We start from the raw sequence: 46172 nt of genomic DNA, 5'->3' as shown, positions 1-46172 counted from the left end.
GGCCGCGGTCAGGAACTGCTCGACGTGTTCGGGGATCGGGCGCGGGCGGCTCACGTTCGCACCGAGGGGTAGGCGGTCGCGGCCAGGGGCTGGGCGACGACCCGCACCGGCTGCTCGACGGTCACGATGCGAGCGCCACAGGCCGGGCACCGGAGACGGCGTTGGGTCGCGGCGGCGGTGATCTGAACGACGTGGGTGACTTCAAGCCGGGTGGCCGTTCCCGTCCTCGCTTCGCAGGTAGCGCACCTCATAGCCGAGCCCTCCGCGTGCTACCGGTAGCACAACGGAATGATCCGACATGGGGGCACCCGGCGCAAGCGCGACGGGCGGCGGATGTGGCGATCTGTTCAGGTGAACGGCCGCAGACGTGATGTGACCCATGCGCGAAGAGAATGCGTCGCGCGTGACCGGTTAGTGACACCAGGTCCGGGAGAGGGTGGGCCGATGAGGTGTCAGGCCGACGTGGTGGTTTGCTGCTCGGCCGGGTGCTGGTCGGCGACCGGTTCGGGCTCCGGCTCGTTCACCCACAGGTGCCGGGCGCGGGCCTCCCCGATGCGGCGCACCAGCCCGGCGGCCTCCAGGTTGTCGATCGCGCGGTGGGCGGCGCGGCGCTCGGCCGGGGACGGCGTGCGCCCGAGTAGCTCGTCCAGGTCGAGACGAATCACACTCTCCCTCGCGTCCTTAACCGCGATGCGGATATTGACCGCCGGGCCGGGGCCGAACGGCAACTCAAGTAGGTTCACGGCGCGAAGTTCCGCGAGCTTGCGGAGCATGGCCCGGTGCAGTTTCAGTTCGAGTTTCACAGCAATTCTCCGGTATAACTTTGTCACAACATAACAATACTTCACAGCCCGACTGTTCCGAGTGTGGTGCTTGAGGGGGTGTACCCCGGTCGAAGGACCCGCCGATTTTGGACGGGCTCCTCGGCTCTCGCTCTGCCGCTCGTCGCTACAACCCCAACCCCGTCCCAATTGCGATTAGCTCGCGTCTGCCGCGCTCTTGTCCTCGGCCTGCTGCTTCTCCTTCTTGACCTGCCGTTCGGCCGGCAGCGCGCGAATGGTGCGGGGAGGTGGGACGTACAGCAGCGCATCGACAGCCGACCCGTTCAGTACCCCGTTCATGCGTACCTCGCGTTCTCGAACTTCACAATCGGCCGGACGTAGTGCAGCGTCACTTCACCGGGCGGCCCGCCCCGGTTCTTGCGGATCAACACCTCCACGTTCCAACGCAGTGCGTCCGCGTCCTGGTTGGGCGTGGTGTGCAGCAGCATGACCGTGTCCGCGTCGGCCTCGATGTTCCCGCTTTCGCGAAGGTCGGAGAGTTGCGGTCGGGTGTCGGCCCGGTTCTCGGACGCCCTGTTCAGTTGAGCCAGCACGATCACGGGGATGTTGCAGGCGCGTGCGAGGAGCTTGAGGTTGCGGGACAGTTCGCCTACCTGCAAGTGCCTCGGCTCCTTCCGGTTCTCGGGCTGCATCAGCTGCAAGTAGTCGATCACGGCGAGCTTCACGCCTCGCTGCCGCACGGCCCGCCGGACCATCGACGCGAACCGGGCGGCGGTCAGGTTCGGTGTGTCGCACAGGCCGAACGGCATGGCCGCGAACTCGGCCCCGGCTTTGCTCACCTTCTGGGACTGGTCCGGCGTCAGCTTGGCGTCCTGGATCGCGCGAAGTGGAATGCGGGCTCGCGACGCGAGGACACGTTCCATCACTTCCGCCGAAGACATTTCGAGACTCGCGAACAGGACCGGGTGACCGGCTTCTGCCGCGTTCGCCGCGATCGCAGTGGCGAGGGCGCTTTTGCCGACCGCCGGCCGGGCGCCGATCACGATCATCTGACCCGGCTTCAGCCCGCCCGTGATCCGGTCGATGTCCTCGAACCCGGTCAGTATCCCGGCCGGTTCACCGTCCCCTCGCGAGTCGATCCGCTCTTGCGCCTCCCGAACCAGATCCTTCGACCAGCGCGGCCCGCTGGCCCCGGGTCGGTCGGACAGGTTGAACAGCAATTGTTCGCACTCCGCGCGCGAGTCGGCGACGGGTCGTTCCGCGTCCCGCGCGATGCCGGCGATCTCTACCGCGACATGCCGCAACTGCCGCCGCTCGGCCGCTTCCTTGACGCGACCGGTGTAGTACGCGGCGTTCGTGTCGCTCGTCTCCGCGGTCAGCGTGTCGGCGAGCCACAGGGCCGGGTTCGGCCCCAACTCGCTCATCTTGCCGGAGGCGCGGAGGCGTTCGGCGACGCTGGCCGCGGTGACCGGCGCGTTCACGGCGCGAAGCTCAAGGAACGTCTCGAACACGACGGCGTGCGCGTAGGTGCCGAAGTCGGCGGGCGTGAGCATCTCGGCCGCGTGGTCGAGTCCGTTCCCGCCGTTGGCGTCGCTCCACAGGCAGCAGCCGAGTAGCTGCCGCTCGACGTCGGCGGCCCGCTCCTGGTCCGTTCTGGCGTCCTGCATCGCCTCGGGCATGGCAACCACGGTCGGCCCTCTGGGTTAGAACGTGCGGGTGAGAATGTCGTCCGTGAGCATTGGGTTGTCGGCGGCGCGCTTGACCTGCGGCGCGTCCCCGGGCGGCGCTCGCCCGTCGGCGCGAAGGGTGTGAATGTGGTTCTGGATGATCGTGAGCGTGAGCCGCGGATGGGATTCCGGCTTGGCCCACGGGAGCAGATTCCGCCATCGCTTCGCGAGCGTCCGCACTTCGTCCGGCGTGACCGGTGGCGAGAACTTTCTGAGCGCGGCAGCTACCATCCCGATGCGCGATGCTTGACCGTCGGGGTCGGTTCCGGTGGCCTCGGCGAGCGCGTCGAACAGCAAGTCACGCGGCCGGGGCTTCTTCTCCCGCTGCGGGGCCGGGGACTTCTTCTTCGGGGTCGTCGGTGTCGGTTCAATCGCGACGGTCGCGGACGTCGAGTCCGCGGCAGAAGGGTTAGGGGAAGGAATAGGAAGAAGGTTCCGCGGTTTGCTCGCGGTTTGCTCCGCGGTTTGTTCCGTGTTTTGCTCCGCACCAGTGCGGAACAAAGTGCCAGCGCTAGAGCTTTCGTCGGTCGGCGCGTCGTCCGTGCCGGCGTGCTGGGCGGGGATCGTGACGCGGTATCGACCCGGCCCAGAGCGCCGGCCGCCGGGGACGTAGTGGAGCCAACCGGCCTCGACGCACTTCTTGCGGACGCGGTCGAGGGTGTCTTCCGACGTGGCTCCGATGAGGGGCATTAGCTGAGGGTTGTAAAAGCCCACGGAGCCGGAGTAGCCGCGGGCGTCCTCGGTCATGACGATCACGCTGAGCAGCGTGAAGGCCTGGGGGCCGAGGTCGTTTGCTACGGTCTTCTTCACGAGCAGCCTGATGAAGCTGCATCCGAAAAACTGTGGTCGGGCTTGGGAGTCGGCGGGCTCAATGCAACTCATTCGAGCCCTCCTCGATCTTGGCGACCGTTTCGCGGTTGGCGCGGGTCGCGGCGGCGAGGAGCCGCTTGAAGACCGCAACGGCGACGGTGAGCGACGCGACGGGCGGTGTCGCAACGGGCTGCAAGGCGGCCGGTGCCGTCTTACTCGGCACCGTCTTCGGCCTGGTGGGGCGGAACGTTTCGAGATAGGCACGTAGCATCCGGCTTGCCTCGGCGCGAGTTGCCGCGTCGGGCTTGCGCTCAGCGGATTCGTCTGGCATAGTCTTGGTGTCCTTAGTTGGGGCGCGACGCGCGAGATACCTGCTGCCCGGCGGTTGATGCCCGCCGGGCAGCTTCGTTTCGTCAAACCTTCGGCGCTGGTCGCTCGGGCGGCGGCTCGGCGAGCAGTCGCTCTGCCCACGGTCGCCACGGGCCGGATTCCGGATCGGTGGCGATCCCCTTCAGCAGTCTGTTAAGCTCGTCCTCGACGGCGGCGACGCGCCGCCGGTGGTCTTCGCGCCCGAGTGGGCGCGCGGGTTTACGCGCCGACATGGGCGACCCTCCGCGAGCGCTTCGGTTTGGGGGGCTGGAGTTCGGTAGCGAGTTGAGCGAGAGCCGCCGTCACGGCGGCCGGGTTGAACAGCAAGCGGCTTCCGGCGGGTAAGTATGGTACCCGGCCATCGCGGGCCAGTTGCCGAAGCCAGTCCGGGTTAACCCCTAACCGTTCGGCCTGGTCGAACAAATTGAGAACCTCGGGCATGTTCGATCCTCCGTGTGCCTTGCACCAGAAGCATCGAACATGACCGGCGGTTAGTCAGACCCTAATTTGTGGAACTGGTGTGGAAGTGTGGAACTGGCGTGGAACTCCAACCTGGGAGACCCTGCGAGGCAAGTTCAATCGATACAACCCCCATCCGGCGCTGGTGATGAGTGTCTTCTCGGCCCGGTGGTTTTTGAAGACATCCCGCAGGCATTTCACCGCATCGCCCCTGGCCTTGCGTATGCTATCGATTCCGACTCCACATCCGTCCCGCTCCCAATCTTCCCACAATAACCTCACGACGGGCCTTTGCTTTCTCGAGAACTGGAACTTCCCGAGGTGGCACTTGATCCATTCGAAGTCGGGGGCGCGTTCGGGCGGTGCCGCGTCCGCGTCGCCCTGTGCCAACGGCTCCACTCCGCTGACCAGCCGCCGCTCTATGGCCTCAAGAGGTTCCTCGGTGCTGATGCCCGCCTTTCTCAGCACCACCTCGGCATCACATGGGTAGAGCAGTGCATCACCGGCAGGATAGCCTTCTTCGCCCTGTAGCCGCCGAAGTAGAAACTGTGCGTCCGGTGGACTACCGGGGAACACGAGAGCGTAAAGCTCATTCCGCAAATATCGGCCCCAACCCCGAAAGTCCTGCGGTGGGTCCGTCTCCCACTCGGCGACTAGCTCATCTGCCTCGACGGCAAGGGGCGCGATCACATCGTTGAAACAGACGTGGAACAGCCGTGGCATCTGGTAGGCCTCGCGTGAGAGATGCCGGGCCGGCCCGCCGGCAGGTCAGGGGACGCGAGACCCCCAAGCGTGTCGGCGGGCCTTCACCGGGGGATCAATCCCGGCGGCCCGACGCGGGACTATACCCGGCGCTTCTTGTCCGTGCCAGAGCGTTTGGACGTGCCGGCCGAGGGCTTCCGGGTGCGCGGCCGGTCGATCTGCTTCGACTCCTCCGATGCGACTGGGGCGGTCGTCTCGGCGGTTGCCGTGCTGGCGTGCTTCAGGATGAGCCGTTCGAGTAGCGCGGCCTCGTCCGGTTTGCGTAGGTCGCCGCATGAGAGCCCGGCCTCGGCGAAGGACCGGACTGCTGACGTAGCCGGTCGAGCCGCTGAGGCGTTCCCGTGGCCCCGGTGGTACTCGATCAAGTATGAACGCTGCGCGCCCCCGGTGAACCACAACTGCACCACGGCGACGCGGGCCGGGCCGGCGTCGATGAATAGGCAGCGCACCTCTTCCGTGATCCGGCGCACGGCGGCGCGGAGACGGGTTCGGGCGTCGATCTGGTCGGGGGCATCACGGAGCGCTTCGGCCAATACCTTCGCCTCGCCCCACGCGGCCCCGAGCGGCGACGCGGCTTCACGCTGGGCGTCGGCCAGGTCGGCGAGCAACTTCCGCCGTTCGGTGTTCAACTGCCCGAGCTTCGCGGCGACGGTATCAACGATGCTGGGGTCGTCCATCTTGGCGGTCCACAGCGCTATCAGGTTGTCGAGTTCGGCGAGTCTGCCGCTGAGTACAGACGCCCGGTCCGTTGCCGCATCGTGCTGGGGCAACACGTCCCGCGGGTCGATCTCCCGGAGTTGTGAGAGGATGGCTTCCTCGAACACGTCGAGCGGGAAGGCGACGTAGACCGCTCCGGGGACGCCGTGGATCGCGTTGGCCGGCGCGAGCGCGCGGCCCGCCGACTTCTCGCCCTTGTTCGTGACGTGGAACGTGCCGCCGTCCCGGGCGTCGCGCAACAGGCCGGTGAAGATCGCGACCTGCGGCAGCGGGCGGCCGCCCTTGTTCCGGCGGCTCGTCAGCGCGGTCTGCGCCGCGAGGAACACATCCTCGGCGACGACGCTCGGGAAGTAGCCCGAGACCGGCGGCCCGTCCGGCTTCCGGGTCGCGCTGGCGTGTCCCTTGTGCGGCTGGTACTCACCGAACGTCGAGCGGTTGCCGAGTATCTTCGCGACGTAGGACCGCGCCCACTTCGGCGCACGTCCGATGGCCGGCACCTTCTCGCCGTTCAACTTCTTGGTGATCGCCCCCAACCCGTAGCCGGCGGTCGCCAACTCGAAGATGCGGCGCACCGCGGCGGCCTTCTCGGGGACCAGCACGAACGAGTTCCCGCGGACCCGGACCCAGGCGGGCACGGCCCGGGTGATCGGCGCGCCGGCGGTCGCCGCTGACTTCTTCTTCTCGGACCACACCCGGCCGAGGCGCTCGGACTTCATTCGGGATTCGCTGTGGCCGCGGGACAACTCCATGATGGCCATCATGAGCGACATGGGCTCTACCTTGTCGTCGTACACCGTCTCCACGGGGAGCAGTTGCACGACGCGGATACCCTGCTCGATCAAGTTCAGGAACAGCGTGAGGGCGGGGCGGATGTGTTCGCGGGTGAGTCTGTCCAGGCTCTCAACGATCAGGTACGACCCGCGGGGGATGCGGCCGCGGCGAACGAGTTCGAGGAAGGCGGCCAGCGCGGTGCGGTCGGCGTTCTCACGGTGGGCTCCGCTGTACGCGCTCACCCCCTCGTCCCGGAGCGTCAGCGAGGTGTCGAGAACCGCGTTCGACTTCCGCAACCACGCGTCGCGCAACTCGGTCTGGCGGCGGATCGAATCCCCCTCGGCCTGCGTCGGGCTGCTGAACCGGACGTAGCTGTACGCGGTCGGAGTCGCCGGGTCTCCCGGTTGCTCTCGATGGGCCATCGGCGTATCCTCTGGATCAGTCTCGTCTCCAGAAGGTATCGACGCCGTGGCGTACTGTACAGAAGAAAATGTCCACAGCTACATCATGCTCGGCTCGCCGGGGAGCGGGAAGACGATGCTCGCCCGGCGGCTGCCGACGATCCTCCCGCCGCTCACGCCCGACGAGAGCCTATCGACGACGCGGGTCTACTCGGCGGTCGGGAAGCTCCCCGCGGGCGAATCGCTCCTGACCACCCGGCCGTTCCGCAGCCCGCACCACACGATCAGCGAGGCGGGGATGGTCGGCGGCGGGAGCACGCCGCAGCCCGGCGAGATTTCGCTCGCGCACCACGGCGTGCTGTTCCTCGACGAACTCCCCGAGTTCAACCGCCGCAGCCTGGAATCGCTCCGCCAGCCGCTCGAAGAGGGGCGTGTGACCATCAGCCGGGCGGCGCACTCGACGACGTTCCCCGCCGACTTCGTGCTGGTCGCGGCGATGAACCCGTGCCCGTGCGGGTTCCTCGGTGACCCGAAGCACCCGTGCAAGTGCGCCCCGATCGCGGTCGAGAAGTACATGGGCCGCATCTCCGGGCCGCTCCTCGACCGGATCGACCTGCACATCGAAGTCCCCCCGGTGCCGTTCGAGGACCTGTCGAAGCCCGGGGACGGCACCAGCAGCGGGGCGATGCGCGAGCAGGTGTACCGGGCGCGGGAGGTTCAGGAGCGGCGGTTCGGGAAGGGGGCCGGGCGGCTCAACGGCCGGATGACCTCGCGGCAGATACGCACCCACTGCAAGCTCGACGCCGAGGGCCAGGCCACGCTCAAGGAGGCGATGGAGGCGCTGGGCCTCTCGGCCCGGGCGCACGACCGCATCCTGCGCGTCGCCCGCACGGTCGCCGACCTCGCGGCCAGCGACACGATCACGCAGGACCACGTCGCCGAGGCGATCGGCTACCGCACCCTCGACCGCAAGCTGTGGGCGGGTTGAGGCGCACCTCAGCCGGCCGTGACGCGGGACCCGTGCTCTCACCTCCGTCTCCTCTTTGGGTTTAGTGCCGAATGGCGAACTTCTTCAAGTACAAGTCCGTTGCCGACCTCGAAGCCGAAAACGCCCGCCTCGGGATCGACCTGCGGTTCACCGACGACCTCGCGCCGCTGTTCCAACCGCTCGCGGTCGCCAGGCGGACCCTCGGGAACCGGTGGTGCATTCACCCGATGGAGGGGTGCGACGGCGAACTCGACGGGCGGCCGGGCGAGTTGACCCACCGCCGGTACGTCCGGTTCGGGGCTGGGGGCGCGAAGATGATCTGGGGCGAGGCGTGCGCCGTGGTCGAAGGCGGCCGTGCCAACCCGCGGCAGATCGTGCTGAACGAGGCGACGAAGGCCGACTTCGCCCGCATGGTCGCCGACTGCCGTGCCGCCCACCGCGCCGCCAACGGCGACGACTCCGACCTGCTGTTCGGCCTGCAACTCACGCACTCGGGCCGGTACAGCTACCGCAAGCCGGTCATCGCGACCCACGACCCGCTCCTCGTCGGCCGGTACAAGGTCACCGCCGACACGCCGCTCGTCACCGACGACGAGCTGAAGCGGCTCGTCGACGCCTACGTCGTCACGGCGAAGCTGGCCGTCGAGGTCGGGTTCGACTTCCTCGACGTCAAGCAGTGCCACCGGTACCTGCTCAACGAACTCCTGGGCGCGCGGAACCGCCCCGGCCCCTACGGCGGCAGCTTCGAGAACCGCACGCGTCTGGCCCGCGAGGTGTTCCAGGCGGTGCGGGCCGCGGTGCCCGCGAACGTCATCCTCGCGACCCGGATGAACGCGTTCGACAGCATTCCGTTCAACCCGCCCGGCGAGCCGGTCCCGCACACCCTCCCGCTGGTGAACGGCTGGGGCATGTCCGAGACCGACCCGTTCACCCCGGACCTCACGGAGCCGCTCCGATGGGTCGCCGACATGCTGAAGCTCGGGGTGGCGCTCGTGAACCTGACGATGGGGAACCCCTACGCGCAGCCGCACTTCGGCCGGCCGGCCGAGTACCCGCCGCCCGACGGGTACGAGTCGCCCGAGCACCCGCTCCTCGGCGTGGACCGCCACTTCCGGGCGGCCGAGACCGTGCAACGGGCCAACCCGGGGCTCGCGGTCGTCGGGACCGGGTACAGCTACCTGCAAGAGTTCCTGCCGCAGGCGGCCGCGGCGAACGTGCGCGACGGCCGCGTCGCCATCGCCGGCGTCGGCCGCGCCACGCTGTCGCAACCGGACTGGGTCCGCCAGCTGCTCGACCACGGCAAGCTCGACCGCAAGCGGGTGTGCCGGACGTTCAGCTACTGCACCGCGATCATGCGGGCGAAGGACCACCCGATGGGGCAGTTCCCGACCGGGTGCCCGCCGTTCGATAAAGAGGCCTACGGCGACATCTGGAAGGACGTGCAGAAGCTCGCGCTCAAGAAGTGAACAGTCCTCGTGTCGTTGTGGATGGTTCCGGACAAGGTACACACCCTCGTCCGGAATCATTCCGGAACCATTTACCCGTCCGGAAGATTTAACGTTGGATTAATGTCCCTTGCCGTAGCGTAGGTTGCGCCGGAGTGGGCCGAGCCGCCACGCCTGTTTGTTTATCCGGGCGGACGGGTTCCCGACGCCCGCCCCTGCCCGGTGATCGTCCGCGACTCGGTCAGGACGAGGTCCATGAACACGTCATGCGGGGCGACCGGGATCTCGTCGAACACCTGGCAGTCGAACGCCATGCCGACGAGCGGCACGTCAGGGCGCGCCGCGGACAGGAGCCGGTCGTAGTACCCCTTGCCCTGGCCCATGCGCGCGCCCCGCGGGTCGAACGCGGTGCCCGGCACCATCACCAGGTCGAGGTCCTCGGGCCGGACGATCTTCGCCGCGAGCGTCCGAAGCTCGGGCTTGGGTTCGAGGATCTTGTACGCCCCCTCGACCAACTCGCTCATGTCTTCGAGCAGGAACAGCTCCAGCGTGTTCGACTCCACGACGCACCACGGCACGACCACCCGCTTGCCGTGGGCGAGCGCCGCGGGGAGCGCGTGCCGCGTGCGGACCTCGCTCCCGGCGTCGACGTACCACATCACGGTCCGGGCCGCGTCGTAGGCGGGCAGGGTGGTGAACGCGGCGCAGATCCCGCGGCTCACCTCGTCCTTGTTCTTCTGGGCCACGCGGTTCTTCCGCGCCTGTTCACGGAGGGCGGCCTTGCGGGCCTGCGGGTCGGCGGGCGGGTCGGGTTCGGACATCGGACGCGCTCCGTTCGGGGTCTGCAAATTGTTGCGGCGGAAGGGGGCTACGGACATCCGTAGTGAACGGGTGTCGCGTATAATTAATTGATCAAACCGCCCCAGTGAACCGGCAGGAGAGGACCGTGGTTGCGTCACCAGAATCGTCGTTCACCCTCATCACAACGATGCTCCCGGGACCGGACCGCAAGCGTGTTCCCAGCCCGTACCACTTCCGCGTGCTGTACCGCAACCCGGACCCGACCGAGCCCGGGTGCGTCGCGACGTGGGAGGTCCGCGGCGGCCGCGACGAGTACCAGATCTCGATCGAGCGGACCGCCGAACACGACCTCGTCTGGCACTGCACCTGCCCGGACGCGGTCTACCACGCCGACTACCGACACGCCTGCGGGTGCAAGCACGTTCAGGGCCTGCGCCGGGTGCTCGAGGCGGTCGGCACCGCCCCGGCGCCCGCGTGCCGGCGGGCGCACACGCCCGCCGCCGCGTGAGACCCCCCGGGTCGGTCAGTCCGTCCCCCGAAGCGGGAAGCGGTCCTGGAGCGCGACGACCGTCAACTCGCGCTCCTTGAGCGCCCGGCACGCCTCGGCCGCGGCCTGGGCCGCCGAGAGGGTCGTGATGCACGTCACCCGGTTGGTGACGGCCTCGGCCCGGATCTTCCCCTCGTCGCTCGAACTCCCGCGGCCGCTCGGCGTGTTGATGATGAGCGCCACCTGCCCGTTCTTCATGAAGTCGATCAGGTTCGGCCGCCCCTCGGCGATCTTGGGCACCTCTTCCACCGCGACCCCGTTCTGAACCAGCATCCGGGCCGTGCCGCGGGTCGCGATGAGCCGGAAGCCCATCTCGGCGAACGTCCGCGCGATCGGCAGCACCGCCTTCTTGTCCCGTTCCGCCACCGAGATGAACACCGTCCCGGACGACGGCAGCGGGGCGTTCGCGGCCATCTGCGACTTCGCGAACGCCATGGGCATCGAGTCGTCGATCCCCATGACCTCGCCGGTCGACTTCATTTCCGGCCCGAGGATGATGTCCACCCCCGGGAACTTGTTGAACGGGAACACGCTCTCCTTGATCGAGAAGTGCTTGGGGACGACCTCGTCGGCGACCTTCAACTCGTCGAGCGTCTTCCCGACCATGACGAGCGCGGCGAGCCGGGCGAGCGGCACGCCGGTCGCCTTCGACACGAACGGCACCGTGCGGCTGGCCCGCGGGTTGGCCTCCAGGATGTACACGTCCTGCGTGCCGTCGGGGTTCGGGGCCGGGACCGCGAACTGAATGTTCATCAGCCCCTTGACCTTCAGCGCCACCGCGAGCTTGCGGGCCTGGACCTTGATCTCGTCGATGACCGCCGCGGGGAGCGAGTGCGGCGGGATCACGCACGCCGAGTCGCCCGAGTGGATCCCGGCCTCCTCGATGTGCTGCATGACCCCGCCGATGACCGTGCGGTGCCCGTCGCTCAGGCAGTCCACGTCCACCTCGGTCGCGTTCTCCAGGAACTGGTCGATCAGCACGGGCCGCTGCGGCGACAGTTCCGGCTCGACGCGGGTCATGTACGCGGTGAGGTCGTCCTCGGTGTACACGATCTTCATGTCGCGGCCGCCGAGCACGAAGCTCGGGCGCACCAGGACCGGGAACCCGATCCGCCGCGCGACCCGCACGGCCTCGGCCCGCTCGACCGCGGTGCCGTTGGCCGGCTGCTTCATGCCGAGTTCGGTGATGAGCTTCGCGAACTTGCCGCGGTCCTCGGCGACCTCGATGTTCTCGACGCTCGTGCCGATGATCGCCACCCCGTTCATCTCGAGCGCCTTGGCGAGGTTCAGCGGGGTCTGCCCGCCGAACTGGACGATCGTCCCCTCGGGCTTCATCCGGTCGTGGATGTTGAGCACGTCCTCGACCGTGAGCGGCTCGAAGAACAGGTGGTCGGACGTGTCGTAGTCGGTGCTCACGGTCTCCGGGTTGGAGTTCACCATGATCACCTCGTACCCCGCCCCGCGGAGCGCGAACGCGGCCTGCACGCAGCAGTAGTCGAACTCGATCCCCTGGCCGATCCGGTTCGGGCCGCCGCCGAGGATCATGATCCGCGGCTTGCCGGTCGCGGGCCGGACCTCGTCGTCGAGCTGCGGGGCGGTGCCGCCCTCGCGGGACACCGGGGTCTCGTAGGTGCTGTAGTAGTACGGCGTGTACGCCTCGAACTCGGCGGCGCACGTGTCGACGCTCTTGAACACGGCCTCGATGCCCCACCGCTTGCGGAGGTCGCGGACCTCGGTGGGCGAGCAGTCGAGCAGGTTCGCGATCTGGCGGTCGACGAACCCGTTCTGCTTGGCGGTGAGGAGTTGGGCCGGGGTCACGTCCGCGATCGCCCCGCAGACCCGGAGGTCGTCCTCGATCCGCACCAGTTCCTCGATCGCCCGCAGGAACCACGGGTCGATCTTCGTGCGGGCGTGGATGTCCTCGACCGTCATCCCGGCCTTGAAGGCGTACCGGACGTACCAGATCCGCTCGGAGTTCGGGGTCGCGAGCTTGTGGGTGAGTTCCTCGTGCGGCGGCTGGCGGGTGGTGCCCCACCGGTCCCGCTTGTCGCACCCGAGCCCGAACCGCCCGACCTCGAGCCCGCGGAGCGCCTTCTGGAGCGACTCCTTGAACGTGCGGCCGATGGCCATCGTCTCGCCGACGGACTTCATCTGCGTGGTGAGGACCGGGTTCGCCTCGGGGAACTTCTCGAACGCGAACCGCGGCACCTTGGTGACCACGTAGTCGATCGTGGGCTCGAAGCACGCGCTCAGGAACGGCGCGCCGGCCGCCCCGGGGGCCCCGCCGCGGGGGCTGGTGATGTCGTTCTGCAGCTCGTCGAGCGTGAACCCGACCGCGAGCTTGGCCGCGATCTTCGCGATCGGGAACCCGGTGGCCTTCGACGCGAGGGCCGACGACCGGCTGACCCGGGGGTTCATCTCGATCACGATCATGCGGCCGTCGGCCGGGTTGGTCGCGAACTGGATGTTGCTGCCGCCGGTCTCGACGCCGATCTCGCGGATGATCAGCTTCGCGGCGTCCCGCATCCGCTGGTACTCCTTGTCGCTGAGCGTCTGGGCCGGGGCGACGGTGATGCTGTCGCCGGTGTGGACCCCCATCGGGTCGAGGTTCTCGATCGAGCAGATGATGATGACGTTGTCCGCCTTGTCGCGGACCACCTCCAGCTCGTACTCCTTCCACCCGATCACCGACTCCTCGACGAGCACCTCGCCCGTCGGGGAGAGGTCGATCCCCTTGGTGATGATGTCGATGAACTCTTCGCGGTTGTAGGCGATCCCGCCGCCGCTCCCGCCCATCGTGAAGCTCGGCCGCAGGACGCACGGGAGCCCGACCTGCTCCAGCGCGTGGTAGGCCTCGGCGAGCGACCGGACGACGAGCGACTTCGGCACCCCGAGGCCGATCTTGATCATCGCGTCCTTGAACTTCTGCCGGTCCTCGGCCTTGTCGATCACGTCGGCCCGGGCCCCGATCATCTCGACGTTGTACTTGGCGAGCACCCCGTGCTTGACGAGGTCCATCGCGGTGTTCAGGGCCGTCTGCCCGCCGAGGGTCGGAAGCAGCGCGTCGGGCCGCTCCTGGGCGATGATCTTCTCCACCACCTGCCAGGTGATGGGCTCGATGTACGTGCGGTCGGCGGTCTCCGGGTCGGTCATGATGGTCGCCGGGTTGGAGTTCACCAGGACGACCGAGTAGCCCTCTTCGCGGAGCGCCTTGCAGGCCTGCGTGCCCGAGTAGTCGAACTCGCACGCCTGGCCGATCACGATGGGTCCGGAGCCAATCAACAGGATCTTCTTGATGTCGGTACGCTTCGGCATTGGTGCTCTATCGCGGGGACGGGGCGGCGCAAACTCCGATTAACCTATGACCGGCGGGCGGAAGCACCAAGGGCCCGCGGCCGGTGCCGCCGGGGGACCGGGCGGGTAGCATGTCCCCGTCGGACCATCCGGAGGAACCCGCCATGATTCAGCGCTTCATCCCCCTCATCGCCCTCGCCGCGATCCTCGGGTGCGCGAAGCCGGACAAAGACGCCCCCGGCGGCCCCGCCGCCGCGCCCGAGGGTGCGGACTCGAACGTGGCCTACGCGATCGCGTTCCGCGCGCCCGCGACGGGCGACAAGTACGACGTGGTCCGCGTCCGCTCGGGGTCGATGACCGCGGTGACGGGCAACTCGTCCCAGACGCAGCACGAGAAGGTCCGGGTCGAGTACGTGGAGACGATCGTCGACGCGCCCCCGGGCGAATCGCGGCCGGCGAAGCTGTCGCGGTTCTACCGGGTCGCCGAGCGGTCGGAGCCGGGCGGCGGCATGAAAAACTACGGGTACGCGGGGAAGACGGTGACCGCCGTGAAACAGCATCGGGAGCGCGAAGTTATCAACTACAAGTATGTCAATGGGGCAGGGGTGCGAGTGCCGGAGAAGCAGACAATTGTCACGGAGTATGACGTTGCTATCGAGGGCCAAGCGGCTCCGCCGTCCGACCAAAGGGAGTTCGAGGCGGAGTTCACCCACGGAGGCTGGGGTTTCGAGGCCATGTTGCCGCGAACACCGGCTAAAGTCGGCGAAGGCTGGGCCGTTGACCTCGAAGCAGTCAAATCGATCACTGGGAACTTCCCGTACGAGTACCACAAAGAGAAAAGCTCGGCATCGGGCAGGCTCACACGGACGTACAAAAAGGACGGGCAGCAGTGCGGCGTGATCGAGTGGAAGATCGACATGGTACTCGATACGCAGTTGCCTAATGGATCTCCGATCCGGGGCTCGCTCCCGTCGACCGTCACGTTCGATGGCGTGATCGACGGCACCGCCCGTGTCGGGAAGTCGACCCTCGCCCTGAAGGGCACGATCGACCACCGCGACCAGATCGGGCACGAGGTGAAGACGACGATCGAGGGGACCCAGGACGTGACGATTACCCCGGTGAAGTAACCGAAGGGACAGGTTCCCAACCCCCCACTCGCTGGAGACACACATGCGAACGCTCGCTCTCGCCGCCGCCCTGTTCGGACTCACCGCCCTGTCGGCACCCGCGCAGGACGCGGTCACGATCAAGATCGCCAAGCTCGTCGCCGGCGACCGCGTCAAGGTCACCAAGAACGAGAAGATGACCTCGAAGATCGACTTCACGGCCGGCGGCAACTCGAACACGAAGGACGACGTGGAGGCCAAGTCGATCGTCTACACCGACGTGGTCATCACCGCGAACGACGGCGTCGGGAAGCCGCTCAAGCTGAAGCGGACCTACGAGAAGTACGAGCTGACCAAGGGCGGGAAGGCCGCGGACGGGCCGCCGCTCAACGCCGCCATCCTGATCGAGAAGAAGAACGGGAAGTACACGGCCACGGCCGAGCAGCCGCTCGACCCCATCTTCTCCGCGAAGCTGACCGCCGAGTTCGACCGCGACGGGGGCATGGGGATCGATCGTCTGCTCCCCGGCAAGCCGGTCAAGGCCGGCGACACCTGGAAGGTGGACGTGTCCAAGCTCCCGGGGATCTCCGGCGACGGGCTGACCATCGACGCCGAGAAGAGCGAACTCACCGGCAAGCTGCTCAAGACGTTCGAGAAGGGCGGGAAGCAGCTCGGCGAGCTGGAGTACACCGGCACCATCGCGCTCAAGAGCCTCGGGGCGAAGTCGCCGGTGAAGCTCAAGGACGGGAGCCTCATGAAGTTGAAGATGACCGGCGAGGCGTGCATCGACGGGACCGACCCGTCGAACCGCATGACCGGGACGCTCACAATCAAGATGGAAGGGGAGGGCGGCGGGGTCACGCTCAGCCTGACCGCCGACGGGACCATCGCGTCGAGCGAGGAGCTGCTCCCGAAGAAGTGACCGCACCCCCGGCGGACCCCGTGGCGGCCCCCGAGTGCTCGGGGGCCGTTGCGCGTTATGGGGCCTCATTTCGCGCCGCGGTTGCCAACTTCAGCCCGTGCCGTACTGTAACACGCGACGGGTGCCCGTGGGTCGTTCGACCGCACGGGCCGAAGAGGGAAGCCGGTGAGAATCCGGCGCAGGGCCGCTGCTGTGTTCGGCCAGAGTGCGGGCGAAACGCCACTGCGGGCAACCGCGGGAAGGCCGCCCGGACTCGTCAGGAGCCGAGAGCCAGAAGACCTGCCCGTCACTTTCGCGGCGCGAGCCGCTTGTCGTTCGGGGCCTCGTACCCAGGCCGCGGGCGGGCCGGTCCCGTATTGCGCTGCGCCCGCAGCCAGCCGCCCCGTTCCGTACCTCGGTCGCGCCCCGACTCACCCGTCCGACCCGACGGGCAGGAGCGCAGTTCGATGGTTCGGTTCAGTTCAACATGGGCACGGGGCACACGTCGCGGGTTCACGCTGATCGAGTTACTGGTGGTGATCGCGATCATCGCCGTGCTGATCGGCCTGCTGCTGCCGGCGGTGCAGAAGGTGCGGATGGCCGCGGCCCGCATGAAGGGGCAGAGCAACCTCAAGCAGCTCACGCTGGCGCTGCACAACTACGAGTCGGCGCTGGGTCGGTTCCCCCCGCACACCGATTCGGCGGTCACGTGGCCCAACGGCCGCAACTGGTTCGGATCGACCGTGACCAACACGATGTCGCCGTACAACGTCCTCTCGACGGACGCGGCGGGCGGGTTGCTGACGCCGTACTACGAAAACAACGTGCGCGTAAACAACTGCCCGATGTTCGAGTCGTACCCGATCACCAAGGTGTACAACGGGCTGACCGCGGGGTACGCCTACAACCGGCACATCACCAACGAGCCCGGTCCGTTCAGCGGCAAGAAGTTCGGCGACTTTCAGGCGACGTCGGCGACGATCGCCTTCGCCGAGATCGTTCTGCTGAAAAAAAGCGGGGTGATTGAAGAGCCGCTCGGCGGGTACTTCGGCTCGCCGTACGTGACGAACAAGGCGATTACCTCGTCCGCCGTGACGGCAGCGCAGTTCCGCTTCGCCGGCGTCGGCAACGTGTCGTTCCTCGACGGACACGTCGAAACGCGAACGCCCGTCGATGCGGACGTGTCTGCGTTCACGGGGGATTGGGCGGCCGCGAAGGCCAAGTTCTCGCTCGGGTTCCTGACGAGCAACGCGACTGAGTACACGGGGCAGTGACGCGAGCGGGCCGGCGGAGCGCACCTCCGCCGGCCGGTTCGGTCAGTTCGCCTTCTTCTTGGGCAACCCGATCGCTGCCCCGGGCGGGTCGATCTCCGGGACCTTCAGCGAGGTGCGGAGCTGCACCAGTTCTTCCTCCAGTTCCTTCTGGACCTTGGCGTAGTCCTTCTTGTCGTACACGCTGGTCAGTTCCTGCGGGTCGGTCTTCAGGTCGAACAGTTCCCAATAGTCGCCGGGCGTCTCGTAGAAGTGGATCAGCTTGTACCGGTCCGTGACGACGGCGTAGTGCCGGCGGACCGCGTGCGGGCCGGGGTACTCGTAGTAGTGGTAGTAGAAGCTGGTTCGCCAGTCGGCCGGCGTGGCCCCCTTCAGCAGCGGGACGAGGCTGCGGCCCTGCATTTCGGCCGGAACCGGCACCCCGGCGGCCTCGAGGAACGTCTCGGCGAAGTCGACGTTGCTGACGATGTTCGCGTTCACGCTGCCGGGCTTGGCGACGCCCGGCCACCGCACCAGCAGCGGGGTCCGCAGCGACTCCTCGAAGACCCACCGCTTGTCGAACCACCCGTGCTCGCCCAGGTAGAACCCCTGGTCCGAGGCGTAGACGACGATGGTGTTGTCCGCGAGCCCCTCCTTGTCCAGGTAGTCGAGCACCCTGCCGACGCTCTCGTCCACGCCCTTGATGCACCCCAGGTAGTCGTGCATGTACCGGTTGTACTTCCACCGGACGAGGTCCTTGCCCTCCAGCTTCGCCTCGCGGAACTCCTTGTTCCGCGGCTCGTAGTACGCGTCCCACTCCTTCTTCTGCTCGGGGGTCAGGGCACCGGGGGTGACGAGCTTCGAGTCGCGCAGCGTCATCGTCCTGGCGATGGTCATGTCCTGCGCCTTCTCGGCGGCCCCGCGGCCGGCGTAGTCGTCGAACAGCGTCTCCGGCTCCGGGTACTTGCGGTCCTTGTCGTGGCCCAGGTGCCGCAGCGCCGGCTCCCACTCGCGGTGCGGGGCCTTGTGCTGGCACATCAGCACGAACGGCTTGTTCTTGTCGCGGCCCTTGAGCCAGTCGAGCGACAGGTCGGTGATGACGTCGGTGACGTACCCGGCGTGCTTCACCGGCTTGCCGTTGTCGTTCATCGGCGGGTTGTAGTACGCCCCCTGGCCCGGGAGGATGTGCCAGTAGTCGAACCCGGTCGGCTCGGAGACGAGGTGCCACTTGCCGACGATCGCGGTCTGGTAGCCGGCCTTCTGGAGCAGCTTCGGGAACGTGACCTGCGAGCCGTCGAACTTGTTGTTCGTGTTGTTGAAGAACCCGTTCGCGTGGCTGTACTTCCCGGTCAGCACGGTGGCCCGGCTCGGCCCGCAGATCGAGTTCGGCACCAGGCACCGGTCGAACCGCATGCCGCCGGTCGCGAGGCGGTCGATGTTCGGCGTCTCGATCAGCTTCCGCGGGTTGCCGTAGGCGCTGATCGCCTGGTAGGCGTGGTCGTCGGAGAAGACGAACACGATGTTCGGTTGCTTCGCCTTGGGCGCGTCGGCGGCGAACGACGCACCGCCCCCGAGGAGCAGCGCGAGGGCCGCGAGGCAGCAGCGTGTTTGCATGTGAGAGCCACAAAGTGAGGAGGGATGGGTACTGGGTTCGGCCGGTCGCGGCGCTGCATTCCAACGCAGCGCCGCACGGGCATTCGGTCACTTCGCGAGCAGTTCGCGGCCGAGGTCGGCGGCCTTCTTCAGCGCGTCGGGGAGCTTGCTCGCGTCCTTGCCGCCGGCCTGGGCCATGTCCGGCTTACCGCCGCCGCTGCCGCCGATGATCGTCGCGACCTGCTTCACGATGTCGCCGGACTTCATGCCCTTCTTGACGAGGTCGTTCGTCAGCGCTGCGATCAACGGCACCTTGCCCTCGTCTTCGGTCCAGCCGAACACGACGAACGCCGACGGGTTCTTCTGGCGGATGCGGTCGATCTGCGTGCGGACCGCGTCGACGCTCGTCCCCGCGGGGAGCTGGCTCACGATCAGCTTCGCCCCGCCGACCGTCGGCGCGTCCGCGATGACCGTGTCGATCACCGTGGTGAGTTGCGCCGCCTCGGCCCTCTTCAACTGCGCCTGGAGCTTCTTCACCTCGTCCTGCAGCACCGCGACGCGCCTCGGCAGCTCCTCGACGTGGCACTGGAACGTGCCCGCGAGTTCGTCGCACACGGCGCTGCGGTTCTGGACGTCGTCGTAGGCCGGCTTGCCGGTCACGGCGGTGATGCGGCGGATGCCCTTCGCCACCCCCTCCTGCGACAGAATCTTGAAGTACCCGATTAAACCCGTCCGCGGCATGTGGGTTCCGCCGCAGAACTCGACCGACTCGTCGTGCGTAAGCTTGTCAGGCGACTCGGCCCCGATCATCACCACCCGCACCGGGTCCGGGTACTTCTCGCCGAACACCGCCCGCACCCCCGGAAGTTCCTTCGCCTGCGCGAGCGGCATCTCGACGGCCGTGACGGGCTGGTCCATCACGACCTGCCGGTTCACGCGCCGCTCGATCTCGCGGAGCTGCTCGGGCGCGATCGGCTTGTCGTGGCTGAAGTCGAACCGCGTCTTCGCCTCGTCCACGAGCGAGCCCTTCTGCTCGACGTGCGACCCGAGGATCTGCCGCAGCGCCAGGTTGAGCAGGTGCGTGGCAGTGTGGTTCCGCATCACGTCGAGGCGGCGGATCGTGCCCTGGATCAGTTCGACGGTGTCGCCGACGGCCAGCTCGCCGTCGTGGAGGATGCCGACGTGCAGCACCGTCTCGCCGAGGCGCTGCGTGTCGGTGACCTCGAAGTCGGCCCCCGCGGCCGTGCGGACCGTGCCCGTGTCGCCGACCTGCCCGCCCTGCTCGCCGTAGAAGTTCGTGCGGTCGAGGAGCAGCGCGACCTCGTCGCCGGCCGCGACCGTGCCGCTGGTCGCGACCTCGTGGTCCTTCACCCAGCCGAGCACCTTCGCGGAGACCGGCACGAACTGGAACTTCGGCGAGTCGTCGGTCCTCGGCAGGTCGCCCTTCACGGCCGTGACCGCGAACTTCTTTCCGCCCTCGGCGGACTTCTTCTGGGCGACCTCCATCGCCTTCTCGAAGCCGGCCACGTCGACCGTCAGCCCCTGCTCCTGGGCCATCTGCTGCGTGATGTCGATGATGACGCCGTAGGTGTCGTGGAGCTTGAACGCCTCGTCGCCGCTGACGACCGTGCGGCCGGTCTTGGCCATCTCGGTGGTGATCTTCTCGAACAGCTTGATGCCGCGCTTCAGCGTGCGGAGGAACGCGGCTTCTTCGTCGTAGATCAGGTCGCTGACGCGCTGGGCGTTGTTCTTCAACTCCGGGAACGCAGAGCTGAAGTTCTCCACGACCGTCGAGACGAGCCGGTACAGGAACGGTTCGGTGGTGCCGAGCACCTGCACGCCGTAGCGCTCGGCGCGGCGGAGAATGCGCTTCAGGACGTAGTCGCGGCCGAGGTTGCCGATCACGGCCCCGTCGGTGAGCGCGAACGTGAGCGTGCGGATGTGGTCGCCGATGACGCGGTACGCCGTGTCCTTCAGGTCTTCGAGCACGCCCGTGTACGCGGGGGCACCCGTGACCTTCTGGACGGCCTCGAAGATCGGCGTGAACACGTCCGTGTCGTAGTTGCTGCTCTTGCCCTGTAGCACCGAGCAGATGCGCTCGAAGCCCATGCCCGTGTCGACGTGCTGGGCCGGCAGCGGCGTGAGGCTCTGGTCCTCGTTGCGGTTGAACTGGATGAACACGAGGTTCCAGATCTCGATGACCTTGTCCGTGCCGCCGTTGACGAGCGGGCCGCCGGTCTTGTCGGGCGTGCGGTCGATGTGGACCTCGGTACACGGCCCGCACGGGCCGGTGTTCCCCATCTCCCAGAAGTTGTCCTTCTTGTTCCCGAGGTGGATCTGTGCTTCGGGGACGCCGACGGCCTTCCAGAACCCCGCGGCCTCGTCGTCGCGGGGGATGCCGTTGGCCGGGTCGCCCTCGAACACGGTGACGTGCAGCCGCGTCTTGTCGAGCTTCCAGACCTCGGTGAGGAGTTCCCAGGCCCAGGCGATGGCGTCCTTCTTGAAGTAATCGCCGAAGCTCCAGTTCCCGAGCATCTCGAAGAACGTGTGGTGGTACGTGTCCTTGCCGACGTCGTCGAGGTCGTTGTGCTTGCCGCCGGCCCGGATGCACTTCTGCGTGTTGGCGACCCGCTTGACCGGCGGCTTCTCGGTGCCGAGGAAGTACGGCTTGAACTGGTTCATGCCGGCGTTGGCGAACAGCAGCGTCGGGTCGTCGTGCGGCACCACGGGCGACGAGGCGACGTTGGCGTGCCCGTACTTCTTGCAGAAGAAGTCGACGAACTGCTGGCGGATCTCGGTCGAGGTCGGACCGACGCACTGAATCTCAGTCGAGGAGGGCATGTCTGGGTCCCGAATATTGGCGAGCCGGGGCGCGTGCGGCCCCGGGGTCCGTTACCGGGAAGGACACGGAATTGCCCGGAAAGTTCAAGGGGTAGGGCACCGGTGGGCGCCGGTTCGGGGATTCGGGCCGGTTGGCGGTGGCGAACGGGCACCGCGTGCGATACGGTGACACCGTTTATCGTGTGAGTTCGCCCCGGAGCCGGAAAATGGCACGCGACCGTTATGACGACCCTCGGCCGTGGGACCGCGACGACGACCACAACGACGATCGGGGCCGCGGCCGCGGCCGCCAGGGCGACTGGGAGGCGCAGGACGACGACGGGTACGACCCGCGGCCCGCGGCCCCACCGCCCAACAACATGGCGCTCGCCGTGTTCACCACCCTCTGCTGCTGCACCCCCGGCGGCGTGGTGGCGATCGTGTACGCGTCTCAGGTCAGCTCGAAGTGGGCTCTCGGGGACTACGCGGGTGCCCAGCAATCGGCCGCGAACGCAAAAATGTGGTGCTGGGTGTCGATCATCCTCGGATTCGCGATCGGCCTCGCGAGCGCCGTCCTCCAGATCATGGCCGAACAGCAGCAGGCCGGCGGGATCCGTGGTTGAGCCGCGGGTCCGGGTCGGCCGGCCGCACCGGTGGGTGCGGGTGGCCCTGGTGGCGCTCGGACTGTGCGCCCTCGGCGGGGCGGGGTACCTAGTCGCGGTCACGCCGCCGACGGCGGACAGCCTGTACCCGAAGTGCGTGCTCTACCAAGCAACGGGTCTCCACTGCCCCGGCTGCGGCACCGGGCGGGCGGCGCACGCCGTCCTGAACGGGCGACTGGTCGGGGCAGCAGGGTTCAACCCGTTCGCCACGCTTGCGGTGCCGGTCCTGTTCGTGCTTGCCGTTCGACGGGCGGTGCTGTGGGTCAGGGGCTCGGACCGGCTACGGGCTCGCCGCTCGTCCCGGTGGGGCTGGGGGGTGTTGGCCGTTGTTGTCGCGTTCTGGGTGCTGCGGAACGTACCGGCGTACCCGTTCACGCTCCTGGCCCCGCCCGGCGAGTGACGGCGGCGTACACGTCGCGAAGTGCAACGCCCTGCTCGCGGGCGACGCGGGCGCAGTCGTCGTACTCGGGGGTGACGATCGCGAAGCCGTCGGCGCGCCAGCCCCGCTTCGCCTTCACCGGCCCCCACGGCGTCTCGACCGTGACGGCCTCGCGGCGGAGCTTCGAGCGCGCCGCGGTGTGCCGGCGGACGCCGAACGTGCCGGTCTCGCGGAACAAGATCGCTTCGAGTTCGGGCACCGCCGCGGGCTCGCAGATCACCGACACGAGGACCCCCGGCCGGCCCTTCTTCATCTGAACCTGTGCGACGAACACGTCGAGCGCCCCGGCCGCGAACAGCCGCTCCGTGCAATACCCCACGATCTCCGCCGGCACGTCATCGAGGTTGGTTTCGAGAACGGCGACAGTATCTGACTCGGGCGAGCCGGGAGCGTGAGCGGCCGGAGCCGCGTGGCCCACCATCAGCCGCAGGATGTTCGGGCGGTCCAAGAAGTCCTTCGTCCCGGCCCCGTGGCCGATCTTCTCGACGACCATCGCCGGCGACGCGGTGTACTCGGTCACCACCGACGTGAGGATGGCGGCCCCGGTCGGCGTGGTCAGCTCGAACTCGACCTTCGACGGGGCGAGCGGGACGCCCTTGAGGAGCTGGAGCGTGCCGGGCGTCGGCACGGGCATGATGCCGTGGGCGGCCTTCACGGTGCCGGTGCCGGTGGGCACTGGCGAACTCGTGAACCGCTCGACGCCGAGCAGGTCGAGGCCGACGGCCGCGCCGACGATGTCCGCGATGCTGTCGAGCGCGCCGACCTCGTGGAAGTGGACGCGCTCCAGCGGCATCCCGTGCGCCGCCGCCTCGGCCTCGGCGATCGTCTGGAATATCCGGCCGGCCAACTCGCGCTGCTTCGGGGTGACCGCGGCGCGTTCGAGGATCGCGAGGATGTCCGGCAGGAACCGGTAGTCCTCCTGGTCGGCGGCGATGACGTTCGCCTTGGTCGCGGCGAACCCGCACCGCTTCACCCGCTCGACTTCGAGGGTGATCGGGAGCCCGAGCGACCCGAGGGCGGCGTGGATCGCGTCGGCCGGAACCCCCGCGTCGAGTACCGCCCCCAGTACCATGTCGCCGCTAACGCCGCTGAAGCAGTCGAAGTGCGCAACTTGCACGATGGTCCCCTGAACGTCACCAGCGTCACCCGGACCGGGCGGGTCACGCCCCGTTTTCGCCGATGTCCTTCACGAGCGACCGGGCGACCTTGAACGCCATGCGGACGCTCATCGCCCGGCCCTCGATCTGGTCCGGCGTGAACGGCCGGGCCGGGTCGGCCTTCGCCAGGCCCGCGAGGTCCAGGGTGAGCGGGAGCAACTTCATGAACTCGGTCATGCGGTTCTGCTTGACCTCGGCGCTGACGGGTTCCACGGCGGTGCCCTCGGTGCTTGGCGAACGTGCGACGTGAGTTCGCCACGTCTTGTAGCCTACCGCCGCGACCGAACGATGTCACGCGGGCCGGCCCAGAAACGAACGAACCACCCCGGTTTTCGGGGTGGTCCGAACACGCGCGCCGGCGGTCACTCCTGCTTCTTGAACTTCTCCTTGAGTTCCTTGAGCTTCTCGGGGTCGATCTTCCCCTTGCCGCCGCCGAACTTGCCGCCGAACTTCTCCTTGAGTTCCTTGAGCTTCTCGGGGTCGAGGTTCTTGAGCTTCTCCTGGAACTCCTTGGCCTTTTCGGGGTCGAACTTTCCCTTGCCCCCGAACTTGCCCCCGCCGAACTTCCCCTTGCCGCCCTCGCCGGGCTTCTTGTCGCCGGCGTTGCGGGGGGCCGGAGCCTCCTCGGCCGCCTCGGCATACAGTGTCACAGAGCACGCGAACGCGAACAGCATCGTGGCGACGGCGGTCCGAAGCATCTGAAGTCTCCGTTGTCGGTGGTGCGGGGCACACCTCGCTAAACCCCGATCCCGCGGGCGGAGGACTGCTCCGGCCGTGAGAAATTGGTGAGAGCTTTCCCCCAGGTGAGACTCGAGAGATGCCCGACCTGTCCGTGACGCTCGGCCGCCTGACGCTCCGCAACCCCGTTCTCGTGGCCTCGGGCACGTTCGGGTACGCCCGGGAGATGACGCACTTCGTGGACTTCGCGAAGCTCGGCGGCGTCGTCCCCAAGACGGTGACGCAGGCCCCGCGGGCCGGCAACGCGCCGCCGCGGACGGTCGAAACCGCGTCCGGCATGCTCAACGCCATCGGCCTCGACAACGACGGCCTCGAACACTTTCTGGGCCACCACCTGCCGTACCTGCGCACGCTCCCGACCGCGGCCATCGGCAACATCGCCGGGAAGACCGAGGAGGAGTTCGTCGCGATGGCGGCCCGCGTCGCCGAGGCGGGGCAGGGGCTCGCGGGGCTGGAACTGAACCTGTCGTGCCCGAACGTGTCCGGCGGGCTCGACTTCGCGACCGACCCCGAGGTGACGAAGCGCATCGTGCGAAGGTGCCGCGACGCGTGCCCCAACATACCGTTGCTCGCGAAGCTGACGCCGAACGTCACCGACATCACCCTGATCGCGAGGGCCGCGGCCGACGGCGGTGCGGACGCGGTGAGTGCGGTGAACACGTTCGTCGGGATGGCCGTGGACTGGCGGCGGCGGAAGCCGATCCTGGGTAACGTGACCGGCGGGCTGAGCGGCCCGGCGATCAAGCCGCTCGCTCTGCGGGCCGTGTGGCGCATCGCGAAGCTGAAGGCGGTCCCGATCGTCGCCGTGGGCGGCATCGCAACGCTCGACGACGCGATGGACTTCCTCGTCGCCGGCGCGAGTGCGGTCCAGGTCGGCACGGCAAACTTCTACGACCCGACCGCGAGCGTGCGGATCGCCGAAGCGCTGCCCGACGCGCTGCGGCTCCTCGGGGCCGAGCGGGTCTCCGACATTATCGGCACGCTCAACGCCTGACGCCGCGGGTGAGCGTGAGGCGCATCACCTGCGGGTTGCACCGGAACCGGAGCGGCTCCTTCCCGCTGAGCCCGCGGTTCACCACCATCACCGTTCCGGCGCGCTCGAACACCCCCTGGTCGAACCGCCGGCTGTACACGCTCGGCACGAAGATCGACCCGATCACCGGCACGCGGATCCCGCCGCCGTGGACGTGCCCGCACAGCATCAGATCGATCTGGTTTGCGACGCCCCAGTAGAAGTTGTCCGGCGTGTGGCTCAGGCAAAGACGGAACAGCTCCGCGGGCGTGCCGGTGAGGTCCGGCGGCGGCACGAACCACGGCCCCTCGTGACCCACGACAACGCACGGCACCCCGCGGACCGTCACGGTTTGCCACCCGTTTCCCACAACGGCGTACCCCGCGTCGGTCAGTGCGGCGCGAACCTGCTGCGGGTGGTGGTGCTTGTCGTGGTTGCCGAGAATCGCGAGCTTCACCCCTGTCGCCGAGAGCCGCCCGAGCACCGGGCCGATCCATTCGCGGTGCGTGTCGGTATCGACGTAGTCGCCGATGAGACAGACGAGGTCGGGCGTCGGGCCGGTCAGGATGTCGTCGACGACGCGGTCGAAGAACAGCCGCGACGGCGTGCCGTGGAAGTGGACGTCGCTCACGACGAGGATCGTCAGCCCCTCCCACTCGGGCGGCAGGTCGGGCAGGGCGAGCGTCGATTCGGTGAAGTCCACGCGGAAGATCTGGTTGCCCGGGAGCCGCGCGACGTAGGGCATCTTCCCATCACCGATGAGCGGCTCGCCGCACTCGGCCCACAGGTCGCGCGTGCGGGTCGTTTCGGAGACGAGGCACGCCGGCGGCTTGCGGACGAACCGCAGCACGGTGATCGCGGGGAAGACGAGCCCCCCGACCACGAGGCACACGCCGACGTAGCCGAACCCGAGCGCGTCGGTGGGGTCGGGCCACGCGGGCCGCGACGCGAGCAGACCGTCGATGAACGTGAACGGGTGCGTGAGCAGCCACCAGCACATCTGGAGGAACGCGAGGATGACCACCGCCGTGACGAGCCGCCACGCCTTGAGGAACGGTTTCGGGAGCGGGCGGCCGAACAGGTTGCTGAGGAGCACTGTCCAGATGCAGGCATGACCGACCCACGCGACCGCGGCGACCACGAACAGAAGGGGTGTTCCCGTCATACGAGCATGGTACGGCCGCCGGCCCGCGGCGGCACTCAGCCGCGGATGATCTCGGCCATGCACTCGGCGAGCTTCTCGGGGGTGCAGACCAGCACGTCCATGCCGACCTTCTTGAGCTTCGTTGCGGTCGGCTTGTTGTAGAACGGCCGCGCGTCGTACCCCAGGGCCGCGAGGCCGATCAGCCGTACCCCGCAGTCGCCGAGGTACTTCACCTGGTCGACCATCGCCTTCTCCGCGGGGCCGTCGCCCTCGTAGAAGTCGCTGATGAGCACGAGGATGGTGCGGGCCGGCTGGCGGATCAGGTTCGTCGCGTACTTGAGCGCCAGGGCGGTGTCGTTGCCGCCGCCGAGTTGCACCTTCATCAGCACGTCCACCGGCTGGCCGAGCTTGTCGGAGAGGTCCACGACGCGGGTGTCGTACAGGACGAGCGACGTCTTCATCGCGGGGAGTTCCGCGAAGATCGACGCCATGATCGCCGAGAACACCGTGCTTTCCAGCATCGAGCCCGACTGATCGACGACGACCACGATGTGCCACGGCTTCTTCTTCCGCTCGGCGGCGTAAAAGAACACGCGGTCCACCAGGAGCTTGCCGGACTCGCGGTCGAAGTTCTTGAGGTTCTGGCGGAGCGTGGTCTTCACGTCGAGGTTGCGGAACACCTTCCGCGGCGAGTGCCGGTCCTTGCGGATAGCGCCGATGATCGTCTGCTCGACCTGCACCTGCATCTTCCGCTTCAGCTCCTCCACGACCTGATCGATGATCTTGCGGGCCAGCACGCGGGTCTTCGGGTTCATCAGGTCGCGGTGCGTCATCAGGGTCTTGGCGAGTTCCAGACTCGGCTCGATCTTCTCCAGCAGTTCGGGCTTCTCCAGCAACTCGGCGATGCCGCGGCGGCGCACGAGTTCCTTCTGCATGACCTCCTTCGACTGGTTGGGGAACAGTTCGTTCACCCCCTCCACCCACTCGGGAACGGTGAGCCCCTCCGACTCGCCGCCGGCCCCGCGCTCCCCGTGCCGCCGGCGGTTGGGCTTCCCCTTGCCGCCCTCGTCGAACAGGAACCCGACGAGTTGCTCGACGCGCTCGGCGTCGCCGTCGCCCGCGCAGGTGATCCCCTGCTGCTCGGCGACCTTACCGAGGACGAGACGCCACCGGGCGAGCGTGTGCGGATCGTTCATGGAAGATTCACCCAAGAGGATTAACCACAGAGGCACGGAGACACAGAGAAAACCAAAGGAGGATTGCTTCAATCACTGACGTTCACCTGGCTTCTCTGTGTCTCTGTGTCTCTGTGGTTAGATCGGATGCTTACAGTGGCCAGACCTTCAGGGTGGTGGCGACGGCCGAGTCGAGGCGCGCGACGAGCGCCGTGGCGCTCAGGCCGCCGGGCATCGCGGTGACCTCTTCGTGGCCCCCGAGGCCGTAGCGCTTGGCGACCGTGCCCGCGAGCGACTCCTTCTGCGAGCGGCCAAGTCGCTCGATGGCGGCCCGCAGGCGGGGGAGCATGACGAGGAACGACTCCCAGTCGGCGGCCTTCAATAACTCGTCCACCGCACCGACGAGCGCCTCGGCCCCGAGCATCACGGACGTCCGCGACACCGCGAGCATGCCGTCGAGCAGGTCTCCCGCGGTTACCATCACGGACGGTGCGGCGCGAGCCAACCCCGACACTTCCGCGGCGAGCGCCTCGGCCGGCAATTCGCGGATCTCGCAAAGCAAGCCGAGGAACGCGCCCCGAAGGAACGGCACCGTGGACACGCCCGCTGCGGTCCGTGCCGCCTCCGCGAACAGCGAGCGGTCGAACCGGGCCTTCTCGGCTCGCTGCACCACCTCGGCGACCGAAATCAGTGAATCGACCACGTGCTGCTGCTCCTGCTCCGGGGCGCTCGCGGCGTCGGGGAGCGCGAAGCACGCGCGGTCGTAGCAGCGGGTGAGCAGGTCATCGAGCGTGTCGCGGCGCAGCCCGCGGAACGCGGCGAACTGGTCGAGGTGCCCGAGGTGCTGGAGCGCGACGGCCTGCGACACGAACGACGGGTCGGCGTCGATCGCGGCCCCGGAGGCGTCGGCCGCCGACTGCACGAGGTCGGGCACGTCCATGTTGACCGCTTCGACCAACTGCTCGCACGTCTTGCCCGCATGCGTGCCGACCTTCGCCATCTCCTCCTGGAGCCGCCCGAGTGCGGCCGCCTCGACGGTGTCGCCGTACAGGTTCTGCTCGATCAGGTGCGGCTCGGTCTTCGGGTCCCACTTGAGCTGCCAGTCCTCGCGGAACAGCGTGCCCGAGAAGTCGCCGCCGGCGCTGGTCATCGCGGCGAACGGCACCTTGAGGAACGCGACGCGGTGCAGGAACGCCGACCGCCGCGCCGCGAGCGGTTCGCGCTTGTCGAGTTTCAGCGCGAGCTTCTTTTCCTTGCCGAGCACCTCGCCCAGGTCGAGGTCCGCGAGTTGCGTGTGGAAGTCGTTGACGATCGGCAGCCGGCCGAGCTTCGCGGTGACCTTCCCGATGCGGGTGCCGACGCCGGCCGCGTCCATCGCCGCGAGGAGCTTCGTGCCCTCCTCGGCCGGGTTCCCCTTGCAGCAGCAGGTGACGAGCGCGTCGTGTACGTCGTCGAGCGTCGGGTGTGCGCGGCCGCGGAGCCGGGCGAGCATCCCGGCGTGGTGCGTGATCGCGATGGCGTCGGCCGTCGAGAGCGGATCGCCGGCCTTCCGCACCTGCCGCAGCACCGTGATGGCGTGGTCCAGCGCGACGTCACCGGCGCGGCCCGCCAACGTGAGGTCGTAGCACGTCTGGTAGAACTGCGGGGCGCGGTTCCCGGCCCCGTAGCCGGACATCTCCGAGATGCGGAAGTACGAGTACGGAACGACCGTGGTGTACACCGTTCCGTCGGGGCAGGGCGGGGGCGCGACGCGGTCGCTGCGGTCGAGGAACAGGTGGAACCCGCCGCACACGACCATCGCCTGCTCGGGCTTCAGCTTCTTCGCGGCGAGCGTCTCGCGGATCACCTTGAGGAAGTGCCGCTCGCGCTCGACGGTGCCTTCGAGTTGCTCGGCGGCGTGGTCCGAGGTCATGCGGGCGGCGCAGCAGAACGTCGCGAGTTCGCGGCGGAACGCTTCGTGGTCCGTGTCGTGCGGGTTCTCGAACAGCGAGTCCCACGCCTCGTCCCACGACTTGTACCCCGCGGCCTCGGCGAGGTGCCGGTAGAAGCCGGACGTGGTGATGAGCCGGTCCTCGGTCGGCTCGGGCGGCGGAGCCCCCTCGCCCTCGCCCTGCGGCTTGATGAGCGCGTGGTGCGGCAGGTCGATGAACACGACCTCGGCCCCAAGTTCGGCGGCGGCCTTCATCGCGACGTACTCGGGCGAGTACGGCACGAGCGGGTACCACACCGCGAACCGTGCGGGGATGTCTGCGGCGGCGCTGGAAACGCCGTTCAGGCCGAGAACGTTGTTGTCGTCGCGGTACGACGAGTAGATGGCGACCGGCGGGGCAGTCGCGCTGTCCGTGATGAACGGCACGAGGTGGTTCGCCTCGTGCGGTCCCTCGATGAAGATCACTTTCGGCTCGCGGGCCGCGATCGCGGCGCGGACGTGCCGGGCGGTGTTCGGCGAGTGGTGCCGCACCGGGAACCAGTGCAGCGCATCGGCCAGCACGGCCTCGACGCGCCGACCGACCTCGGCGGCGTCCAACCCGGCGTCGCGAAGGGTACTCTTGGTCATGATCGCGTTTTCTCATTGATTCCGGACAACACCCCCACCCCACCTCCGGAATCAATTTTTGAACTCCGGAACCATATTAACCGTCCGGAAGAAAGTTCGTTAGATTAACGCTTCCGCGCGTTTGGCCGCCGCAACTTCTTCAATGAACTTCTGTTGTGCCGCTGAGGTGCCAGCGGACGACGCCAGTCGAGCGCCTGGGCGGCTCCTCAAATCCCTCCCACCGGAAACCCGGCCGACGCTCACAATTGTTCGACGAGCGCCTCGTGGAAGTCCTTCCAGCTCTTGTCCTTCGCGGCGCGCTTCTTGGCGACGAGCGTCGCGTACTCCTTGAGCGCGACCTTGTCCTCCTGGTCCTCCTTCACGACGGCACCGACCATGTTGCGGGCGATGTCCGCGGGGCCGACCTCGCCGGCCCCGAAGAACCGCGAGTGCAGCGCCGCGTCGAGCGCGACGCCGATCGCCTCGGCGGTGGACATCGGCGTGCTCGGTTTCTTGAGGCTCACCCCGTCGGTCGATTTGCCGTTGCGGATCTCGCGGAACACCGTGGCGAGCAACTCGATCACCGACGGGCTGAGTTTCATGGGAAGGTTGTACCGCTCCAGCAACTCGGCCGAGCGCTGCTGCACGAGCTTCACCTCGGTCTTCTGGTCGCCGATGATGGGGATGTAGACGTAGTTGAACCGGCGCTTGAGTGCGGCCGACAGCTCGTTCACGCCCTGGTCGCGGGTGTTCGCGGTGGCGATGACATTGAACCCCGGCTTCGCGAACACCATGTTGTCGTTCGGCAGTTCCGGCACCGCGACCGCCTTGTCGGACAGGATCGAGACGAGCGAGTCCTGCACGTCGGGCACGCACCGGGTGAGTTCCTCGAACCGGAGCAGGCCGCCGGCCCGCATCGCGACCATCGTCGGCGACGGGATCATGTTCTGCGGCGTCGGCCCCTCGGCGATGACGCGGGCGATGTTCCACGAATACTTGACGTGCTCCTCGGTGGTGCCGGCGGTGCCCTGGATCGTGAGCAGCGACGTTCCGCACACCGCGGCCGCGAGGTGCTCGGACAGCCAGCTCTTCCCGCACCCCGGCTCGCCGACGAGCAGCAGCGCCCGCTCCGACGCGAGCGTCACAATGGCGCGCTCGACGATGCCGTCGTCGCCGAAGAACTTCCGCGTGATCGGCACCTCGGTCGTCTTGCCGCTGATCGTCGCCTTCAGCGTCTTTCCGCCGACGATGTACAGCAGCACCGACCGCGGCGACATCCGCCAGTTGCTCGGCGGCGCATCGGCGTCGTTCTGCCGCAGCGCTTCGAGCTGGTCGGCGTACCGCACCTCGGCCGGCTCGCGGAGAACGTCGGCTGTGGTGGACTGGGGAGCAGCGGGTGCGGGTTTCTTGGCCATTTGTTTACTGTCAGTTGCAAGTCCCCGCGTCGCGACGCGGGGCTTCGGGAAGTTAGTTGAAGTTCAGCGCCTTGAGCAGCGTGGCCTTGTTCACACTCTCTTTGGAGATCGTGACGTAGTCGGGGCCGCTCGCGGGGAAGGTCGCGAGCGGCTGGAACACCAGCCGGCACCGCTCGTAGTGCATCAGCCCGAACAGCGGCGGGCGGCCCTTCTTCAGCTTCCGCAGGTCGTCGAGACCCTTCTTGAGCGCCTTGCCCTCGACGCCCGCCCCGACAACTGCGTGCAGGGTCAGGTGCCCGGCGATAATCGGGTACGCCGTCTGACCGGGCTCGTCGCCGCTCGCCGGTGCGCCGATCTCGTAGTCGCGCAACACCACTTCTTCCTGTAGTTCGGTTTCGAGGTCGAGCGGGCCGGCGGCGTGCTTCTCCAGTCGCGCGAGCGCGCCGTCGGGCGACCACGCTAGGAACCGGCCCCAGTCCGCGAACGGCTTATTCAGTGTGACGGTGCTCGCCTCGGTCAGCGACAGCCGTGCGAACTCCGCGTCATCGCCCGACACGGTGGCGCTCGTGACCGTGATCGACTTGCGTTCGAGAAGTGCGGTGAGCGCGAACTTCTGCTTCTGCGGCAGGTGCAGGAACCCCTCAGGCGGAATGTCCTGGCCCGGCTTCACGGGGAACACCGCGGACCAACTGAGCCGCTGACCGGCCGCCACCGGCCCCGCGGCCGCGACCGCCCGGAGGCGGAAGTCGAAGATCACCACCGACGCGGTGACCTTCTTGGCGACCCCGAGGCACACGACCTCGACCGCGGTGACCGGGCGGGCCGGCGGGGTCCAGTTCAGCCGATCGAACAGCGCCTCGTCGCCGACCTGGAGGGCGTGGGCCAGCCCCCGCGACTGGAGCCACGCCCGGTTGAGGAAGAGCGTGAGCCGGCGGCGCGAGAGGGTCGGGTCGTGCTTCGCGAAGCGGGCGAGGTCGTCCACGACGGTCCGCATGGTGCCGCCGAACCGGAGGAGCCGGAACCGGGCCGCCTCCTGGAGCGCGTTGTGGATTGTCTGCTTCGTCGCGTCCGTCGCGGTGGTGAGGCCGCCGAGCAGCAGGTCCTCGACCGCGGCGCTGAGTTGGGCGAACGTCGCCTGAAGTTTGGGGCGGTCGGCGGCGGGCGGCAGCACGGCTACTCCTCCGCGTCGGGGTCTTCGGGCGGGGTCAGGTGCGCCTTTGCGACTTCGAGCGTCAGCATCCGGTCGAACAGTCGGAACGTGGTGACCGCCCGCATGAGGGCCGGAGCGGCGGCCCGGTCGCCGTCCTTCACCGCGTCGAGCAGCGTGCCGACCTTCTCCGCGAGGTGCTCGGCCCCGGCGGTGCGGAACTCGTCGCGGAGCGCCGCGAGCTTGGCGATCTCGGTCGCGCCGGCGGACCGCACCCCGCGAACGACGAGGTCGTCCATCGCGGCGTGGAGCCGGTCGAGCGCGTCGCGGAGTTCGGCGATCTCGTCCACGGCTCACGCGGAGTAAAAGTCTTCGGGGATGGTCTCGGTCGGCCGCCAGTCGACCTCGCCGGCCTGCACGCCCTTGTACTTCAGGAGCGAGTCGGCCATGTGGCTCTGCACGGTCTTGTTCCAGCGCGGCCCCTTCTTGTTCGCCGCGACGAGCCATTTGTCGGCGGTCGTCGGCTCGAACTGGCCGGCCCGCGCGAGCCCGATTACGAGGACGAGAAGGTGCTTGCACGGCTCGCCGGCGAGGCCCATGCACTGCGACATGTCCGGTGTGCAGCACGAGTAGGTGCCGTCGTCGGTGAGGACGCACGAGTACACGGTGTCGATGTCGCGCTGGCTCTTCACGATCCCACGAACGAGCGTCGGCTCGACCTCGCTGAAGATCTGGTTCCGCTCCTTCTTGAGCATGTCGAGCACCCGCTTCATGCGCCGTTCATCGATGTTCACGTGGAGCCGGGCCATCAGCCCGTTGATGTCGGAGGCGACGGCCTTCTTCCCCTTGCCGCTCAGCCGCGGGTCGGTCCCTTTGCCGGACCACAGCGCCTCGCCCGGGATGACGAACCCCGCAGGCCACTTGGTGTGTTGGTCGAACACGCACCCGCTCAATGCCGCCCCGGTCAACGCGGCGTCGGAGAAGTCGGTGCCCAGCAGGTCGGAGTCCGTGAGGTTCGTACCGGTCAGGTCGGCGGCGGCGAGGGTGGCTTTCGGGAACCCGCTCTCGCGTGCGTCGTTCCCCGCGAGTCTGGCCCCGGTGAAGTCGGACCCGTGCCCGCCGAACGACCGCATCGTCGCCCCGGTGAAATCGGCCCCGCGAAGGTTTGCGCCCTCCATCCAGGTGTCGCCGAGGTTCGCGCCGACGAACTTCGCCCCCGGCGCGTGGAGCTTGTTGAGCCGGAGGCCGCGCAAGTTGATCCCGCTCAAGTCGGCGTTCGCGAGGTCGTACTTCGCGAGCTTCGCGGTCGTTCGCTCGGCGACGGTGAGCTTGTTCCACTTCTTCACGCCGTCAGGGCCGGACCGGAGCACGGCCGCCCAGTCCACCTTCGGCTTTGGGGGCGCGCTCGGAGCGGGTTTGTTGGCCGCGGGCTTCTTCGCCGCCGCCTTCTTGGCCGGCGTCGCGGGGAGCTTCTTCGCCACGGGTGGGCCTCACATCGCGTAGAAGTCTTCGGGGATGGTTTCGGTCGGCCGCCAGTCGACCTCGCCGGCCTCGGCACCTTTGTACTGGAGGAACGTGGCCGCCATCGCGTCCTTGTCGAGCACGGCCTTCTTCGTGCGGGACGCCTGGGTCCAGTCGTGGGCCGTTGCGGGGTCGAGTTCGCCGGCCTTCGCCAGCCCGACGACCAGCACCAGCAGGTGCTTGCACGGCGACCCGCGGAGCCCCCCGCAGATGTTGAGGTTCTGCGTGCAGCAGGCGTAGCTCCCGTCGCTCGCGAGCCGGCACGAGTACACCAGGTCGGGGCTCGACTGGCTCTTCACGATGCCGACGAGGTGGTCGTCCGCGACCTTCGCGAACAGCTTGAACCGCTCGGCCCGGAGCATCGCGGTCGCCTTGTCGAGCTTTGCCGGGTCGGTGGCCCGCGCCAGCTTCGCCAGGAACTCGCCGATGTTCGCGGGCTTTGGTTTGGTCGCAGGTGCCGGTGCCGTGACGGTCGCGGCAGGAGCGGGGGCCGCCGCGGTGGGTGTTTTGGGCGTCGTTTTCTTCTTGGGTGCCTTCGCGGTTTGCTTGGCCATTTGACGACTCGCTGAGAAGGGAAGGGCGGTCGAGTTGCCGGATTATCAACCGCGGTTCGGACGGTCGCAAGCTCGGGAGCCCGGAATTTCTCGCCCTTCGGACGCGGGCCGCGGCGGTACAATTCGTGGGTCGGCCACTCACGGGAACTCCCATGTCCAGGCTCCTCGCTCTCGCACTCCTCGCCGCCGCCGCTCCGGTCGCGCCCGCCCGGCCGGCGGCCGAGCCGCCGACCGCCCCCGCACCGGCCGACGTCGGGTCCGGGGTGTACCGCGACGTGCTGCGGTCGACGGTGTGGGTCCACTCGGACCGCGGGAACGGCCGGCTCGCGACCGGCACCGGCACGCTCGTCGACAAGGGCCGCCGCCTCGTGCTGACCAACTACCACGTCGTCGGCGACGTGAAGCGAGCGACCGTGTTCTTCCCCGACTACGGGCGGGACGCGCGGGCGCTCTCCGACCGCAAGCACTACCTCGACAACGCCAACCGCCTGGGTGTCCCGGGGGACGTGGTCGAGATCGACAAGGAGGGCGACCTCGCGCTCGTCCGCATCGACAAGGTACCCGACGGCGTTCCGGCGCTGCCGCTCGCGGCCGAGAGCCCCGACCCGGGGCAGACGGTCCACTCCATCGGCAACCCCGGGAAGAGCGGGGCGCTGTGGGTCTACACGCCGGGCAAGGTGCGGCAGGTGTACAGCAAGAAGTGGCGCGCCAAGCTCGACGAGCGCACGGTGCTGACCTTCGAGGCGAAGGTGATCGAGACCGACTCCCCGACCAACCCCGGCGACAGCGGGGGGCCGCTCGTCAACGACAAGGGCCAACTCGTCGGCGTCACGCAGGGCGGGGCGCTCGACGCGCAGCTCCTCAGCACGTTCATCGACCTCTCAGAAGTGAAGCGGCTCCTCAACCGGCGCTCGGTGCAGGCGCTCCGCTCTACCGAGACGGTCGCCGCGGTCCCACAGGTCAAGGAGAAGGAGAAGGGCAAGGAGCCCGCGAAGCCGCACCGCGACGCGGCCCTCAAGAGCAAGGACGAGGCGAAGTTCTTCTCCGAGGAGGCGTTCGCCAAGGTCCAACCGGCCGCGGACAAGCTCCTGAAGGAGAAGGGGCTCGACCTCCTGATCGAGACGTACGACACGATTCCGAACCAGGACGCGGCCAAGCTCAAGGCGATGAGCGCCGCCGACCGCACGAAGGTGCTCCGCGACTTCGCCGAGGGCCGGCTCAAGACCGAGAAGATGGTCGGCCTCTACATCGTGGTGAACAAGAACCCCGGGTCGCTGTACGTCGTCCTCGCCGAAGCCGCCAGCAAGAAGCTCCCCGACGAGGTCGCGACCAAGGTGAAGCAGACGCTCCTGAAGAACCTGGGCGAGAAGAAGTTCGACGCGGGCCTCGCCGACGCGCTCAAGATCCTGCTCGACTCGCAGGGGCTCGGCGAGAAGAAGGACGAGAAGAAAGAGGACAAGAAGTGACGCCTCACGGAATCGCACTCGGCGACGACCTGATCTTCTTCAGCCGCATCTCGGGCTCGGCACGCGCCGCCGGGTTCGCGGTGCGGCAGGCGAAGTCGCCGGCCGACGCGCTGGCGCTCGCGCGGCAGTCGCCGCCGGCGTGCGTCATCGTCGATCTGCAGACCCCCGGCCTGGACCTGACGGACTTCCTCGTGCAACTCAAGGCTGCGGGTCCGGCGCTCCCGCGGGTGATCGCCTATGGGTCGCACGTCGAGGCCGAGACGCTGAAGGCGGCGCGAGCGGCCGGGTGCGACCGGGTCATGCCGAGGAGCAAGTTCGCGGCGGAGCTGGAGGGCGCGATCGCGGGGTGGCTCGCTCCGGCAGCCGCCCCTGCTGAATGAGGGCCGCCAGCCCCGAGACGTGCTTGCAGTGGCCCCACCGTAGGAACCCGAGGCACTCGCACGAGCGCTCCTCGGGCCCGCCCACACGGACGTGGTAGAGCGTGCCCATTCCGAGGCGGTGGACGGCGAACCCGCGGCCGCCGATCTCGCACGGGATCTCGCGGAACGTGTAGAACTGCGAGTCCCAACCGTTGGTGATGTAGAACACGCCGATGCCGCGCCCGTCGGGCTCGCGGGCCAGGGAAATCGTTCTCGGTCGCGGTGCCGTTTTCACCATACCGGGATTGTAGGCTCGCACGGTGCGTGCCGTTCTGAGCTTTTCGACTCCCCCGGACCGACTAAAATCGGCGGAACCACCCAGGGGCTCGCGCCATGCAGTTCGTGAAAATGCACGGGATCGGGAACGACTACGTTTACCTCGACTGCGTCCGCAACCCGCCGCCGGCCGACCCCGCAGCGCTGAGCCGGGCCGTCAGCGACCGGCACTTCGGCATCGGCTCCGACGGGCTCATCATGGTGTGCCCCAGCGAGCGGGCCGACGCGCGGATGCGGATGTTCAACGCCGACGGGTCCGAGTCCGAGATGTGCGGCAACGGGCTGCGGTGCGTGTCGAAGTTCGTGTACGACAAGGGCATCGCCCGCAAGCCCCGGCTGGCCATCGAGACGGGCCGCGGCGTGCTCACCGTGGACCTGGAACTGAAGAACGACAAGGTCAGCCGGGTCCGGGTGAACATGGGCGAGCCGATCCTCAAGGCGGCCGACATCCCCACGACGCTCCCCGGCGACCCGCCGGTGAACGCCAAGCTGAGCCTGCAGGGGGTGCGGTTCGAGGCGACGTGCGTGTCGATGGGGAACCCGCACGCGGTGTTCTTCGTCGGCGAGGACTTTTTCGTCGGCAAGCGCGACCTCGTGGCCGAGTTCGGGCCGCAGATCGAGAACCACGCCGCGTTCCCGCGGCGGGTGAACGCGCACTTCGTGCGGGTCCACTCCCGCGGCGAGGTGACGATGCGGACGTGGGAGCGGGGCAGCGGCATCACGCTGGCGTGCGGCACCGGCGCGTGCGCCGTGGGCGTGGCCGGCGTTCTGACGGGCCGCACTGACCGGAAGTTGGTCGCGCACCTGCCGGGCGGCGACCTCGAACTGCACTGGTCCGAGGCCGACAACTGCGTGTATAAGACGGGCCCGGCAACCGAGGTGTTTACCGGGGAATGGCCAGCTTGACCCCGAGACGGCAGGACGCCGGGATGAAAATTCGTGACCGCCGGATGATCGCCGTTGCGGGGCTCGTCGGCACCACCATCGTCCGCTCCCTGTCGGCGTCGCTCCGGTTCGACCACCGCTCGCTCGGCCCGGTCCCGGCCGACCCGCTCCAGCCCCCCGAGCGCGAGCCGTTCATCTACGCGCTCTGGCACGAGAACTTCCTGATTCCGATCGCCAAGTTCGGCAACCCGGGCGTCTCGGCCCTGGTGAGCCGGCACGCCGACGGGCAGCTCCTGAGTGGCCTGATCGGGGCGACGGGGATGCGCGTCGTCCACGGGTCGACGAGCCGCGGCGGCGTGGCGGCCGTGCGCGAGCTGCTGCGCGCCGACACCGGGCACCTCGCGGTCACGCCCGACGGCCCCCGCGGGCCGCGCCGCGTCGTGCAGCCCGGCATCGCGTACCTCGCCTCCCGCACCGGCCTGCGGATCGTCCCCATCGGCGTGGGCTACCGCCACCCGTGGCGGATGCGGAGCTGGGACGCGTTCGCGGTGCCGCGGCCGTTCTCCCGGGTGCGGTGCCTGTTCGGGGAGCCGCTGAGCGTGCCCCCCGGGCTACACGCCGACGCACTCGCGCCGCACGTCCTCCGGGTCCAGGGCGAACTGGACCGGCTGACCGCCGCGGCCCAGGAATGGGCCGACACCCGCCGCCTAGCCCTCCCGCCGGCCGTTCACCTTTCCCGCCACGCGGTCGTAGAACACCCCTCGCGAATCGTCGAAGACGCGAGGACCGAGCGTGCCGTCACCGGGTGAGCAGTCCACTTACGTCGTCCCGCTGCGCTACTGGGCGTGGCTCGGAACCCCGCGGGCCGTCGGGGCTCTGCTGTGGCTCGCCGCCGCCGGCGTCGGCGCGTTCTTCCTGTGGCACGCGCTCGTCTGGTTCAACGACTCCCGCAAGCTCCCCGACGAGCGGAAGCGGGCCGACGGCAACGGCGGGCACGTCCAGATCGACTTCGGCGGCCAGTGGGTGATGGGCCGCATGGTGGTCACGGGCCACGCGCGCGAGCTGTACCACCGGCAGCGGCAGTGGGAGGTGGTGCGGGCGGCGTTCCCCGTCGAGGACGAGACGCCGGTCGCCCGCGAGGACGCGCTCCGCCCCGGGTCCGAGCGGAAGTGGGCGAAGCCCGACGAGACGGTCCGGCACGACACCGACAACCTGATGTACTGGTTCATGGGCCGCGACCCGACCGAGTGGCGGGACGTTGGCGGCGCGAGCGTCGCGGCCCTCGGCCCCGACCTGTTCGGTAACCCGCTCCTGACGGCAGCGCAGGTCGGGTTCGCGGCCGACGTGGTGAAACCCGAGGTCGTCGCGAAGGTGAGCGCGCCGGCGGTCGGCGGCCCGCTGTACCCGCCGGTCCACGCATTTCTGTACGCGCCGCTCGGCCTGATCGAGCGGCCGCGGGTCGCGTACCAGGTGTTCCAGGTCATTGCGGTTCTGACGGTCCTCATGGCCGCGCGCGGCGTAACGGTCCTGTCGCGCGGCCGCGTCCCGTGGCCGGTGGCGACCGCCGCGCTGTTCTTGTTCCCGGGGACGCGGGCCGGGCTCGACCTCGGCCAGAACCCGACCCTGACCCTCGCGATCGCCGTGTGGGGCTGGGCGCTGGCGTCGCGCGGGTACGCCGCGGCCGGCGGGGCGGTGTGGGGGCTGTTCGCGTTCAAGCCGGTCTGGGGGCTCGCGTTCTTCCTCGTCCCCGTGCTCACGCGACGGTGGCGGTTCTGCGCCGCGATGGTGCTCACCGGGTGCGGCCTGGCCGCCGCGACCGTGCCGTTCGTGGGGGTCCACACGTGGCTCGACTGGCTCACGGTCGGTCGCGAGGCCGCGGAGCTGTACAACGTCAACCAGAACTGGATCAACCTGAGCCGCGACGTGCAGGGCGTGCCCCGGCGCGTCCTGCACGACTTCTCGCTGCCCGAGGCGGAGCGCGACACCCCACTGGCGAAGTACCTCGCGTGGTCGCTCTGGGGCGCGATCCTCGCCACGACCGTTGTGGTGTTCGTCAAGCGCGGCGACCGCACGCGGTGGACCGGGATCGGCATCGCGTTCCTGTTCTTCGGCGCGTACCTGACGTGTTACCGGTTCATGTACTACGACGCGCTCCTCGCCGCGGCGGGCTGCGCGTGCCTGCTCGCGGACCCGGCCCGGCTCCTCCGCACCCCGGCGTTCGGCCTGGCCCTCGCCCCGGCCCCGCCCTTCGCGGCGGCGCGTGCGCTCCCAGTTCCAACTCTCGAACGCGGCGCACTCGGGCCGCGCGCGATCGGGTACGTCTCGTCGGTCCCGCTGACGCTCGTCGCGCTCCTGGTCGTGTACGAGAACGCGGTGAGCGGCATGGAACTCCAGGGGACGCTCGGGTTCGGGTACTACGCCCGCGTCGCGACCGGGGCCGACGGCGCGACCGCGGTGGCGACCCCGCAGGTGCGCGTCGACACGGGGGTCAACTACCCCTGGGAGACCGCGCTCGTGTTCATCCTCTGGCTGTGGTGCGGGTGGGCGCTGCTCCGCGGGGCGGAAGCGCCGGCGCCCGCCGCGGCACCGGGCTGACGAGGTTCTGAGGACATTTCCGTTCGCGCACGGTCCGCATGCGCCGGCCGTGCCGGTCGCGCCGGACCCGCCGCGTCCGCGGCGCGTGCCGCCCGCTCCGTGGGCTCCGGTTCCGCTGGTCCCGGGCTTGTGCGGAGCCCGGGGAACCGGGCGACCCGCCCGTTGCCCCGGCGTTCTGTGCTGCACAGTTGCGGTGCTGGTCGGCGGAGGGGGGAATCCTCACCGGCCCAGCATCCACGAGTCGCAGCGCGGGGGTACGGACATGAGGACGACGTTCGGGGTCTGGCTCCTCGCACTGGGGGGGCTCTTAGGATTCGCTGGCCCGTCTCAGGCGGCCCACTGCGGCGCGTGCCGGTACCCGAAGCGGTGCGTGGCCCCGGAGCAGTGCTGCCCGCAGCCCACCTGCGTCCAGTACCAGCCGGTGGTCGAGCGGCACGATGAGGTGTGCTACCGGCCCGTGTACAAGACGTGCTACCAGCCGGAGGCGTACACCACGTACCGCACGGTGCAGGAGACCACCTGTGTGCCCGAGCGGTACACGGTGCAGCGGCCGGTCGTCGAGCACTTCGACACGGTCCGCACGTACACGGTGCAGCGGCCGGTGCAGGAGACGCACTACGAGGCCCGCACCTACACCGTGAACCGCCCGGTGACGCGGACCTTCCAGGTCGCGGTCCCGTACTGCACCACGCGGCCGGTGTACGAGACGCACGTGCGCGACGTGGTCGAGACCCGCTACCGCCCGGTCGTGCAGGAGTACACGGTCCAGGTGCCGTACTGCGTGATGAAGCCGGTGGTCGAGCACCACGTCCGCGAGCACACGTACACGGTGCAGCGGCCGGTCGTCGAGCAGTTCCAGGTGCCGGTGACGTACACGGTGCAGCGGCCGGTGGTCGAGCAGCACGTCAAGGCGGTCCCGTACACGACGTACCGCACCGTCACCGAGCCGTACACGGTGCAGATCCCGTACTGCGTGACGAAGCCGGTGTACGAGCAGCACGTCCGCGAGCACCGGTACGTGACGTACCGCACCGAGACCCAGCAGTACCAGGTCGCGGTCCCGTACACGACGTACCGGACCGTCCCCGAGACGCAGACGTACTGCGTGCCGGTCACGACCTACGACACGGTGGTGGACTACGTCCCGCAGACGCGGGTGAGCTACGTCCAGGAGCCGGTCGTCACCGAGAAGATCGTGAAGGTCTGCACCGGCCACTACGAGACGGTAACCGAGTGCATTCCCGGGCCGGTCGTCACCCGGTGCGTCCGGCTGCCCGGCACCTGCGTGTTCGACCCCTGCACCTGCACGAGCCACTACTGCCCCGGGGCGGTGGTGAAGGAGCAGGTCCAGTGCCCGCCGCGGACCGTGTGCCGCAAGGTGTGGGTGCCGGGCGAGGAGTGCCGCGTCGTCCGCGAGTGCCGGACCGTGTGCAAGCCGGTCTGCACCACGGTGCAGGTGCCCGTGTGCCGCAAGGTCTGCCGGACCGAGATGCGGACCTGCACCCGGACCGTGTGCCGCACCGTGCCCGAGCACTGCGTGCGGTACGAGACCCGCACCCGGTGCTACAAGGTGCCCGAGGAGAAGGTGTGCTACACGCCGTACACGAGGTGCAAGATGGTGCCCGAGCACCACGTCCGGTGCGAGACCCGGTACCGGTGCTACAAGGTGCCCGAGCAGCACGTCCGGTACTGCACCTACACCACCTGCCGCATGGTCCCCGAGACGTGCGTGCGGATGGTGACCCAGAAGCGGTGCTACACGGTGTGCGAGGTCAAGACCTGCCAGGTCCCGTACACGACGTGCAAGATGGTCCCCGAGCAGCGGGTGCGGTGCGAGACCCGGCGGCAGTGCACCACGGTGCCGTACCAGGTGTGCCGCAAGGTGCCGTACCAGGTGTGCCGAATGGTGAAGGAGGACCACGTCCGGTACGAGACCCGGTGCGTGCAGGAGTGCGTGCAGGAGCAGTGCGTCAAGCACGTCCCGGTCACTACGTGCCGCATGGTCTGCGAGCAGCGCCAGTGCGTCGTCCGCCAGTGCCGGGTGAACTACGTGTGCGAGGAGAAGGTGCGGTACGTGCCGCACACCACCTGCAAGGTGGTCCCCGAGACGCACTGCCGGATGGTGCCGCACACGACCTGCACGATGGAGCCGTACACGGTCACCCGGTGCGTGAAGCGGTACGTCCCGGTGTGCGTGCCGACCTGCGAGACCTGCCCGTGACGTGACCCCGTTACCCACGAGAGCCCCCGGCGCGCCGGGGGCTCGTTCGTTTTACCGGCGGCCCTGGGCGCGGAACTTGGGGAAGTGCGGCCGCGGGAACGACACGACGTCGCGGCGGACCAGGACCTCTCGGTCCGGGGCGGCGGCGCCGCCGGTCACGAGGTGAATAAAGGGGAGGACCGCACGGCCGCCATCCTTGGCGTGTTCGGCATCTTGCCTGTGCCGTGCGGTCCGCCCTTGGTCCCGTCGGGCCTCGGCGAAGCGGACCCGCTCGCGGAGGACCGTCAGCACGCGGTTCGTTGGGAGCAAGAACTGCGCCCGACTCAGCACCGCATCCGCGGCCCGAACCGCCCCGACTTCCAGGAGCCCCTCGGCCACGACGCGGAGCACCGCGACGTCGCTGGGGGCGGCCTTCGCCGCGGAGAGCAGGGCCCGCCGGCCGAGCTTGATTTTCCCGCACCGGAGGGCCGCCCGACCGTAGCTGGCCCGGTACAGGCAGTTGGCCGCGTCGAGCCTGGTGGCGCGGCGGAAGGCCATCACCGCCCGGCGGTCGCAGCCCTGCGGGTCGCGCTCGAACGCGAGCCCGAGCAGGTGCGCCGTGTACGCGCACCCCGGGGTGAGCGCGAGCGCGGCCCGCAGGTGGCGGCGGGCGTCGGCGTAGCGCTCGTTGTCGAGGGAGAGTTCGCCGGCGAGGCGGTGGGCCTGGGTCGCGAGGGAGGAGGGCAGGTCGGGGCGAGCGAGGAGCTGGCGAGTTTGGTGAAGGGCGTCAGTGTTGCGACCCTGCTTAGCGGCGGCCCGGATCGAGTCCCAGGCGGCGGCGACCAACGAGAGCGTCATGCTCATGTCCGACTGCCTCCATGCAGCGGTGTGTGTGTCACAAGCGGCACAGGTGGCACATGCGACACGGGCAAAATACACCCACAGGGGCAGGGTACGCAAGTACGAAATCACGTGCCAGGGCGGACGAAATTTCCCCGAGAATCACTGGAGTCGGCGCAACCCGCATCGTCGCGCCGAACCGTTCAAGTCTCTCACTCGCGGCCGCCGATGAGCTTGTGGGGAGCCACGACAGGACACGCGGGACCGGCCGAACCAGACCGCCCCGCCTCTCGAGGGGCGTGCCGAGCCGCACGCCGCACGCCCGACATTCCCGATCCCGTCAGACACCGACACACAGCACGGACGGAGGAGGCCCCATGGATTGGTCGCGCTTTGGGTTGGACCGTCAACCCTTTCGGCCCGCGGTTGATCCCGACTCCTACTTCCCCTCGCCGTCGCACGAGGCGGCCCTGGCCGCCGTGGCCGGCGCGTTCGCCCGCCGCGACTCCGCCGTCCTGCTCGACGGCCCGACCGGGTGCGGCAAGTCGCTCGTGAGCCGCAAGTGGCTCGAGCACCTGCTGGCCGACGTGCCGCGGGTGGTCGTCCCCTCGGCACGGGCGGCGGCGCCCTCGGAGCTGCTCCAGGCGGTGCTCTTCGACCTCGGAAAGCCCTACCAGGGGCTGACGGAGCAGGAGCTGCGCCTCGCGGTCACCGAGTGCCTGCTGACCGCCGCGACCGATTCGGGCTACCCGACCGTGCTGGTCCTCGACGAGGCCCAGCACCTCGGGCCGGTGGCCCTCGAGGAGCTGCGGCTCCTCGGGAACCTGGAGACGCGCCGCGGCGGGGCGCTGTTCACCGTGCTCGTCGGCCACCCCTCGCTCCGCGAGCGGCTGCGCGGCCCCGGGTGCGAGGCGGTCGCCCAGCGGATCGGCGCCCGCGCCGCGGTCGACCTCCTGAACGCATCCGAGTCGGCCGCGTACCTGAACCACCAGCTCCGGGCCGCGGGCGGCGACCCGGAGGCCGTGTTCGAGGCCGACGCGCTGACGCTGATCGCCGGCGCGTGCCACGGCGTCCCGCGGGTCCTGAACCGGGCCGCGGCGCTCGCCCTGGAACTCGCGGCCGCGGGCGGGGCGGGGGTCGTGGACGTCGAGGCCGCCCTGGAGTCGCTCGACCGCCTCGATTTGGAGCCGGTCGATTCGGACGAACCGGCCGACGCCGCGGAACCGGTACTTCTTCTGCACCCCGGCAAGGTCGCCGAGGCCAAGCAGGTTGAAGCGACCGACGGCCCGGCGTCGATGAATCGTGCAACACACAAGCGGACCGCCTGACCGACTCACACGAGGCATGGAATGAGCCGGGTATACAACGCGCTGACTGGGGTCGCACGCAGCTCCGGGACGAGCACCGAGAGCGCCGACGAGTCCGGCTGGGAGAGCCCGGAGGACGCCCCGTTCATCGAGATCGGCGGGCCGTCCGGTCCCGTGTTCTCGGGGATGGGGGCCGCCCCGGCCGTACTGATCGCTCCGCGGCCCGCCGCCCCGGCGCCGAAGCTCACCCCGGCCGCGCCGAAGCTCGCCGCCGAGCCCAAGCCCGAACCGAAACCGGAGCCGGCGCGGGCGTTCCCGCGGCTCGTGCCGTCGGCCCCCGCGGCCCCGCCCGCGCCCGCCGCGCCGCCGGCAACGGCGTACCTGTCGGTGAAGTTCCACGACGTGAGCCTGCGGCACCCGCGGGTCGGCTCGGAAGGCCCGGACCCCTCCCTCGTCGCGCTCCACTACCCGGACCACGCGACCAGCGGCGAGTACCGCGTCCTCCGCGACGACATCCGCCGGCAGTTGCCCGAGGCGACCTCCCGGGTGCTGATGTTCTCGGCCGCCAGCCCCGAGGCCGGCACGACGACCGTCCTCATGAACCTCGCGGTGACGCTGGCCCAGGAGGGGAAGGCCCGCGTCCTCGTGGTCGACGCGAACGTGAACCGCCCCGGCGTGGCCGGGAAACTGGCCCTGAAGTCGGCCCCGGGGCTCTGCGAGGTGCTGTCACACCGCGTCCCGCTCGCGTGGGCGGTCCAGCAGTCGCCCGTCCCCACGATGCAGATCCTGGCCGCGGGGGACGTGACCGACGCGACCGCTCGGGCGGTCGGCGACGACATGCCGAAGCTGCTGGCGCAGCTCCGCCAGTGGTACGACTGGGTGCTGGTGGACGGCGGGGTGTGGGGCGCGATGGCCGAACGGGACGCGGCGTGCCCGGCCGCCGACGCGGTCTACCTCGTGACCCGCGACGGCGACATCGAGCGGCCCGAGTTCCTGAGCCTCCGCGGGTGGGTCAAGGAACTCGGCGGGCTGCTCCGGGGCTACGTCGCGACGCGGGCCTGAGAGGCCCCTGAAATTGGGTACGCTCTGGAGCCGGGCGCCGGGGGGGCGGGCGGCCGGGCCCCCCCCCCCCCCCCCC

General features: G+C 68.9%; 40 protein-coding genes, 1 pseudogene and 1 riboswitch. Of the genes and pseudogenes, 17 read left to right on the top strand and 24 right to left on the bottom strand.

Annotated elements, in window-relative coordinates; genetic code table 11:
- Positions 1–452: 452 nt before the first annotated feature.
- From ACTIGN_RS25130 to ACTIGN_RS25095, 8 genes are all read right to left on the bottom strand, one after another.
- On the bottom strand, positions 453–803 hold the full coding sequence (locus ACTIGN_RS25130) for a hypothetical protein (RefSeq protein ID WP_439629020.1): 351 nt from the start codon (positions 801–803) through the stop codon (positions 453–455).
- A 174-nt stretch (positions 804–977) separates the two neighbouring features.
- On the bottom strand, positions 978–1121 hold the full coding sequence (locus ACTIGN_RS25125; protein ID WP_439629018.1) for a hypothetical protein: 144 nt from the start codon (positions 1119–1121) through the stop codon (positions 978–980).
- Positions 1118–2461, bottom strand: coding sequence for a replicative DNA helicase (locus ACTIGN_RS25120; RefSeq protein ID WP_439629016.1), 1344 nt, complete (start codon positions 2459–2461; stop codon positions 1118–1120). Before ACTIGN_RS25120 ends, ACTIGN_RS25125 begins: the two co-directional genes overlap by 4 nt.
- Positions 2462–2485: 24 nt before the next feature.
- Entirely contained in the window at positions 2486–3391 is a 906-nt protein-coding gene (locus ACTIGN_RS25115; protein ID WP_439629014.1) for a hypothetical protein, read from the bottom strand.
- The gene (locus ACTIGN_RS25110) at positions 3378–3650 is read right to left on the bottom strand and encodes a hypothetical protein (RefSeq protein WP_439629012.1); all 273 of its coding nucleotides are present in this window, start codon (positions 3648–3650) and stop codon (positions 3378–3380) included. Before ACTIGN_RS25110 ends, ACTIGN_RS25115 begins: the two co-directional genes overlap by 14 nt.
- Before the next feature lie 257 nt (positions 3651–3907).
- Positions 3908–4129: a hypothetical protein gene (locus ACTIGN_RS25105; protein WP_439629010.1), complete on the bottom strand. Its 222-nt coding sequence runs from the start codon at positions 4127–4129 to the stop codon at positions 3908–3910.
- A 54-nt stretch (positions 4130–4183) separates the two neighbouring features.
- A complete protein-coding gene (locus ACTIGN_RS25100) occupies positions 4184–4870 on the bottom strand; it encodes a hypothetical protein (protein ID WP_439629008.1) in 687 nt (228 codons plus the stop codon).
- Between the two features lie 119 nt (positions 4871–4989).
- Positions 4990–6819, bottom strand: coding sequence for a recombinase family protein (locus ACTIGN_RS25095; protein ID WP_439629006.1), 1830 nt, complete (start codon positions 6817–6819; stop codon positions 4990–4992).
- A gap of 73 nt (positions 6820–6892) precedes the next feature.
- Here ACTIGN_RS25095 and ACTIGN_RS25090 point away from each other — a divergent pair.
- Together ACTIGN_RS25090 and ACTIGN_RS25085 are read left to right on the top strand one after the other, a co-directional pair.
- Positions 6893–7786, top strand: a pseudogene (locus ACTIGN_RS25090) (YifB family Mg chelatase-like AAA ATPase); the annotation flags it as partial.
- A 71-nt stretch (positions 7787–7857) separates the two neighbouring features.
- Positions 7858–9252 carry an NADH:flavin oxidoreductase gene (locus ACTIGN_RS25085; protein WP_439629004.1) on the top strand — a complete coding sequence of 465 codons (1395 nt, stop codon included), beginning with the start codon at positions 7858–7860 and terminating at the stop codon, positions 9250–9252.
- Positions 9253–9413: 161 nt separating this feature from the next.
- Here the strand turns inward: ACTIGN_RS25085 and ACTIGN_RS25080 are convergent, their stop codons facing one another.
- Positions 9414–10052, bottom strand: coding sequence for a 5-formyltetrahydrofolate cyclo-ligase (locus tag ACTIGN_RS25080; protein ID WP_439629002.1), 639 nt, complete (start codon positions 10050–10052; stop codon positions 9414–9416).
- 125 nt (positions 10053–10177) lie between these two features.
- Here ACTIGN_RS25080 and ACTIGN_RS25075 point away from each other — a divergent pair, with 125 nt between their 5' ends.
- The gene (locus tag ACTIGN_RS25075; protein WP_439629000.1) at positions 10178–10540 is read left to right on the top strand and encodes a hypothetical protein; all 363 of its coding nucleotides are present in this window, start codon (positions 10178–10180) and stop codon (positions 10538–10540) included.
- Positions 10541–10555: 15 nt separating this feature from the next.
- Here ACTIGN_RS25075 and carB read toward each other — a convergent pair whose 3' ends face one another.
- Entirely contained in the window at positions 10556–13894 is a 3339-nt protein-coding gene (gene carB / locus ACTIGN_RS25070) for a carbamoyl-phosphate synthase large subunit (protein ID WP_439628998.1), read from the bottom strand.
- Between the two features lie 143 nt (positions 13895–14037).
- Here carB and ACTIGN_RS25065 point away from each other — a divergent pair, with 143 nt between their 5' ends.
- The 3 genes from ACTIGN_RS25065 (at position 14038) to ACTIGN_RS25055 (ending at position 17157) form a co-directional block, all read left to right on the top strand.
- Entirely contained in the window at positions 14038–15003 is a 966-nt protein-coding gene (locus tag ACTIGN_RS25065; protein ID WP_439628996.1) for a hypothetical protein, read from the top strand.
- Between the two features lie 43 nt (positions 15004–15046).
- Complete coding sequence (locus ACTIGN_RS25060; protein WP_439628994.1) at positions 15047–15904, top strand: hypothetical protein; 858 nt, start codon at positions 15047–15049, stop codon at positions 15902–15904.
- 102 nt (positions 15905–16006) lie between these two features.
- Positions 16007–16205, top strand: a riboswitch (cobalamin riboswitch).
- A gap of 145 nt (positions 16206–16350) precedes the next feature.
- Entirely contained in the window at positions 16351–17157 is an 807-nt protein-coding gene (locus ACTIGN_RS25055) for a DUF1559 family PulG-like putative transporter (protein WP_439628992.1), read from the top strand.
- Between the two features lie 42 nt (positions 17158–17199).
- Here ACTIGN_RS25055 and ACTIGN_RS25050 read toward each other — a convergent pair whose 3' ends face one another.
- On the bottom strand, positions 17200–18747 hold the full coding sequence (locus ACTIGN_RS25050) for a sulfatase family protein (protein ID WP_439628990.1): 1548 nt from the start codon (positions 18745–18747) through the stop codon (positions 17200–17202).
- 87 nt (positions 18748–18834) lie between these two features.
- On the bottom strand, positions 18835–21567 hold the full coding sequence (gene alaS / locus ACTIGN_RS25045; protein ID WP_439628988.1) for an alanine--tRNA ligase: 2733 nt from the start codon (positions 21565–21567) through the stop codon (positions 18835–18837).
- Between the two features lie 206 nt (positions 21568–21773).
- On the opposite strand from alaS, the gene ACTIGN_RS25040 reads away from it, so the two are divergent.
- A complete protein-coding gene (locus ACTIGN_RS25040; RefSeq protein ID WP_439628986.1) occupies positions 21774–22169 on the top strand; it encodes a CD225/dispanin family protein in 396 nt (131 codons plus the stop codon).
- A complete protein-coding gene (locus ACTIGN_RS25035; protein ID WP_439628984.1) occupies positions 22162–22608 on the top strand; it encodes a DUF2752 domain-containing protein in 447 nt (148 codons plus the stop codon). Before ACTIGN_RS25040 ends, ACTIGN_RS25035 begins: the two co-directional genes overlap by 8 nt.
- Here ACTIGN_RS25035 and larC read toward each other — a convergent pair.
- From larC to ACTIGN_RS25020, 3 genes are all read right to left on the bottom strand, one after another.
- Positions 22580–23764: a nickel pincer cofactor biosynthesis protein LarC gene (gene larC / locus ACTIGN_RS25030; RefSeq protein WP_439628982.1), complete on the bottom strand. Its 1185-nt coding sequence runs from the start codon at positions 23762–23764 to the stop codon at positions 22580–22582. The genes ACTIGN_RS25035 and larC overlap by 29 nt on opposite strands.
- Positions 23765–23807: 43 nt before the next feature.
- The gene (locus ACTIGN_RS25025; protein ID WP_144957422.1) at positions 23808–24017 is read right to left on the bottom strand and encodes a hypothetical protein; all 210 of its coding nucleotides are present in this window, start codon (positions 24015–24017) and stop codon (positions 23808–23810) included.
- 149 nt (positions 24018–24166) lie between these two features.
- A complete protein-coding gene (locus tag ACTIGN_RS25020; RefSeq protein WP_439628980.1) occupies positions 24167–24502 on the bottom strand; it encodes a hypothetical protein in 336 nt (111 codons plus the stop codon).
- Positions 24503–24621: 119 nt separating this feature from the next.
- Here ACTIGN_RS25020 and ACTIGN_RS25015 point away from each other — a divergent pair, with 119 nt between their 5' ends.
- Entirely contained in the window at positions 24622–25536 is a 915-nt protein-coding gene (locus ACTIGN_RS25015; RefSeq protein ID WP_439628978.1) for a dihydroorotate dehydrogenase, read from the top strand.
- On the opposite strand, the gene ACTIGN_RS25010 is transcribed toward ACTIGN_RS25015, so the two are convergent.
- The 8 genes from ACTIGN_RS25010 to ACTIGN_RS24975 form a co-directional block, all read right to left on the bottom strand.
- Complete coding sequence (locus tag ACTIGN_RS25010) at positions 25526–26719, bottom strand: metallophosphoesterase (RefSeq protein ID WP_439628976.1); 1194 nt, start codon at positions 26717–26719, stop codon at positions 25526–25528. The genes ACTIGN_RS25015 and ACTIGN_RS25010 overlap by 11 nt on opposite strands.
- A gap of 35 nt (positions 26720–26754) precedes the next feature.
- A complete protein-coding gene (locus ACTIGN_RS25005; RefSeq protein WP_439628974.1) occupies positions 26755–27894 on the bottom strand; it encodes a VWA domain-containing protein in 1140 nt (379 codons plus the stop codon).
- Positions 27895–28024: 130 nt separating this feature from the next.
- On the bottom strand, positions 28025–30430 hold the full coding sequence (locus tag ACTIGN_RS25000; RefSeq protein ID WP_439628972.1) for a DUF5682 family protein: 2406 nt from the start codon (positions 30428–30430) through the stop codon (positions 28025–28027).
- Positions 30431–30669: 239 nt separating this feature from the next.
- Positions 30670–31824 (bottom strand): AAA family ATPase, encoded by a 1155-nt coding sequence (locus tag ACTIGN_RS24995; RefSeq protein WP_439628970.1) that lies wholly within the window; start codon positions 31822–31824, stop codon positions 30670–30672.
- A gap of 52 nt (positions 31825–31876) precedes the next feature.
- Positions 31877–32995, bottom strand: coding sequence for a hypothetical protein (locus ACTIGN_RS24990; protein ID WP_439628968.1), 1119 nt, complete (start codon positions 32993–32995; stop codon positions 31877–31879).
- Positions 32996–32997: 2 nt separating this feature from the next.
- Complete coding sequence (locus tag ACTIGN_RS24985; protein ID WP_439628966.1) at positions 32998–33321, bottom strand: hypothetical protein; 324 nt, start codon at positions 33319–33321, stop codon at positions 32998–33000.
- A 3-nt stretch (positions 33322–33324) separates the two neighbouring features.
- Positions 33325–34452 (bottom strand): pentapeptide repeat-containing protein, encoded by a 1128-nt coding sequence (locus ACTIGN_RS24980; protein WP_439628964.1) that lies wholly within the window; start codon positions 34450–34452, stop codon positions 33325–33327.
- A gap of 9 nt (positions 34453–34461) precedes the next feature.
- On the bottom strand, positions 34462–35046 hold the full coding sequence (locus tag ACTIGN_RS24975; RefSeq protein WP_439628962.1) for a hypothetical protein: 585 nt from the start codon (positions 35044–35046) through the stop codon (positions 34462–34464).
- Positions 35047–35198: 152 nt separating this feature from the next.
- Between ACTIGN_RS24975 and ACTIGN_RS24970 the strand changes: the two genes are divergently transcribed.
- The 6 genes from ACTIGN_RS24970 to ACTIGN_RS24945 all read left to right on the top strand — a co-directional run bounded on the left by ACTIGN_RS24970 (position 35199) and on the right by ACTIGN_RS24945 (position 42908).
- Positions 35199–36512 carry a trypsin-like peptidase domain-containing protein gene (locus tag ACTIGN_RS24970; protein WP_439628960.1) on the top strand — a complete coding sequence of 438 codons (1314 nt, stop codon included), beginning with the start codon at positions 35199–35201 and terminating at the stop codon, positions 36510–36512.
- Positions 36509–36892, top strand: coding sequence for a response regulator (locus ACTIGN_RS24965; RefSeq protein WP_439628958.1), 384 nt, complete (start codon positions 36509–36511; stop codon positions 36890–36892). The genes ACTIGN_RS24970 and ACTIGN_RS24965 overlap by 4 nt, the downstream gene beginning before the upstream one ends.
- A 372-nt stretch (positions 36893–37264) precedes the next feature.
- On the top strand, positions 37265–38113 hold the full coding sequence (gene dapF / locus ACTIGN_RS24960) for a diaminopimelate epimerase (protein WP_439628956.1): 849 nt from the start codon (positions 37265–37267) through the stop codon (positions 38111–38113).
- A gap of 23 nt (positions 38114–38136) precedes the next feature.
- Positions 38137–38901: a lysophospholipid acyltransferase family protein gene (locus ACTIGN_RS24955; RefSeq protein ID WP_439628954.1), complete on the top strand. Its 765-nt coding sequence runs from the start codon at positions 38137–38139 to the stop codon at positions 38899–38901.
- The gene (locus tag ACTIGN_RS24950; RefSeq protein ID WP_439628952.1) at positions 38885–40687 is read left to right on the top strand and encodes a glycosyltransferase family 87 protein; all 1803 of its coding nucleotides are present in this window, start codon (positions 38885–38887) and stop codon (positions 40685–40687) included. The genes ACTIGN_RS24955 and ACTIGN_RS24950 overlap by 17 nt, the downstream gene beginning before the upstream one ends.
- Before the next feature lie 262 nt (positions 40688–40949).
- Positions 40950–42908 (top strand): hypothetical protein, encoded by a 1959-nt coding sequence (locus ACTIGN_RS24945; RefSeq protein WP_439628950.1) that lies wholly within the window; start codon positions 40950–40952, stop codon positions 42906–42908.
- Positions 42909–42959: 51 nt separating this feature from the next.
- Here the strand turns inward: ACTIGN_RS24945 and ACTIGN_RS24940 are convergent, their stop codons facing one another.
- Positions 42960–43745, bottom strand: a complete 786-nt coding sequence (locus ACTIGN_RS24940) for a hypothetical protein (RefSeq protein ID WP_439628948.1) — start codon at positions 43743–43745, stop codon at positions 42960–42962.
- Positions 43746–44104: 359 nt separating this feature from the next.
- Between ACTIGN_RS24940 and ACTIGN_RS24935 the strand changes: the two genes are divergently transcribed.
- On the top strand, positions 44105–45055 hold the full coding sequence (locus ACTIGN_RS24935) for an ExeA family protein (protein ID WP_439628946.1): 951 nt from the start codon (positions 44105–44107) through the stop codon (positions 45053–45055).
- A 21-nt stretch (positions 45056–45076) separates the two neighbouring features.
- A complete protein-coding gene (locus ACTIGN_RS24930) occupies positions 45077–46096 on the top strand; it encodes a CpsD/CapB family tyrosine-protein kinase (RefSeq protein WP_439628944.1) in 1020 nt (339 codons plus the stop codon).
- Positions 46097–46172 lie beyond the last annotated feature (76 nt).

Origin of the sequence: Gemmata sp., from assembly GCF_051859125.1 — a bacterium.
In the GTDB taxonomy this organism is placed as follows: domain Bacteria; phylum Planctomycetota; class Planctomycetia; order Gemmatales; family Gemmataceae; genus Gemmata.
This window is presented reverse-complemented; position numbering and strand designations above follow the sequence as displayed.

What these genes read in the sequence shown, in the direction of transcription:
- ACTIGN_RS25125 (WP_439629018.1), bottom strand. Translation starts at nt 1,121, where the DNA reads ATGAACGGGGTACTGAACGGGTCGGCTGTCGATGCGCTGCTGTACGTC.
- ACTIGN_RS25120 (WP_439629016.1), bottom strand. Translation starts at nt 2,461, where the DNA reads ATGCCCGAGGCGATGCAGGACGCCAGAACGGACCAGGAGCGGGCCGCC.
- ACTIGN_RS25115 (WP_439629014.1), bottom strand. Translation starts at nt 3,391, where the DNA reads ATGAGTTGCATTGAGCCCGCCGACTCCCAAGCCCGACCACAGTTTTTC.
- ACTIGN_RS25110 (WP_439629012.1), bottom strand. Translation starts at nt 3,650, where the DNA reads ATGCCAGACGAATCCGCTGAGCGCAAGCCCGACGCGGCAACTCGCGCC.
- ACTIGN_RS25105 (WP_439629010.1), bottom strand. Translation starts at nt 4,129, where the DNA reads ATGCCCGAGGTTCTCAATTTGTTCGACCAGGCCGAACGGTTAGGGGTT.
- ACTIGN_RS25100 (WP_439629008.1), bottom strand. Translation starts at nt 4,870, where the DNA reads ATGCCACGGCTGTTCCACGTCTGTTTCAACGATGTGATCGCGCCCCTT.
- ACTIGN_RS25095 (WP_439629006.1), bottom strand. Translation starts at nt 6,819, where the DNA reads ATGGCCCATCGAGAGCAACCGGGAGACCCGGCGACTCCGACCGCGTAC.
- ACTIGN_RS25085 (WP_439629004.1), top strand. Translation starts at nt 7,858, where the DNA reads ATGGCGAACTTCTTCAAGTACAAGTCCGTTGCCGACCTCGAAGCCGAA.
- ACTIGN_RS25080 (WP_439629002.1), bottom strand. Translation starts at nt 10,052, where the DNA reads ATGTCCGAACCCGACCCGCCCGCCGACCCGCAGGCCCGCAAGGCCGCC.
- carB (WP_439628998.1), bottom strand. Translation starts at nt 13,894, where the DNA reads ATGCCGAAGCGTACCGACATCAAGAAGATCCTGTTGATTGGCTCCGGA.
- ACTIGN_RS25065 (WP_439628996.1), top strand. Translation starts at nt 14,038, where the DNA reads ATGATTCAGCGCTTCATCCCCCTCATCGCCCTCGCCGCGATCCTCGGG.
- ACTIGN_RS25060 (WP_439628994.1), top strand. Translation starts at nt 15,047, where the DNA reads ATGCGAACGCTCGCTCTCGCCGCCGCCCTGTTCGGACTCACCGCCCTG.
- ACTIGN_RS25055 (WP_439628992.1), top strand. Translation starts at nt 16,351, where the DNA reads ATGGTTCGGTTCAGTTCAACATGGGCACGGGGCACACGTCGCGGGTTC.
- ACTIGN_RS25050 (WP_439628990.1), bottom strand. Translation starts at nt 18,747, where the DNA reads ATGCAAACACGCTGCTGCCTCGCGGCCCTCGCGCTGCTCCTCGGGGGC.
- alaS (WP_439628988.1), bottom strand. Translation starts at nt 21,567, where the DNA reads ATGCCCTCCTCGACTGAGATTCAGTGCGTCGGTCCGACCTCGACCGAG.
- ACTIGN_RS25040 (WP_439628986.1), top strand. Translation starts at nt 21,774, where the DNA reads ATGGCACGCGACCGTTATGACGACCCTCGGCCGTGGGACCGCGACGAC.
- ACTIGN_RS25020 (WP_439628980.1), bottom strand. Translation starts at nt 24,502, where the DNA reads ATGCTTCGGACCGCCGTCGCCACGATGCTGTTCGCGTTCGCGTGCTCT.
- ACTIGN_RS25015 (WP_439628978.1), top strand. Translation starts at nt 24,622, where the DNA reads ATGCCCGACCTGTCCGTGACGCTCGGCCGCCTGACGCTCCGCAACCCC.
- ACTIGN_RS25010 (WP_439628976.1), bottom strand. Translation starts at nt 26,719, where the DNA reads ATGACGGGAACACCCCTTCTGTTCGTGGTCGCCGCGGTCGCGTGGGTC.
- ACTIGN_RS25005 (WP_439628974.1), bottom strand. Translation starts at nt 27,894, where the DNA reads ATGAACGATCCGCACACGCTCGCCCGGTGGCGTCTCGTCCTCGGTAAG.
- ACTIGN_RS25000 (WP_439628972.1), bottom strand. Translation starts at nt 30,430, where the DNA reads ATGACCAAGAGTACCCTTCGCGACGCCGGGTTGGACGCCGCCGAGGTC.
- ACTIGN_RS24995 (WP_439628970.1), bottom strand. Translation starts at nt 31,824, where the DNA reads ATGGCCAAGAAACCCGCACCCGCTGCTCCCCAGTCCACCACAGCCGAC.
- ACTIGN_RS24975 (WP_439628962.1), bottom strand. Translation starts at nt 35,046, where the DNA reads ATGGCCAAGCAAACCGCGAAGGCACCCAAGAAGAAAACGACGCCCAAA.
- ACTIGN_RS24970 (WP_439628960.1), top strand. Translation starts at nt 35,199, where the DNA reads ATGTCCAGGCTCCTCGCTCTCGCACTCCTCGCCGCCGCCGCTCCGGTC.
- dapF (WP_439628956.1), top strand. Translation starts at nt 37,265, where the DNA reads ATGCAGTTCGTGAAAATGCACGGGATCGGGAACGACTACGTTTACCTC.
- ACTIGN_RS24955 (WP_439628954.1), top strand. Translation starts at nt 38,137, where the DNA reads ATGAAAATTCGTGACCGCCGGATGATCGCCGTTGCGGGGCTCGTCGGC.
- ACTIGN_RS24945 (WP_439628950.1), top strand. Translation starts at nt 40,950, where the DNA reads ATGAGGACGACGTTCGGGGTCTGGCTCCTCGCACTGGGGGGGCTCTTA.
- ACTIGN_RS24940 (WP_439628948.1), bottom strand. Translation starts at nt 43,745, where the DNA reads ATGACGCTCTCGTTGGTCGCCGCCGCCTGGGACTCGATCCGGGCCGCC.
- ACTIGN_RS24935 (WP_439628946.1), top strand. Translation starts at nt 44,105, where the DNA reads ATGGATTGGTCGCGCTTTGGGTTGGACCGTCAACCCTTTCGGCCCGCG.
- ACTIGN_RS24930 (WP_439628944.1), top strand. Translation starts at nt 45,077, where the DNA reads ATGAGCCGGGTATACAACGCGCTGACTGGGGTCGCACGCAGCTCCGGG.